This is a genomic window from uncultured Senegalimassilia sp. (assembly GCF_902464545.1).
Classification (GTDB): domain Bacteria; phylum Actinomycetota; class Coriobacteriia; order Coriobacteriales; family Eggerthellaceae; genus Senegalimassilia.
Map to the genome: position 1 here is coordinate 57672 of NZ_CABQJR010000001.1, position 57671 is coordinate 115342.

Here is a 57671-nt window from a genome sequence, read left to right on the forward strand (position 1 = left end):
CTGTCCAGCCTGGAAGAGGCGCTGCTGCGCTTCCCGGGTTGCGCCGTGGTGACCAGCCATGACCGTATGTTCCTCGACCGCGTTGCCACGCACATCCTGGCGTGGGAGGGTACCGATGAGAACCCGGGCAACTGGCACTGGTTCGAGGGCAACTTCGAGAGCTACCAGAAGAACCGCATCGAGCGCCTGGGCGAGGAGGCGGCAAAGCCCCACCGCCTGCACCGCAAGCTGACCAGGGATTAAGCTCAAGCGCATAAACGCAAACGAACGGCTCCCGCAGCCTTAGGGCAGTGGGAGCCGTTTTGCGTTGGTGGCGAGGAATCGTTTGCCGCCAATGTGTGGAAGGTGCGATAGCGATGCATGTTCGCAGTCCTGGTTTTCCCGGTGGAGCTTCGGCTAGACAAACCGAGCCGCGTCCATTTCTGATCGCTATCTGCGCCCGGAGGGGCGTGAGGACTATCCCTCTTCTGCGGCAAAAGAAAAGCGGGGATTCCGAGTGCTCGGAATCCCCGCTTGCGTTCGGGTGATGTTTGCCGCGTTCGCTAGTTCTTCAGCGAGTTGATGGGGGCGGGCATGCGGCCGCCGCGGTGGGCGAACACGGTGCCGGCGTGGGTGTTCACGGGCATGACCGGCGCGTAGCCGAGCAGGCCGCCGAAGTCCAGCTTGTCGCCGACCTTCTTGCCGATGGCCGGGATGACGCGCACGGCGGTGGTCTTGTTGTTGATCATGCCGATGGCGCATTCGTCGGCGATGATGCCGAAGATGGCCTCGACCGGTGTGTCGCCGGGGATGGCGATCATGTCCAGGCCGACGCTGCAGACGCAGGTCATGGCCTCGAGCTTCTCCAGGCACAGCGCGCCGGACTCGGCGGCGCGGATCATGCCGGCGTCCTCGGACACGGGGATGAACGCGCCGGACAGGCCGCCGACGCTGGAGCTGGCCATGACGCCGCCCTTCTTCACGGCGTCATTGAGCATGGCGAGTGCGGCCGTGGTGCCCGGACCGCCGCACTGGCCAACGCCGATGGCTTCCAGGATCTCGGCCACGGAGTCGCCCTCGGCCGGGGTGGGGGCCAGCGACAGGTCCAGGATGCCCTTGGCCACGCCCATGCGGCGGCTGGCCTCGCGGGCCATCAGCTCGCCGGCGCGGGTGATCTTGAACGCGGTGGCCTTGATGGCCTCGGCGACCTCGGTCATGTCGGCGTCCTTGGGCATGTTCGCCAGCACCTGGCGTACGACGCCCGGGCCGGAAACGCCCACGTTGACCACGGCATCGGCTTCGCCAGAGCCATGGAAGGCGCCTGCCATGAAGGGGTTATCCTCGACGGCGTTGCAGAACACCACCAGCTTGCCGGCGGCGATGCAGTCGCGGTCGGCCGTCAGCTCGGCGCACTGCTTGACGATGCCGGCCATCTTGAGCGCGGCGTCCATGTTGATGCCGGCGCGCGTGGAGCCGACGTTCACGCTCGAGCACACGCGCTCGGTAGCGGCCAGCGCATTGGGGATGGAGTCCATCAGCTTGTTGTCGGCCGCCGATGCGCCCTTGTGCACGAGCGCGGAGAAGCCGCCTACGAAGTCGACGCCCACCTCGGCGCCGGCCTTGTCCATGGCCACGGCGATGCGCGACAGGTCGGTGTCGGGCACAGCGGCGCAGATCTCGGCGATGGGCGTGACGGAGATGCGCTTGTTCACGATCGGGATGCCGAACTCGCGCTCGAGCTGCTCGGCGGTGGGCACCAGCTGCTCGGCGGCCTTCGTCATCTTGTCGTAGACCTTGCGCGCCATGGTGTTGATGTCCGAATCCGTGCAGGAGCGCAGGTTCAGGCCCAACGTGATGGTGCGGATGTCCAGGTGCTGCTTGCTGACCATAGCAAGCGTTTCGGCGATTTCTTCCGGGGTGATTTGCATGATGCTGTCCTTTTAACGGGCGACGCTTTTGCAACAGGATAGCAAATTGCGGCCGTTACCGGGCGCCGCGCCCAACTGTTCCACGAATGATTGACGCTCGGCGGTGCTATTTGCGGACTTATTCGAGTGCTTGGCGGCGCAAAGCGCGATACGTCTGCGTCTGAATTCAGGTGTTCCGAGTAGCCAATAGTAGTCCGAGCCTGTGACCTGGGACTTTCTGGCGGGCATAAGCTACCTACTCGCCAAGGCCCCATTTAAACGCAGACGTATCGTGGTTAGCCTTGCGTGCGGCAGTATTGGGCGGTTGGGATGGCATTTGCCGGCGTGGATTCGCGTGAACAGGGGACGGAGGTGTGTTCAGGATGGTTATTCGGGAGATGCGAACGCTCTCCCCTGAACACACCTCCGTCCCCTGTTCACGCGAAGGAGCCTTTGGGCAACGAAAAAGCGGGCCCACGGGCCCGCTTTTCGCGATTGGTTCTTGGTTGCGGCTTAGAAGACCGGGACGACGGCGCCCTCGTAGGTCTTGTTGATGAAGTCGCGCACGGCGTCGGACTTCAGGGCCTTGGCCAGAGCCTGGATCTTCTCGGAGTCCTGGTTGCCGTCCTTGACGACCAGCACGTTGGCGTAGGTCTCGGCGGCCAGGGAGTCGGTGGCCTCGACGGCCAGGGCGTCCTTCTCGACGGACAGGCCGGCAGCCTGGGCGTAGTTGCCGTTGATGCAGGCGATGTCGACATCCTTCAGGGCGTTGGGGATGTTGGCGGCCTCAAGCTCCTTGATCTGCAGGTTCTTGGGGTTCTCGACGATGTCCTTGGCGGTTGCGGTGATGCCTGCGCCGTCGGCCAGCTTGATCAGGCCCTCCTGCTGCAGCAGGAGCAGGGCGCGAGCCTCGTTGGTGGTGTCGTTGGGCACAGCGACGGTTGCGCCGTCGGTCAGGGCATCAAGGGAAGCGGTCTTGCCAGCGTACAGGCCGAAGGGCTCGAAGTGAACCGGCTCGACGGAGACCAGGTGCGTGCCTTTCTCTTCATTGAAGGAATCCAGGTAAGGCTGATGCTGGAAGTAGTTGGCGTCGACCTCGCCCTCTTCGGTGACCGTGTTGGGCTGGACGTAGTCGGTGAACTCCTTCACCTCGAGCGTGTAGCCCTGCTCTTTGAGCTGATCGGCAACGGCGTTGGTGAGGATCTCGGCGTGCGGGGTGGGGCTGGCGGCGACGGTGATGGTCTTGTCGTCGGAGCCGGAGTTGGAACCGGAGCCTGCGCAACCGGCCAGGACGCCGGCGGCCAGGACGCCTGCAGCGGCGAACGCCGCGAGCTTCTTCAGTGCGGACTTCTTCATGTAGGGTCTCCCTCCCATCGTTTCGCGCTTGGACGGCCCCGTGAGTTTGCGATCGGGGCAGTGGCGCCTTGTTTTGCGTGACGCCTAGTATACCGAGCGTGGATTTTTGGGCAATAGCTTTGCTCATACGAAAAGGCGGGTGGACGATATCTGCAAAATCGATAACCTGGTCGGCTATGGCGTAGAACAGGGACGAACGGCGGCAAGGCGACGCCCAACGGCGTCGCGGTGTCGGCAGAGCGTCGGAAGCCACGTTGCTCCGCCGATGCTGCCGCTCGGGAAATCGCGTCGCATCGATGCTATTTTGCAAAGCACATTGCGCTGGACGTTGCTTCGAGGCCATGCCGTGCTGCCGACGTTGCTCTGTGAAACGTACCGTGGTGGAAGGGCCTTCGGGCGTCGCCTTGCATTTCGGGCGCCGTGCAAGACCCACGGCTACCTATATATGTAGAGGTTGCGGGACTCGTTTGCAGGCGTGTTGCGCTCGTTGATTCCCACCTGCGTGGTCGGTAAAATAACGCTATTGAACAACTTGTCCATTATTGCCCGGGTTGTTCAAAACGCAAAGCGCAGCAAGCTGCGTCGCGAGGCCGTTATCGTCCGGTCATCGCGTGTTCGCAGCCTGCATACGCAAGGAAGGGGGCATATGTCCACGCAACGAAGCTCCGCTTCGAACTCGGCGATAGCGTCTGCGGATACGCCGCTTGCCGCCGAGGATCGGCGCATCACGCGCTCGAAGCGCGCGCTGCGCGATGCGCTCGTTGAGTTGATCGAGGAACGCGGCCTGACCAACTTCAGCGCCAGCGACCTGTGCGCTCGCGCGGACCTCAACCGCGGCACGCTGTACAACAACTTCGGCGACATGGAGGGTCTGCTCGCCGCCCTTGAGGACGACATCATGGACGACCTGGAAAACCTCCAGTCGTGTATGCAGCAGCTCAGCCTAAAGGACGTGCTGCGCTATCGCGTGAACAAGAAGCCTATGCCGTTTCTGGTGAAGCTGTTCGACTACCTGCGCGAACAAGGTGACTTCCTGCACGCGATCATGGGCCCGAAAGGCGACCCGAGCTTCGGCCCGCGCGTGCGCGACGCCGTGTGCACCGAGATCATCCAAACCATCCTGCACGAGCGCTACCGCAGCGACCCCTCGCCGTTCGTGCAATATTACGTGGCGTTCTACGCCAGCGCGTATCTAGGGGTCATCACCCACTGGATCGAGACGGGCATGAAGGAAAGCTCGCAGGAGATGGCCCTTGTGGCCATGCGCCTGTTCTTCATCAAACCCGGCGACCCCATTCGACTGTAAGGAATAAGGCGGAACATGAGCGAGAACAACCAGAACGAGAACCTGCATATCGGCATCGACGTGGGCTCCACCACGGTCAAGCTGGCCATCTTGGACGACGCGGACCAGATCCGCTACGCGGTGTACCGTCGTCACCACGCGGACGTGCGCGCCACCATCGTCGAGGTGCTGTCCGAGGCTGCGCGCGACTTCGGCGACAAGCGCATGACCATCGCCATCACCGGATCGGGCGGCTTGCTTTTGGCCCAATGGCTGGGCATCGAGTTCGTGCAGGAGGTCATCGCCAGCAAAACCGCCGTCGAAACCTTCATCCCGAAAACCGACGTGGCCATCGAGCTGGGCGGCGAGGACGCGAAGATCATCTACTTCGACAACGGCATCGAGCAGCGCATGAACGGCACGTGCGCCGGCGGCACCGGCGCGTTCATCGACCAGATGGCGGCGCTTTTGAACACCGACGCCGGCGGCCTGAACGAGCTGGCGCAGCACGCCACCACCATCTATCCCATCGCCAGCCGCTGCGGCGTGTTCGCGAAAACCGACGTGCAGCCGCTGCTCAACGAGGGCGCGCGCCGCGAGGACATCGCCGCGTCCATCTTCCAGTCCGTGGTCACGCAGACCATCTCCGGCCTGGCGTGCGGGCGCCCTATCCGCGGCTACGTGGCTTTCCTGGGCGGCCCGCTGCAGTACCTTCCTGAACTGCGCAAACGCTTCTATGAAACGCTGAACCTGGACGAGGAGCACCGCATCGTCCCGCAAAACGCCCACCTGTTCGTGGCCGGCGGCTGCGCCATCGCCGGCGCGGCCAGCGAGACGGTGAAGGCCGAGCTGCTCTCAGACGTGCTCGAGCGCCTGAAGAACCTCGGCGACATCCAGGGCAGCGAGGTCGTGCGCCTGCCCCCGCTGTTCGTCGACCAGGCGGAACTGGACGAGTTCAACGCCCGCCACGCCGGCGAGCGCGTGCCCCGCGGCGACCTTGCCAGCTACCGCGGCACCGCCTTCTTGGGCATCGACGCCGGCTCCACCACGTTCAAGGCCGCGCTCATCGGCCAGGACGGCGAGCTGCTGTGGACCCATTACGTGTCGAACAAGGGCGACGTGCTCGGTTGCGCGAAGGCCGCCATCGCCAAGCTCTACCGCGAGCTGCCGCGCGACGCCGCCGGCAACCCGCTGGTGACCATCGGCCATTCCACGGTCACGGGCTACGGCGAGCACCTGCTGCTCGAGGCGCTGCGCGTGGACTCGGGCGAGATCGAGACGGTTGCGCACCTGCGCGGCGCGCAGGAGATGCTGCCGGGCGTTGAGTTCATCCTGGACATCGGCGGTCAGGACATGAAGTGCCTGCGCGTGAAAGACGGCGTCATCGACCACATCATGCTCAACGAGGCGTGCTCCTCGGGCTGCGGCAGCTTCATCGAAAGCTTCGCCAGCGGCCTGAACCTGGACGTGTCCGAGTTCGCGAAGACCGCCATCGGCGCGGAAAACCCCGTCGACCTGGGCAGCCGCTGCACCGTGTTCATGAACAGCCGCGTGAAGCAGGCGCAGAAGGAAGGCGCCACCGTCGGCGACATCGCCGCGGGCCTGGCCATCTCGGTCATCAAGAACGCCCTGTTCAAGGTCATCAAGATCCGCGACCCGCATGACGTGGGCAGCAAGGTCATCGTGCAGGGCGGCACGTTCCTCAACGATGCCGTGCTGCGCGCCTTCGAGCAGCTCTCGGGCGTGAACGCCGTGCGTCCCGACATCGCCGGCAACATGGGCGCGTTCGGCGCGGCGCTTCTGGCCCGCGACCGTTTCAGCCGCCAGGATTCGCAAGTCAGCGGCCTGCTGTCCCTTGATGCGCTCGAGGCCCTTGCGCCCACGCACAGGACCGTGCGCTGCAAGGCGTGCTCGAACCACTGCCTGCTCACCGTCAACGACTTCGGCGTCGACGAGGCCACGGGCAAACACCGCCGCTTCATCACGGGCAATCGCTGCGAGAAGGGCGCCGGCGCGCTTGGCCAGGCGACGAAGGCCGACAAGGTCCCCAACCTGTTCGAGTACAAGTCGAAGCGCCTGTTCGACCACTACACGCCGCTGGCGGAGCAGGACGCGCCGCGCGGCACCGTGGGCATTCCGCGCGCGCTGAACATGTACGAGAACTACCCGTTCTGGTTCACCTTCTTCACGAAGCTGGGCTGGCGCGTGGTGCTCTCGGACCCGTCCACGAAGAAAACCTACGAGGCCGGCATCGAGTCCATGCCGTCGGAGAGCGTGTGCTACCCGGCGAAGCTCTCGCACGGCCACATCATGAACCTGCTGGACAAGCACCCCGACTTCATCTGGTTCCCCTGCAGCAAGTGGGAGCGCCAGGAGGACGAGGGCGCCGGCAACCACTTCAACTGCCCCATCGTGGCCAGCTACGCCGAGGCGCTGCGTCTCAACATCGACGAGCTGCGCGACTCCGACACGCAGTTCCTGAACCCGTGGCTGCCCTACGATAAGAAGGAGCACCTTAAGAAGCGCCTGTTCGTGGAGCTGATCCAGGCGCATCCCGAACTGTGCGGCAAGGGCGTGGCAGCGCCCACGCAGGCCGAGGTCGACGCCGCGGTGGACGCCGCATGGGCCGAGGACGAGGCGTTCAAGGCCGACATCCGCGAGAAGGGCGCCGAGACGCTGCTGTGGATGGAGAAGACCCATACGCACGGCATCGTGCTGGCGGGCCGCCCGTACCACAACGACCCCGAGATCAACCACGCCATCCCCGAGCTTCTGACCAGCTTCGGCCTGGCGGTGCTCACCGAGGACTCCATCGCGCATTTGGGCACGCTCGAGCGCCCCATCCGCCTGGTGGACCAGTGGATGTACCACACGCGCCTGTACGCCGCGGCGAAGGTGGCGTCGGAGCGCAAGGACCTCGACCTCATCCAGCTGAACAGCTTCGGCTGCGGCCTTGACGCGCTGACCACCGATCAGGTGCAGGAGATCTTGGAGCAGGCTGGCAAGGTGTACACCGTGCTGAAGATCGACGAGGTGTCCAACCTCGGCGCCGCGCGCATCCGTGTGCGCAGCCTGCTTGCGGCCCTGAAGGACCAGGCCGACGAGGAGGCCGAGGCCCGTGCGGCCGAGCAGGCGCGCAACGCCGCGGGCTGCGGCGCATGCAGCCTGGATGTGGAGCAGCTGCTGGCCGAGGCCGAGGAGCGCGCGGCGGGCAAGCAGGCCGGCGGCGCCGATGCCGAGGCCGTGCAGGCCGCGGCGGCAGCCATCAAGCCGCCCGCAAGCTTCACGGAAAAGGCTGCGCCCGAGGTGCAGGCCGAGTTCAAGCAGCGCGACAGCGGTGCTTCGACGGAGTTCCCGCGCGCCCAGTTCACCGAGGAGATGCGCGATGCGGGCTACACCATCCTGGCTCCGCAGATGGCGCCGTACCACTTCGAGCTGCTCGTGCCCATCTTCGAGCGCTTCGGCTACAACGTGGAGCTGCTGCCTTCCGTGGACCACGGGGCGGTGGATGCGGGCCTGAAGTACGTGAACAACGACATCTGCTACCCGTCCATTCTGGTCACGGGCCAAATCATGGAAGCGGTCATGTCCGGCAAGTACGACACCGACAAGCTAGCGGTGCTCATCACGCAGACCGGCGGCGGCTGCCGTGCCACGAACTACATCTCGCTCATCCGCAAGGCGCTCAAGTCGGTGGGCCTGTCGCATATCCCCGTCATCGCCATCAGCTTCAAGGACTTAGGCGAGGTCAACCCCGGCTTCTCCATCACGCCGGCCATGCTCTACCAGGCGGTGTCGGCGCTGCAGTACGGCGACCTGCTCATGATGTGCCTGTACCGCACGCGCCCCTACGAGGTGGAGCCCGGCAGTGCGAACGCCCTGTTCGACCACTGGATGGCCGAGTGCAAGCGCCAGCTGAAACGCGGTGTGAAGCGCGGCGAGTTCAAGCGCACGGTCAAGCAGATCGTCGAGGACTTCGACACGCTGCCGCTGCAAGGCGAGGGCACCAAGCCGCGCGTCGGCGTGGTCGGCGAGATCTTGGTGAAGTTCCACCCCACGGCGAACAACCAGATCGTCGACGTCATCGAGCGCGAGGGCTGCGAGGCCGTGGTGCCGGGGCTTATCGAGTTCTTCCTGTTCGGCGCGGCGGGCGGCATCTTCCAGAAGGACCCGCTCGGCCGTTCGGCCAAGGGCGCGTTTGGCAGCAAGATCGCCCTGCAGGCGGTGAAGGCCCTGCGCGCGCCGGTGACCAAGGCGCTCGAGGAGTCCACGCGCTTCAACCCACCGGCGAGCATCTATGAGCTGGCCGAGTACGCAAGCGAGATCTTGAGCCTGTGCAACTCCATGGGCGAGGGCTGGCTGCTCACGGCCGAGATGGTGGAGCTCATCCGCACGGGCGCGCCGAACGTGGTGTGCACGCAGCCGTTCGCCTGCCTGCCGAACCACGTGGTGGGCAAGGCGGTCATCAAGGAGCTGCGCCGCCGCTACCCGGAGAGCAACATCGTGGCCGTCGACTACGACCCCGGCGCGTCCGAGGTCAACCAGCTCAACCGCATCAAGCTCATGATCGCGGTGGCGAAGAGCAACCTGGCCGACAAGGAGGCCGAGGCCCGCGCGGCTCGCACGGCGGCGGCCACGCCGGCGGTCGAGGAAGCCGGCGCGCTCGACGTGCAGGAAACGAGGGCGTAAAGCCGTCATCAAGGGGGGCGATGGGAGACCGTCGCCCCTGCATTTCGTTTGCGAGAACGTAAGTGATTGTGGGTGAGCGCGGGAGCTGAACAGGGGACGGAGGTGTGTTCAGGAAGCAGCTTTGGGAAACGCGAACCTCTTCCTGAACACACCTCCGTCCCCTGTTCGCCCTGTTCGCCCCCCGTTCATCTGGGTACGACACCTCCGCAATGAGGAAAAGGGCGTGGCTGGCAAATCGATCGAACGCCGCCCGCCCTCATATCCGCGTTGCGTATCACGATAGGAAGGAACGATATGGCTGGCAAGCTGATCATCTGCCCGACGCCCATCGGCAACCTGGGCGATATGCCGCAGCGTGCGCTTGATGCGCTGACCAGCGCCGATGTGGTGTGTGCGGAAGATACGCGCGTCACCGGCAAGCTGCTGGCGGCGTTCGGCATCGGCAAGCGCTTGGAGCGCTTGGACGAGGCGCTCATCGGCTCGCGCGCCGACGGCATTGTGGCGCGCGTGGAGGCTGGCGAGGTCATCGCGTATTGCAGCGATGCCGGCATGCCGGGCGTATCCGACCCGGGCTTGCGACTGGTTCGCGCATGCCGGGAAGCGGGCGCGCCGGTGGAGGTGCTGCCCGGGCCCACCGCTACCGCCACGGCGTATGTGGCAAGCGGTTGCACGAATCCGCGCTTCTACTTCGGCGGCTTCTTCCCGCGCAAGGCTGGCGAGCAGAAGGCCGCGCTCGATGCGGTGCGCACGCTGGATGCGGCGCTTATCTATTACGAAAGCCCGAACCGCATCGCTGGGGCGCTTGCTGTGCTGTCCGAGGCTTTCCCGCTGCGCGAGGCGGCCGTGTGCCGCGAGCTCACGAAGCTGCATGAGGAAGTGGTGCGCGACGCGCTGCCTGCGTTGCGCGACGAGTTCGCCGCCCGCGAGGCGGCCGGCGGCATCAAGGGCGAGATCGTCATCGTGATCGACGGGCCCAGCGAGGCGGAGGGGCAGGCTGCTCAGGAAAGCGCCGAGGATTCCGCTCGCGTCCGTGCTGCCCAGCTCAAGGCCGAGGGCGCGCGCAACAAGGACATCGCGAAAACGCTGGTGGCCGAGTTCGGCCTGCCGCGCAACGCCGCGTACGAGATCGCGCTGGAGGCGTAGGGCGTGGCCAGCGATAACCGCTCCGGCCCGGTGCGCACGCGCCGCGTTGACCCGGGCGAGCTCAAGCGCCAGGCGGCGGGCGGCTCGCGCGGGGCGGGTGCCGCGCCGCAGCGGCGTTCGGCCGCTTCCGGTCGCGGGAGCGACGAGGCGGGGAAGGTTGCGCAGCGCCGCCGTCCGTCCGGTGTCGGGCGCACGGCGGCCGGGGCAGGGAAGGCGGGTTCGCAAGCAACGCGCCGCAAGCCCGCGCGCCCAGCTGCGCCCGAGGTGCTTCATGTCGACGGCATCGAGGTTCGCTTGCAGCGCAAAAAGGTGAAGAACCTCAACCTGCGCATCGCCCGCGATGGCGGCCATGTGGACGCATCCGCGCCCTCCTGGATGGCGCCGGCGGATGTGGCGGATTTCGTGCATCGCAAGCATGATTGGATAGAGGCCCAGATGGAGCGCGTGTCCGCCACGCCCATGGCGCAGGCATCGCAGGCGTCGAAGGCCGAGGTAGCGCAGTGGCGCGCGGTGGTGCAGGCATGCGTGCCGGCGCTGGTGGCGGCATGGGAACCTATCATGGGGGTGAAGGCGGGCCAGCTGGCGTATCGCAACATGACCAGCCGCTGGGGCAGTTGCCAACCTTCCACGGGCCGCATCTGCATCAACGTGCGCTTGGCGCTCTACCCGCCGGAATGCCTGGAATACGTGGTGGTGCACGAGCTGTGCCATCTGCTCGAGCGCGGTCACGGCCCAAGGTTCCACCAGCTCATGGACCGCTTCATGCCCGACTGGAAACAGCGCCGCGACAAACTGCGGTAGCGCGCGCTGCTCCCGAACAGGGGACGGAGGTGTGTTCAGGAGGGGGCTTCCGCTTTCCGGAGCTGTTTCCTGAACACACCTCCGTCCCCTGTTCACCCAGTCCGTCCGCGCATGTTAGCGCCAGTAGCGCTTCACCCGTTATTCTCATGCCTCCGATATGCTGCTGAGGGGAAGTCCTGTCAAGCGTTGAATTTGCCTTACGCCTATTCCGTTGTCTTTCAGCAAGCGAATAGCCGTACGGCGTTCCTCGCGTGGGGTTTGCTTCAAGGCGATAAGCGCATCTTCGCCAATGAGGTTTGCCGCCATCGCGTAGGCTTCCTCGTTTGTAAGGCGTTTGACCTGCATAGAAGCTGACGGTATATCTATTGGCAGCTTGCCTTCATGCTCGAGTCGGTGGAATTTTTCAAATGCGTCAATCCCTCCAAGCATATTCAGAATCAAATCCCGATTCGTTATCCCTGGTTTGCCCAGATAATCCTGGTAGCTGCTCCATTTCCAATCGGCTGCAGGGGATAATCCAGCAACGGCAGGGTTGTTGTGGATATAGCGAACAACGGTTAGAAGGTAGTCGTCGTCTTCGATGGGCTCGCTTCGGAATCGTCCACCGAAAAGATGTCCGCAGCGACGATGACGCTCATTGAACCACAAGGCGTAAGATCCCAGCAATCGACGCATGCCGTTGGAGATGCTGGGCAGCGGCGCTTGGGCCAGAACGTGAAAATGGTTGTCCATGAGCACGTACGCAAAAATGGAAATGTCAAACTTGCAAAACAGGGAATTCATGAGCGTGGTGAACCGAATTCGATCAACGTCGTCTTCGAAAATGATCTGCTTAGCAGTTCCGCGGGCCATCACGTGATATGTATTGCAATCAGATTCCATTCGAGCACATCGAGGCATAGGCGAGTCCTTTCGGCAAAAGATGAGAACAGGTCGAGCATCAAGGCACTTTCGTGAATAGAATGAACAGGGGGACGGAGGTGTGTTCAGGAAGCAGCTTTGGGAAATGCGGGTCCTCTCTCTGAACACACCTCCGTCCCCCTGTTCATCTGCAAGCTGCCTTGCCTTCTTTGGTCGCCAGACTATAGCAGTGTGCTGTTCCGTGACTCGTTTGGGGGAGGGAAGTGTCGCGAATTTGTTGTTTTCACCTGGGCAAAAGCCTCTCTTATGCAGCTTTGCCTTATCGGTTGTGGCTGTTTTCTGTTAGTGAACATCCGCTGTTCGCAAATCAAGTTAGGGATAACCGCAGATTGGGTTCCAAAGACAGCCTGCGGGCGTAAGGCATCGAGAAAATCGAAGGCATTTGATGTCGGAACATACGAGCACGCTGAAGGACGCACCTTCGAATAGCGGCGTATTGGACGTGACGGGCTGCTGCATTACGATTGCTTGTGAGCGGAACGGTGAACAGGGGACGGAGGTGTGTTCAGACGGAGGCCTGCATTTCTCTAAGCTATTTTCTGAACACACCTCCGTCCCCTGTTCACGCAAGCGACAGCGTTCGCCGAACACACCTCCGTCCCCTGTTCACGTGGCGAGCCGCCTTCCTCCCTTCCGTGCGCGTTTCGTGCGCGGGCGGTTGCGGGTGCGCTGCAACTGCTACCATCGCGGTATGAATACGAACGAAATCAACTCTACGGATGCGGCGAACGCGTCTTGTTTGAAAACTGCTGCGCCGGCTGCTGTAGCCGACCCCGAACCCGACTCCGAACCCGAGCGCGACGGCTTGCCGCTGCGGCAACGCCGTGTGGTGCTGGGCATCATGGTGTCGGGTACCACGGCGGCGTGCATCTCTCAAAGCATGATGATCGCCGCGTTGCCGGCGGTCATGCACGAGTACGGCATCAGCGCAAGTTCCGGCCAGCTGCTCACCACGGCGTATATTTTCGTGTTGGGCCTGATCAGCGCCATGACGGGCTATCTGATGAATCGGTTCGATTCCAAGAAGCTGTTCTTTGCGTCCATGGCGTCGTTCGCCGTCGGGTGCGCTGCGGCCATCTTCGCGCCGAACTATCCGTGCCTGCTGGCGGCGCGCCTGTTGCAGGCCGGCGGTGCCGGCATCTGCCTGCCGCTCGTGCAGCTGGTGGCGCTGAACATCTATCCGAAAAGCCAGTACGGCCAAGCAACGGCCATCGTAGGCATGATCATCGGGTTCGCGCCTGCCATCGGCCCGACCATTAGCGGCTTCCTCATCGACGCGTGGGGCTGGCGTTCCATGTTCTGGATGCTCGGAGCCATCGCGCTTGCGGTGATGGTTCTGACGGTTCTGCTGCTCGACGACGTGGTGCGGCGCCCCGACCATTCGGGGCATTTCGATTTGGTGTCGGCGCTTCTGTATTCCGGCGGCTTCGTACTGGTGATGGTCGCGGCCACCATGTTGGAATCGGGCGGGTCCGTGGGCGCGGGCTTCGTCGCCCCGTTGCTGGCGGGTGCAGCAGGGCTTGTCGTGTTCGCGCGTCGTCAGCTGCGCGTTCCCGAACCGTTCCTGAGGCTGCAATGCTTCCGCGACAAGACGTTCGCCATCTCCACGCTCATCGTCATATGCGCGCACATGATGTTCATGGCGCCATCGATCATGGTGCCGCTGTTCGTACAGGATATCCAGGGGCTTTCCGCCACGGTGTCGGGCCTGACGCTTCTGCCCGGCGCCATCATGATGGGCGTGATGAACCCCATCACCGGGCGCTTGCTCGATCGCCGCGGCCCGCGTCCGCTCATCGCGGTGGGCTGCGTCACGGTACTTGCGGGCACGGTGGCGTTTGCGCTCATCCCCGCAAGCGTTCCCGAGTGGGTGGTCACGGTGCTTTACGGTGTCCGCGCGACGGGCATCGCGTGCCTGATGATGCCGCTGACAGCGTGGGCGTGCACCACGCTCGATCCCGACGAGCTGGCGCAGGCGTCGGCCATCATCACGTCCGCGCGACAGCTTATCGGAAGCCTTTCGGCATCGGTGTTCATCGCTGTGATGGCGTTGACCTCGCAAAACGCGCTGGGCGTCGACCTCGGCGGCTTCGACTTCAGCTTCTGGCTGCAATGCGGCGTTCCCGTGCTGGCGTTCGTGCTGGGCATGTTCGTCCTGCCGGCGAAAGGGAAGCGCTAGGTCGCGTATCGGGCCCCCGTTGCCTGGCGGCAGATGGCGAAGGGTGTGGCACGAAAGCCCCTGGCGTGTGGAACGAGAGCCCCGATGCATGATGGCGATGCCCAGCGCATCCGGTGGTGAAGGGTTCGGGGCTCGATGGCGGCAGGGAGATGCGCCGTGGCGAAGAGCTCAGCGCCCAATAAAGAAACCCTAGCGCTCAATGGTGAAACAGCAGCATGCGCGACAGCGGGGTCGACGCACCCCGCTAGCAAGAAACCCGGCGCATGGCCGGGTTTCCTTCTAGATCATATTCATCTGCGCAAGCGTTGCGTTGTACCAATGCTCCCAGTTCGGCGGGCAGTACCTCTTGGCCACCTCCACCGAGATGGTGTAGCCGTAGCCGCGGGCAAGGCCGGCAACGTGGTCGCGGATGGCCTCTTCCCAGCTTCCCCAGCTGCAGCCGCCCCAGCCCCAGGCGTTGCAGCTGCCGGAGCAGTACAGGCCCTTGGAGCTTTCGGTGTTGGAGATGGCGGGCGACCAACGCGGGTCCACGCCGTAGTCCCAAGCGGCCTCGGCGAACACCTTGCCCGTGCCTGCCATAGGCGAACCGGCCAGATATGCGTCGATGCGGCCGGCCCACTGCGCCACGAACACGTCGCGCTCGCTTGCCCAATCGGCGCCGTCGTCGCTGGGCGCCTCCACGGTGCCCGCGGAAGATCCGCCCGCTGCCTCGGCGGCAGCCGGAGCGCTGGCGGAATCGGCCTGCTCCTGCTTGTCCGCCTCTTTTGTGGTTTCGGTCTTGGCTGCCTCGGCTTCAGCAGCCTTTGCGGCCTCTTCGGCCTGGCGGGCAGCTTCCTCCTGCGCTTTGCGCTGGGCCTCCTGGCGCGCCTGCTGGGCGGCGGAAAGCGCCTGCTCGGCGTTGGCTGCCTCGGCGTCGGCGTCCTTCTTCGCCTGCGAAAGGCCGCGCTTCGTTTGGTCGAGCTCGTCTTTCAACTCGCTAAGGCGCTTGATCTCGGCCTGGTTGCTGCTGTAGATGTGGGACACGTACTCAAGCGACGTGAAGAAATCCACGATGTTCTCGGAGCTGAGGACCATTTCCAGCAAGCCGGGCGTGGAAGCCTGGGTCTTGTACAGCTTCACCGCGGCAGCGGAGCTGCGCTCCTGCTGAGTGGGAAGGGTGTCCTCGATCTCGGCGATGCGCGCCTCGTTGTCGGCGATCTGCTGATTCAGATCGTCGATGCGGCTTATGGCCTGGTCGTACTCGGCGGCAGTGCGCTCGACCTCCTGCTGTGCGGCGTCTGCCTGCACGTTCGTGTCGATGTCCTCTGCCCATGCGGTTCGCTGAGCCATGCCCGCGATCGGCACGCTTGCGAAGGCCAGCGTCGCGCTCAAGGCGACGGTCAGCGGCAAGCGGTGGCGAGGGCGGCTGCTCGGGTTCGTTTGAAGTTTGTTAGAAAACATCCGCCATCCTTCGATTTATAACAATTACCGTTAATTATACCGGGCGGATATGTGCAAACCGTGCCGCTCATTAAACGTGCACAAGCGCTCGAGCCCGCCGGATCGCCCGATGATTGCGTGGTGGCGGGTTTGGGGGCAGGCTTCGCGCCGTCTCCGCGTGGTACAATCGGGGGCACTGCGAAAACCCAGGTTGGCGGGGCATCATTCGCCCGACTGCGGCCGCGAGCAAAAGGAAGCACCATGTCAAAGGGAACCTACTCGTTCACCACGCCCATCTATTATGTGAACGCCGAGCCCCACTTGGGCACGGCCTACACCACCGTCGCCGCCGACACCGTCGCGCGCTACCAGCGCATGAACGGCTACGACGTGGCGTTCGTCACGGGTATGGACGAGCATGGCCAGAAAGTGGCCGATACCGCCGAGTCGAAGGGCATGACCCCGCAGGCCTGGTGCGATTCCATGGAGCCGGCGTTCCGCAACGTGTGGGACCTGCTCGACATCACCTACACCGATTTCGTGCGCACCACCCAGCCGCGCCACGCCCGCACCGTGCAGAAGTTCTGGCAGGACCTGTTCGACAAGGGCTGGTGCTACAAGGGCAGCTACGAGGGTTGGTACTGCGTGCACGAGGAAACCTATTACGCCGAGTCCGACCTTGAGAAGAACGAGGACGGCGAGCTGGTGTGCCCCGACTGCCATCGCCCGGTGCAGAAGGCCGGCGGCGAGGAGAACTGGTTCTTCAAGCTTTCCGAGTTCCAGGAGCCGCTGCTGAAGTTCTACGAGGAGAACCCCGACTTCATCCGTCCCGAAACGCGCAAGAACGAGGTGGTCACCTTCGTGAAGAGCGGCCTGAAGGACCTGTCCATCAGCCGTTCCACCTTCGACTGGGGCGTGCCGCTGCCCTTCGACGATGGCCACGTGGCCTACGTGTGGGCCGACGCCCTGCTGGCCTATCTCACGGGCATCGGCTACGGCGACGAGCAGCGCGCCGGCGAGTTCGAGCAGCGCTGGCCCATGCAGTACCACTTCGTGGGCAAGGACATCACGCGCTTTCACTGCGTCATCTGGCCGGCCATGCTCATGGCCGCCGGCCTGCCCATCACGCACACCGTGTTCGGCCATGGCTTCCTGCTCACCAAGGGCGAGAAGATGTCGAAGTCCAAGGGCAACGGCATGAAGCCCGCCGACCTAGTGAAGATCTTCGGCGTGGACGCGTACCGCTACTACTTCATGTCCGACGTGCAGTTCGGCCATGACGGCAACATCTCCATGGAGCGCATGGTACAGGTGTACAACGCCGACCTGGCCAACACCTGGGGCAACCTGTGCAGCCGCGTGTTCAACATGACGAACAAGTACTTCGACGGCAAGGTGCCCGCTGTGCCGACCGACGCCGCCGAGCGCGTTGCCAACCCCATGCTGCCCATCGTCGAGCAGCTGTACGCGAAGTACGACGCCTGCATGTCCCAGGTCGACTTCACCGGCGCTGCCGTCGCGGTGCAGGAGCTTGCCGGTCGCGTGAACCTTTACGTCGAGGAAAGCGCTCCGTGGAACCTGGCGAAGAAGGAAGAGACCCAGGGCGATCTGGCCGCCGTCATCTACAACGCGCTCGAGGCAATCCGCATCATCGCGCTGTACATGGCCCCGTTCATGCCGAACACCTCCAACGAGGTGTTCGATCGCCTGAGCCTGGGCAAGGTCACCGACGTGGTGGACGTCGAGGGCGCCACGAAGTGGGGCCAGCTGTCCGCCGGCAACACGGTCACCGTGGGCGACCCGCTGTTCCCGCGCCTGAACATGGACGAGATCCAGATCGAGGAATAAAAGCGTTCCGCCTGCCAAACGGCAGGCGGAACGCTTGATGCTGCGGCGGATCGCGGCGAAGGAGCCTCCTTCGCCGCGCCGCACATCGCGACACTTCAAGTCCTGACATTTCGGGGACGTAGCGTTAAGTGTCAGGGCGAAGGGGAGACCCTTCGCCCTGCTGCATATATATGTATAGGGAAGGGATGCATGGCCGAGGAAGAGCAACAACCGGTTTTCGCCGACGCGCTGTTTCGGCAGAAACGCAAGCATGGAAAGTTTCGCCTGGTGGAGCCGCCGCGGCTTGCCGGTCCGGTGGCGGACACGCATGCGCATGTGCACCTGCTTGCCGATCCGGCACTGGAGTTCGCGCGCTGCGCGGCGTGGGGTGTGGATTTCGTCTGCGACATCATCGACGTGCAGGAAGATGCCCCGGATGTGTTCGAGCGCTTCGATGGCTGGTTTGCCGAAGCGCAGTCTCGCTTGCCCGAAGTGGTGGAGCGCACGCGCGAGGTGTTGGCCGCCGGCGGCGATGAGCTGACGCATCTGCCCGATGGCGCCGATGCGGCGCGTTTCGCCTTGCCCGACGATGCGGCGTCGCGTCCGCTGCCGCGCCTGCGTCTGGCAGCCGGCGTGCATCCGCATAACGCGCGCTTCTACGATGACGCTATGGAATCTCGCCTGGTCAATCGCCTGGCCGACCCGCGTATATGCGCCGTGGGCGAGATCGGCCTGGACTACCATTACGACCTTTCGCCGCGCGAGGATCAACGGCAGGCGTTCCGCCGTCAGATCCGCTTGGCGCACGCCACGGGCCTTCCCGCGGCGTTGCACGTGCGCGAGGCGCATGACGAGGCGTTCGCCATCCTGCGCGAGGAGGGCTTCCCCGAGGCGGGCACGTTGCTGCACTGCTTCGACCTGGACTGGGAAACGCTCGAGCCGTGGGTGGATCGCGGCTGCTTCGTGGCTTTGGGCGGTGCGCTCACATTCAAGCGCTGCCAGGACACGCGCGACGCGGTCGCGCGCACCCCCCGCCACCTGTTGCTCACCGAAACCGATTCGCCGTACATGACGCCCGAGCCTATGCGCGGCATGCCGTGCGGCCCCGCGCACACCGTGTTCACCGCGGCGTGCATGGCCGAGGTGCTCGGGTGCGAAACCGAAAAGGCCAGAAGCCAGATGCTGGCTCAAATCGCGCAAAACGCGCGCGCATTGTTGGACCGCCCACCCACACCCTGGCAGATCGAACATGCGCAAACCGCCGCAACTGAAAGGAATTGCGAATGAAACGCCTGATCATCGTCGGCTCGCCTCGTGTCGAGGGGCGAAGCGGCGCGCTTGCGGACCTTTTGTTCGAAAGCTGCATCGAGGAGTGCCCGGAAGACGAGGTGTATTTGGCGCCCGTGTCCACGCTCGATGTGGCCGGCTGCAACGCCTGCGATTTCTGCAAGCGCAAGGCGCAGGGCGCGATGACCGAGCAGGAGGCTGCCGAGGATGAGGCCTTCGAGGAGCAGCGCGCCGAGGACGAGGCGCCGCGCCGTTGCGCCATCCGCGACGACATGGACGACGTCTACCCGCTGCTTGAGGATGCCGACGAGCTGATCGTCGTGGCGCCGGTGTATTTCGCCGGCCCATCTTCGCAGCTCAAGTGCATGCTCGATCGTTTCCAGCCGTACTTCTGGACGCGCACCCGCGCCCGCAAGCGCCCGTGCACGCTGCACGTGGTGGGAGAGGGCGGCGACCCGCACGGTTTCGATCCGCTTGTGGGGTGCGTCCGCTCTGCCGCCGCTGTGGCGGGCTTCCGCTTGGAGCGTGTGCTGGATTGGGTCGGCAAGATCGATGAATCCGGCGAGATCGTCGATGAAGCCGACGAGTATCCCGTCGAGGGGCCCGTGGTGCGCGCCTTCGCTGGGGGCAAGATGGCCGACCAGGGCGCTGGCGAGCAGGAGCTGCTGGCGGAAGATGAGCCGACGGAACAGGCCGACGAGTTCGAACCCGAGGCGTTCGCTGAGAACGATTTCGCCGCTCAGCTGGCCTCCCAGGCGCAGCGTCGCCAGAATCGCGCGCGCCTGAACCTGGGCGAGAACGGTGCCGAGCGCCAGGTCATCCAGCTTGACGAGGATGGCCGCCGCATCGATGCGGCGCAGCACGGTCGCAAGCGTTCGGCTCAAAAGAAGCACGCCAACGCCAAGCGCGGCACGAACGGCACGGTGCAGGCTAAGCACGAGAACCCGCATGCTCCTAAGGGCAAAGGCGGGCAGGGCAGGTCCGGCAAGGGCAGCTCGAAGCAGGGCGGCGGTCGCGGCAAGCAGGGGAAGCGCCGTGGGTAGCGTATCGTCTTTGGCCAACCTTTCGGTCACTCGGCAGGTGCTGGCAGATCACGGGCTTTCGGCAAAGTACTCGCTCGGGCAGAACTTCCTGGTCAACGAGGCGATTGTCGCGAAGATCGTGGCGCTGGCCGAGCTCGAGGGCGCGGACAACGTGCTCGAGATCGGTCCCGGCATCGGCACGCTCACCATGGCCCTGCTGCAAAACGCGAAGCATGTCACGTCCATCGAGCGCGATACCGACCTGCCTGCGGTGCTGGCCGAAACGCTGGAGCCGTGGTGGGATTCGTTCACGCTCATTCAGAAGGACGCGCTTGACCTGCAGCTTTCCGATTTGGACGGGCAAGAGGCCCCCAACAAGCTGGTGGCGAACCTGCCGTATGCCGTCGCTGCCACGGTGGTGCTTGACTATTTCCAGCGCATCGAATCGCTTGAGTCGGCAACGGTGATGGTGCAGAAGGAGGTGGCCGACCGCATGGCCGCCGAGCCGGGCACGAAGAACTACGGCGCCTATACCGTGAAGCTGCGGCTGTATGCGCAGCCGGCGGGGCGCTTCCCGGTCAGCCCGAACAACTTCTTCCCGCCGCCGCGCGTGGACAGCGCGGTCATCCGCCTGAACCGCACGCCCGTGCTCGATAAGCAGGGCAAGCCTCTTGACGGGGAAGTGGTGCGCGCCGCTTGCACCATGGCCGACGCTGCGTTCGCCAGCCGCCGCAAAACGCTGTCGAACTCATGCAAAACCTACTTCGCCGGTCGTGGGGCCGGCGGTGCCGCGGTGGCTCCGCACCTGCCCGAGTTGTTCGAGCAAGCGGGCATCGATCCCAAGCGCCGCGGCGAGACGCTCTCGCTGGCGGAGTTCGTGAACATGGGCAAGGCGCTGCTGGCGCTGCAGCAGGGCCTATAGTCAAAATATGGCCATTGTGTGGGAAATGCTATGCAATTAGGTGCAAAACATGGAGAAGTAAGCGTGCATTGACCCGCATGATACAATTTTGAGCTGTTATCTGTGTGTTATGTAGGAAAGAGCAACTATGGACTTAGCGAAACAAGCGCAAATCGTCGACTCCATTCATGATACGTTACACGATTTCGTCGGTCAACGCCTGAAAGTGCGCGCCAACATGGGCCGCTCCAAGATCGTCGAGAGCGAGGGCACGCTCATGCAGGTGCACCCGCAGCTGTTCATCATGGAAGTCGATCGCAAGCGCGGCCGCACCGCCCGTCAGTCGTACCAGTATGTCGACGTGCTCACCGGCATGGTCGAGCTGTCGCAGAATGGCGAGCCGCTGTTCGAGCCTTTCGTTCCCGAAGGCGACGAGCCGGGCGTTGAGTCTCCTCTCGTGGAGGAGCGCGTCCTGTCGTAAGCGGTTTTAACCGTGAACTTTTTGCGGATGCCCGCGAAGAAGTGTTTGACAAACAGCGTTTGAACGAGGAAAATGCTTTCTCGCGCAAAGCGCAATACCCATGGGGATGTAGCTCAGCTGGGAGAGCATTACGTTCGCAACGTAGGGGTCGTGGGTTCGAATCCCATCATCTCCACCATGGAAATGCAAGGGCTGCTGGTAATCCGGCAGCCCTTTTTCTTTTCCCAGACACTTCGGGGACGTAGGGCTAAGTATCCGACCCGGCCGGAATCGGCGGCATGTCGATTCGGGAGACGTAGCATTAAGTGTCCGGATCGATGGGAATCGGCGGGAGAGCGGTTTCGATGGCGTTGGCGCAACTCGAAAGCGGTCGCTGTTGCTGTCCGTTGGTTTGCGGAGCGGGCTTATATAGATAAATAAGGAGCATCATGGCTGGTTTGAAAGCGGTTTTGTTCGACAACGATGGCACGCTGGTGGATTCTCGCGAGCTGCTTTTGGCGAGCTTTCACTATGCGGGCCCTGCGGTGCTGGGCCGTCAGCTCAGCGACGAGGAGTACTTGCAGAAAGTGGGGCAGCCGCTGGCCGTGCAGGTCAAGGACTACACGGACGACCCGGTGCTGCAGGAGCGGTTCTGCGAAGCGTATCGAGCGCACAACAAAACGGTGCACGATAAGATGATCAAGGCGTTCCCCGGAACGGTTGAGGCGCTGGCGGAGCTCGCAAGCGCGGGCCTGAAGCTGGGCGTGGTCACTTCGAAGCGTCATGCGGTTGCCTGGCGCGGGCTTGAGGTGGTGGGTGCCGCATCGTATCTGGATTGCTGTGTGGGCTGGGACGATATCGAGCGCCCGAAGCCCGATCCCCAGCCGGTGGTCCGCGGTTGCGAGCTGCTGGGGTTAGATCCTAGCGAGTGCCTGTACGTCGGCGACGCCCCGTTCGACCTGCAATCCGGCAACGCGGCAGGCGCAAGCACCGCGGCGGTGACCTGGGGCATGTTCAACGAGCCCGCTCTGACGGCCGAGCACCCATCGTTCGTCTCGCACACCTGGGACGAGCTGATCGCAAGCACGCTGGCGTTGCTCTAGCTTTCGGCATCTACGGGGCGTCGGACGCTTTGGGGTCGCGGCTCCGAAGCGTCCGATTTGATGATGTCATCCGGAAGGATGGCGGTACGTTTCCGAAACGTCTGCTGGCGTTGCTCTGGGCGCTTGCGGTTATCGTGCGGAAGCTTGCTTGCGGGTTTTGGCTGCGGCTTTGGGGCGGTATACTTGCCGCGTGATTGATGGACAGTTCGAAAACCTCCTGTCGGTAAACAAAACTAGGTACCTTGCCCGCTGATCGCGGCGGGCGTTTTGCGTGACAACGCGATTCTATCAGCGGGGGGCGAACAGCTCCTGCTGCATCGTTGCAGGTTGCCGCGCATTTCGAAAAGGGCCTTTCCGACGGCGGTTTTCGCTTGATGGAAGGGCTTTTACTATGTATGGGCTGAAAACGGAGAGCAGCTTCGACGCTGCGCATTTCCTGACCGATTACCACGGCAAGTGCGAGAACCTGCACGGTCATCGCTGGCGCGTGGTGGCGTATCTCGAGCAGGCCGAGCTGCAAACCGAGGGCACGCACAAGGATATGGTTATCGACTTCGCGGACTTCAAGCATGCGCTGCGCGACCTTACCGAGGAGCTCGACCACTCGTTCGTGGTAGAGGAGGGCTCGCTCATGCCCAAAACCCTGGATTGCCTGCGGGAGGAAGGGTTCACGCTGTCGATGATGCCCTTCCGCACCACCGCGGAGAACCTGGCGCGCTACTTCTTCGGCAGGCTTGCCGAGCAGGGTTTCCCCGTGTCGCAGGTGGACGTGTACGAAACGCCGAACAACTGCGCGATTTACCGCGCGTAGCGAAGTCATGACCTGCGAAAACGAAAACGCAACGGCAACCTATGGCAGCCTGCACGACGCGTTCTCGGCCTTTAAGCGCGCCGATGGCGCGCAAGCGCCCGCATCCGGCGCCGGCAAGACGTCGGCGCCCGCGCCGGCCTCTTCGCTTGCTGCCGCCGTCAGGGCATCGCAATGCCGAAGCGCCGACCAGTCCAGCTCCCAGGCGACCATGCCGGTTGCGGAGCGGTTCGTCAGCATCAACGGCGAAGGGGCGTGCGCGGGCAAGCTGGCGGCGTTCATCCGATTTACCGGCTGCAATCTGCGTTGCGGTTATTGCGACACCATGTGGGCGAACGTCCCGGGTGCCGCGGCGAAGGACGAAACTCCCGAGCAGTTGGCGGCGTGGGTGCGGCAGACCGGCGTGGAATGCGTGACGCTCACCGGCGGCGAGCCGGTGCTGCAGTCGCTGTTGCCGCAGCTGGTGGAGCTGCTGCTGGGCGAACCCGGTCCGAGCGGGCGCGGCCTACGCGTGGAGATCGAGACGAACGGCGCCGCCGACTTGAACGAGCTTGCCGGGTTGCGCACGCGTATCGGCAACGCCGCGCCCGGCACGCTCTCCTTCACCGTAGACTGGAAGCTGCCGTCAAGCGGTATGGAGCAGCAGATGCTGCCCGCGAACTTCCGCCTGCTCGACGCGCGCGACACGGTGAAGTTCGTGTGCGGGCAGGGCGATCTGCCGCGCGTTTTGGAAGTTGCCCGGCAGCTCGATCTGCCGGGGCGCGTGCCGGTATACCTGAGCCCGTGCTTTGGGGACATCGAGCCGGCGCGCATCGTTGAATTCATGCAAGAGAACCAAATGACCTGGGCAACCGCTCAAGTGCAGCTGCACAAGGTCATTTGGCCCGATGTTGAGAGGGGCGTGTAAGGATGGGCATTTTCGAAGGACAGGCGTTCTCTTCTTTCGCGGCTGCGGCCGCCAACGCGCGCGAGAACCTGCGCGTGCACGGGACGCTGGGCGAGGATCCGGCCCCGCGCGACGAGAACGGCAAGGTGTGCGGCGAGAACCCGCAAAAGGCGCTCGTACTCAGCAGCGGCGGCGTGGATTCCAGCACGCTTCTGGCCTTGGCGGTCAAGCGCTTTGGCGCGGAGAACGTGTTCGCGCTGAGCATCTCCTACGGTCAGCGTCACGAGAAGGAAATCGAGAGCGCGAAGGCGGTTGCCGCGCATTACGGCGTCGAGCAGCGCTTCCTCGACCTTTCCGCCATCTTCGCCGATAGCGACTGCAGCCTGCTCGAGCACTCCTCGCAAGACGTTCCCGAGGAAAGCTACGCCGAGCAGATCGACGAGGCGGACGGCTCCCCGGTCAGCACGTACGTGCCGTTCCGTAACGGGCTGTTCCTGTCGAGCGCTGCGTCCATGGCGTTGTCGCTGGGCGCGAGCGTGCTGTTCTACGGTGCGCATCATGACGATTGGGCTGGCGATGCCTATCCCGATTGCTCCATCGAGTTCGTGAATGCCATGAACCTTGCCATTACGCAGGGCACGGGGGGTCAGCTGCATATGGAGGCGCCGTTCGTGTCCTGGTCGAAGGCCGATATCGTGAAATGCGGTCTTGAGCTGGACGTTCCCTACGAGCTTACCTGGAGCTGCTACGAGGGCGGCGAGCGTCCGTGCGGCAAATGCGGCACGTGCATCGATCGCGACCGCGCTTTTGCCGCCAACGGCATGCGCGACCCGCTGCTCGACAAGCTGGACGCCCAAGGGTAGGACGCTGCCGCTAGGAAGGTCGCCTTCCACTGCGCGGCGGCCGTCCGCTGTGTAGCGGCCGTTTACCTAGCAGTCCCGAATCCATGCAACCCGCGCGGTTTTTTCGGCCGCGCTTCCCAAGGAGGATCTATGACCAACGAGAAACCTATGCGCGCCGGCACCGACGACCTGTCGCTTCTTGGAAACCAGGGTGTGCAATATCCGCAAACCTATGATCCCAGCGTGCTGGAAACGTTCGACAACAAGCATCCCGGCAACGACTATTTCGTGAAGTTCAACTGCCCGGAGTTCACGGCGCTGTGCCCTATCACCGGCCAGCCCGACTTCGCCACTATCTATATCTCCTATGTGCCCGACGTGCGCATGGTGGAGAGCAAAAGCCTGAAGCTGTACCTGTTCAGCTTCCGTAACTATGGCGATTTCCACGAGGATTGCGTGAACGTGATCATGAAGGACCTCATCGCGCTGATGGACCCGAAGTACATCGAGGTGTGGGGCAAGTTCCTGCCGCGCGGCGGCATCTCCATCGACCCGTATTGCAACTACGGCAAGCCCGGCACGCGCTGGGAACAGGTTGCCTGGGATCGCCTGGCGAACCACGACCTGCATCCCGAGGCCGTGAACAACCGCTAGTAGCGCTTGACGCCCGCAGACATCGCCGTCTGCGGGCGTTTTTGTGCGGGGCTGCAACATTTACGCGTTTTGGTCGGAACCTAACGTGTGCGTTGACCTGGGGAAACATTGCGCCAGACCAGGTCATCCGCCGATTTTCAAACGTATGCGAGCGCGTGCGCTTTGGCGGTCGGATACAATGCTGGCATGCAAAAAACCACTTACATATCTATGACCGATGCCTTGCGGGCACGTCCTGCGCTGGCGCGCGGCGTATCGCTGGCGAACAAGATCATCACCAACGCGGTGTATGTGGCATATCCGTGCCTGCTCGCGTGGCTGGCATATGCCGCGGCAGCCGGTGCAGCCGGTGCGGCGAGCGAGCTGCTCCGCGCCGTGCTAGTACCGGGCATCTCGTTTGCGCTGGTCACCGTGATACGCAAGGCCAGCAACGCACCGCGTCCGTACGAGGTGTTCGGCGCCGCTCCCGTCATCCCGAAGGATACGCACGGCAATTCGTTCCCCAGCCGGCACGCGTTCAGCATCTTCGTCATAGCCATGACGTTTTGCGCCTGCTGCCCGCTTGCGTGGGTGGGGCCGGTCATGCTGGCTGCCGGGGTGTTGCTGGCGGTTATCCGCGTGGTGTCGGGCGTGCATTTCCCCCGCGATGTCGTGGTGGGGGCTTTGCTGGGTGTGCTTGCAGGTTTTGTGGGTCTCTGGATTCTTTAGTGGCAGGCTGATACAGTTATTGATATCGAATATCGATATAGGTTAGCCGATACCGTCCGTTTCGTTTCAGAGGGGGTAGATATGCTGAAGGTTTCGAAGCGTACGTTGCTTTTAGTCGCCGGCATTGTTTGGCTTATCGCCGGCGGGAACATCGCCTGGCTGGGTATCCAGTCGTTCGCTCAGATGGATCAGGGAATCTGGTGGCTGCTCGCTATCGGCGCTGCCGTGGTGTTCACGCTGTTCCACATCAAGGTTTTCTCGAAGATGGTGGGCAAGCATGCCGCTCGCATCGCCGGTTACGAGGCTGACCGCGTGGGTGTGTGGCACTTCTTCGACGTGCCGGGTTATGCCATGATGGCCATCATGATGAGCGGCGGCATCTCCCTTCGTGCGTTCGGCCTGGTTCCCGCATGGTTCATCGCGTTCTTCTACACGGGTCTGGGCGTTGCTCTGGCGCTTTCCGGCGCAAGCTTCCTTATCCGTTTCGCGCGTCGCGGCAATCGTCCCGCCCCGTGCCCGCTGGTTCCCGGTGCGGCTTCGCGCGGATAACCGTTGCATAACCGCATTCATCACGAAGGCCCGCTCAGCTGAGCGGGCCTTCGCTTTGCTACCGGGAAATCCTGGCAAGGGGTTGTTTCGGTCAGGGGCATCTCGCGAAACTGCCCCGTCGCGGCTATGGCGCGCGCCGCTGGGGAAACGGAAGCGCCATAGCCTTCGGGGTGCCACCTGGCGGCGCAATCCCGCTTCCGGCCGGGGAAATAGGAGCCGGTAGCGCGCGTCGCCATGGGCGATTGCCGCTGGCGGGCTACTTGATGGCTTCGAAGCCAGCTGCCAGGTCGGCGATGATGTCGTCGATGTTCTCGGTGCCGATGGACAGGCGCACGGTGGTGGGCTTGATGCCTGCGGCAAGCAGCTCGTTCTCGGTCAGCTGGGAGTGCGTGGTGGATGCCGGATGGATGACCAGCGACTTCACGTCGGCCACGTTGGCCAGCAGGCTGAACAGGCTCAAGGACTCGGTGAACTTGCGCGCGTCGTCGGCGGTGCCCTTCACGTCGAAGGTGAAGATGGAGCCGGCGCCGTTCGGGTAGTACTCATCGTAGAGCTCCTTGGCGCGGCCGGTTGCCAGCGCCGGATGGTTCACGGAAGCCACCTGCGGATGGTTGTTCAGGAACTCCACCACCTTCAGCGCATTCTCCACGTGGCGGTCGACGCGCAGGGACAGCGTCTCCAGGCCAAGCAGCAGCAACCATGCGTTGAACGGGGAGAGCGTGGCGCCCTGGTCGCGCAGCAGCGTGGCGCGGGCCTTCGTGATGTAGGCTGCGGGGCCTGCGGCCTCGGTGAACACCACGCCATGGTAGCTGGGGTTGGGCTTGGCCACGCCGGGGAACTTGTCGGCATTGGCGGCCCAATCGAACGTGCCGGCGTCGGTGATCACGCCGCCCATGGCCGTGCCGTGGCCGCCGATAAACTTGGTGGCGGAGTGGACGACCACGTCGGCGCCGTGCTCGATGGGGCGTAGCAGGTAGGGCGTGGAGAACGTGGCGTCCACGATCAGCGGCACGTTGTGGCGGTGTGCGATATCGGCCCAAGCCTTAAGGTCGAGCACGTCGGAGTTGGGGTTGCCCAGCGTCTCGGCGTACAGCAGCTTGGTGTTGTCCTGGATGGCGGCCTCGACGGCGTCCAGGTCGGCCGGGTTGACGAACGTGGTGGAAAGCCCCTGATCGGCCAGCGTGTGCTCGAACAGGTTCAGCGTGCCGCCGTACAGGTTGGTGGAGGACACGATGTGATCGCCGGCGGTGGCGATGTTCTGCACGGCGATGGTGATGGCGGCGGAACCGGTTGCCACGCCCAGGGAACCCACGCCGCCTTCAAGCGCGGCCACGCGCTCCTCGAAGGTGCTGACGGTGGGGTTGGTCAGGCGGCTGTAGATGTTGCCGGGCTCGGTCAGGCCGAAACGGCCGGCGGCGGTGGCGGCATCCTTGAACACGTAGGACGAGGTCAGATAAATCGGCACGGCGCGGGAATCGGTTGCCGGATCGGGCTGCTCCTGACCGGCATGCACTTGCAGGGTTTCAAAGGCGTACTTCTGCTTCTCAGACATCTGGTTATCTCCTAAATCGATTGCAATGGCTTTCTCATTCCCATATAACTTGGTGACGGTTTGTAGTTATACCGAAGCATAGGAAGCGGGTCAATAGGAATATAGGAGATTCGGTCTGCGGGGTATTTCGAAATTCAGATACCTGGTTTTTCGTACCGCCGATAAGCCTAGCAAATAAATGGGAAATAATGCTCGAATATGCCCCATGGGGGTATACAAGTGCTATGATTGCCTTGTCTGTTAACCAAAGCTAAGAAAGGTGGGACCATGGTCGCGACCGTGATCATCTGCATCGTCATCGCCGTTGCCGTCGTTTTCGCAGCTAGAAGGGCCGTTCGCACGTTCTCGGGTGATGGCTCATGCTGCGGCGGGAAGAGCGCGAAGAAGGTCAAGCGCACGCATGTCGAGGATACGGATGAGGCGAACTATCCGTATGCGACGGATGTGCCGATCGGCGGTATGACGTGCGAGAGATGCTCCGCCGCGGTTGAGAATGCGCTGAACGGTATCGACGGCGTGTGGGCGCGGGTCGATTTGGCGGCGAAGAACGCGCACGTGCTGTCCAAGCAGCCGCTCGACATGGACCGCGTGAAGGATGTCGTCCGCGAAGCCGGCTACTACGCGATCCAGCGCTAGCTGCGCGCCCGTCGCAAGGCGAGCGACCGCATGCGGCGGCCCGTTTCGCTGGGCAGGTTGCGCGATTGGCGAGGTGGATCCCGGCTGCGGCATTATACGGAGCGGCTTGTCCGCTAGCGCGAAAAAGGGCCTCCCTTGGGAGGCCCTTTTTCATGGTTGATCGTCGGTTTCGCGAACCATAGGGGTTCGTAAGTTGCGCTATGCCAGCAGCGCGCCTAGGCGCATGCACTCGGCGGCGGCGTCATCGTCGGGGTAATCCTTGGCGATGACGCTGTCCACCACGTTCAGGCCGGCCTCGTCGGCGCGCTGCTCCCACAGCTCCATCCATTCGCCATCGTTCCAGTCGTAGGAGCCGAACAGGGCCACCTTCTGGCCGGACAGCGCGGGTTCGACCTCGTCGTACATGGGCAAGAACTCGGTGTCCTCAAGCTCCTCGTCGCCCATGGCCGGGCAGCCGAAGGCGAACGCGTCGAAGTCACCGATGCGGTCAGCGCTGAAATCGTTGCATTGCACCAGGTCGGCGGTACCGCCCGCCGCGCGCACGCCCTGCGCCACCAGATCTGCCATGGCCTCGGTGTTGCCCGTGCCGCTCCAATACACCACTGCTACTTTGCTCATCTGCATATCCTTTCGTTTGCAAGGGAAGCGTCGGTCTTGTGCCGAACGGTCGAGGCGCTTCGGGCGAGCGCATCGACCGTTCGGCGCGAATGCGGCAAGGGTGCGTTCCGCCGCCGGCGTTCCATGCTTGCGGCGTTTGCGCGCTTGCGAGCCTTTCGCGCCTACGGACGCAGGTTACACCGCTGCCGCGAACGCCTCCTGAGCGGGGAAGTTCTCGTCGATGGAGGCAAGGCAGTCGATGGGCACGCCCTCGTCGAACAGGTCCTCGTAGGCCGCGGTGCAGGTTTTGTAACAGCAGAAGCACGCCTGCGCATCGCGGGCGCGGCTGTACACCTTCCAGCAGCCGCTGCACAGGCTGTTCTCGCCCTTGTTCTCGATGAAGCCCACCACGTCGTCGTAGGGGTAGCCCAAGAAGAACCCGATCTCGTGCGGGAACGCACAGCTGCCGGAAAGCGTGGCGGCCAGGTCGGTTCCGCAGATGCGGCGGTGCAGCTTGGCGATGCAGGCGGAAAGGTCGGAGGGGTCGTAGCCCTCGTCTTGCAGATAGCGGAATACCTCGGGCTGCGTAAGGTATGCCCTCAGCATGGTTGGACGGTACACGTACAACAATAGGCCGGTCTTTCGCCGTGCCAATATCTCGATACGCACTCCGCACGGTTCGAGTTTTTTGCGGCAGATGCCCAGATCATGGGCAAACTTGGTTGAGTCGAGGGCACTGAGCGCGGCGCTTCCGTCAAGGTTTTCGCCGGCGTCGGCGCCTTCGCGGTATACGAACATGTTCGCCGGCTTCAGGCCGGCAAGCGCAGGGGAGCAGTGGTGCACCAGCTTGCGCTCAAGATCGGCGGTGCGGCTCGGCCTCGCACCTGATGCGCCTATGATCATAGCGGCTCCTTCCCATTCATGTAATCCGTGGCTAACATAGTAAGCATAAGTAAACCGCAGTCAACATGTTTGGGGAATCTTCGCAAAAGATTTTTCGCCGAAGGCGCGTGCGGCTGGAAAGCGGTGGCGCCAGCGGGCACGGCAGGGAAGCGGCGCTGGTCCGCAAGGCGCCGACGTGCGGACCGGTGCCTTGCGGACCAGCTCGCCGGCAGCGGGCCTGCGAGCCGTCAACGTCGAGGCGCCGGCTCCTTGCCGTCGCCGCGCGGGCCGAAGCGCTATACCAGCGTCAGCGCGATAAGGGTGGCGGCGATCACGCCAAGGATGATGGTGAGGGCGTTCGCGAAGCCGGCTAGGCCGCCGTCGCCGCCCGACATCTGGGTATACATAGGCGCAAGCGCGCTTGCCGGGCTCCACACCAGCAGCGTGAGCAGGGCGCGCATAACGTCGTCGACCGGAAGCGCCAGCCAAACGATGCAGGTCAGCACCACGCTGAACGCTGCGCGCAAACCTACCAGGCGGGCCACCTTCGCCATGCGTTCGCGCGAGACCGAGAAGCTCATCATGAGCCCCAGCATGAACATCGCCAGAAACGAGTTGGCATTGGCGATGGGCTCGGTGAAGGCCACCAGCTCGGAGGGCAGGCGCACTCCCGCCACCGACAGCACGATGATCAGCAGGTACGTGTCGAAGGGCAGGCTGGAGAACAGGCGCTTGGCGACGAATCGCACCGGATGCTCGATGCGCTTGCCCCCGGCGATCAGGCCGGTGAGCGCATAGGAGCCGCCGGCCATCATGAACGCGTTGCCGGCGTCGTAGAGGCAGGTGGCCACGGCCATAGTGGGCGAGAAGATGGCCTGTACGAACGGCAACGCGAAGCATCCCAGGTTAAATCCACAGGCGTTGAGCAGGTAAAACGCGCGTTCGCTGCGCTTGGCGCGCGGGGTGATGGCGAAGGTGACCAGGTATGCGCCGAAGGCAAAGGCGAAGCCGAGGGGCACGAGCAGCAGCATCTCCGGCGAGAAGTCGGCAGCGCCGAACGCGTGCAGCACCGCGCAAGGCAGCGTGAACGTGAACACGATCTTCGACACGAACTCGCCGGGCATGTTGCCGAGCTTGCCGGTGTGGCCCATCCAGTAGCCTGCGATGATGATGCAGACGAAGGCGAATACTTTGATGAGTGCGGTTTCCATGCTGTCCTTTCTTCCTAGGCCCCTTTGAGAAGCCCGTCGGCGTTTTCCCTGTGTAAAACGGGAAAACGCGCAAACCCCCAACCAATCGAATCCCGAAAGAAACCGGTCAGGGGCCTGCGCGTTGTGCGACTTGCGTATGCGGTTGTAGGGCAAGGGGCTTATGCGACGCTTCGTTCCCTCGTCGGGTTTGCCTTACAGATGCGCGTTGATGAGCTTCGGGCGGAAGCCTTCGCCTTCGAGCGCCTTGACGATCTGCTGCTTGTGGTCGGTGCCGAACGCCTCGATGGTGACGCGCAGCTCCACGGCGGCTTGGCGGTTCGTGGTGACGAACTGGTTGTGGTCCAGGCGGATGACGTTGCCCTTGTTGTCGGCGATGACCTGCGCCACGCGCACCAGCTCGCCGGGGCGGTCGGGCAGAAGCACCGACACGGTGAAGATGCGGTCGCGCTGGATCAGGCCGTGCTGCACCACCGAGGACATGGTGATGACGTCCATGTTGCCGCCGGAGAGGATGGAGACGACCTTCTTGCCTTGGAAGTCCAGGTGGCGAAGGGCGGCCACGGTGAGCAGGCCGGAGTTCTCCACGACCATCTTGTGGTTCTCGACCATATCCAGGAACGACGCGATCAGCTCGTCGTCATCGACGGTGATGATGCCGTCGAGGTTCTCTTGGATGTAGGGGAAGATCTTGTCGCCGGGCTCGAGCACCGCGGTGCCGTCGGCGATGGTGTTGGCGCGCGGCAGCTTCACCACGTGGCCCGCCTCAAGGGAGGCCTTCATGCATGCGGCGCCGGAGGGCTCCACGCCGATGACCTTGATGTGGGGGTTGAGCAGCTTGGCCAGCGTGGAGACGCCCGTGGCAAGCCCGCCGCCGCCGATGGGCACCAGGATGTAATCGACCAGCGGCAGCTCCTGCACGATCTCCATGGCGATGGTACCCTGGCCCGTGGCGACGCCCAGGTCGTTGAAGGGGTGGATGAACGTGTAGCTGTTCTCCTCGGCAAGCTTGAGCGCGTGTTCGTAGGCCTCGTCGTAGACGTTGCCGGCCAGCACCACGTCGGCGCCCAGGGCCTTGGTGCGCTCGACCTTGATGAGCGGGGTGGTGGTGGGCATGACGATGGTGGCCTTGACGCCGTAATGCTGCGCGGCGTAGGCGACGCCCTGCGCGTGGTTGCCGGCGGAAGCGGTGATCAGACCGTGCGCACGTTCCTCGTCGGTCAGCGTGCTGATCTTATAGTAGGCGCCGCGCACCTTGTAGGCACCGGTGCGCTGCATGTTCTCGGGCTTGAAGAACACGCGGTTGCGGGAAATCTCGCTGAAGTAGGGGCTTTCAATAAGCTTCGTCTCCTGTGTAACTTCCTTGACTTTGGCTGCGGCTTCTTCGAATGCGTCCAGCGTCAGCATAGTTTCACCCCTTTTGTTTTCGGTTCGCGGCGGTTTAGTGTCGGTGAACATCATAGCCGTGCGAGCGCTACAATGGGGAGGTTCCATATCAGCGCGACAAAATTCGACGCTTTGCCTAGGTTTAAGGCTTGGGAAGGGTGCGAAAATGCTGTCCGGTTTCCGGACGGTTGGCGCTACGTCCCCGTGCGGCCCATGTGGCAGTTCGGGGCGAAGCGTGCAAAGCGCTGCCGTTCCGCGCGCATAAGCGCGCATGTTGGGGCGCAAAGCCCCGGAAAGGACGACCATCATGAAGGTCATCGCCACCCCGAACGCCCCCGCGGCCATCGGCCCCTACGTGCAGGGCCGCGTGTGCGGCAACCTGCTGTTCGCCAGCGGCCAGATCGCGCTGTCCCCGGAGACCGGCGAGCTTGTCGGCACCACCATCGAGGAGCAGACGGCGCAGGTCATGAAGAACGTGGCCGCCATCTTGGCCGAGGCGGGCACCGACTTCGACCACGTGCTGAAGGCCACGTGCTTCCTGGATGACATCGACGACTTCGCCGCATTCAACGCCGAGTACGCCAAGTCCTTCGGCGACGCCCGTCCGGCCCGTTCGGCCGTGGGCGTGGCCAAACTCCCCAAGGGCGCCCTGGTGGAAGTAGAGGTAATCGCAGAAGTGTAACGGTTTCGCCGTTCTGCCGAACGGCGAATTTACTCGACACTGCGGGCCGCTGCGGCACCCCGCCTTCGCACGAGCCTGAAGGCTTGCGTACCAAAGTACGCGGCGCCTTCACGCTCCCGCGAATTCGGGGCACCGCAGCGGCCCTCGTTGACTTTGCCGCCACCTGCGAGTGAAGTGAAGCTGGCGCTTCCGGGGAGGGTTGACGCTACGTCGTTGCTCATGTGCTTACTTGCTGCGAACGGCGCTGTGCGCAGGGCGAGCGGCTGGCGCGTTAGAGATTGTCTGCAGCCTTGGTGCGCGCGTCGGACGCTGCCCTACCATGTACGCGATGAAAAGCCCGACCAGGCAGCTCGGCTTTGAGCGTTCGCTCCCGCCGTGCGATGCTTTCGGGCCGCAACCTACCTGTGAGGAGCAATCGCATGTGCGGAATCGTCGGTTTCACGGGCACGCGCCCGGCGCAGGGCATCCTGATCGAGGGCCTGTCGCGCCTTGAGTATCGCGGCTACGACAGCGCCGGAGTGGCCATCTACCAGGACGGCAAGCTTGAGGTGGTGCACCGCAAGGGCAAGGTTTCCAGCTTGGCGCACACGCTGGGGCACTTCAACTTCGAAGGCGCATGCGGCATCGGTCACACGCGCTGGGCAACCCACGGCCGCCCGAGCGAGGCAAATGCCCATCCGCACACCAGCTGCGACGGCCGCATCGCCGTGGTGCACAACGGCATCATCGAGAACTTCGCCGACCTGCGCGAGGAGCTGCAAGCCGCGGGGCATTCCTTCACCAGCGACACCGACACCGAGGTGGTGCCGCATCTGATCGAGCAGGCGTTGCGCGACGGCGCGCCCGACCTGCTGTCCGCAGTTCGTGCCGCGTGCGAGCGTTTGGTGGGCGCCTATGCGCTGGCCGTCGTGTCTGCCGACGAGCCGGGCACCATCGTGGCCACGCGCAAGGACTCCCCGCTGGTGGTGGGCCAGGGCGCCGAGGGCGCCTACGTCGCCAGCGACATCATCGCCATGATCGACGCCACGCGCGACGTGGTGGTCATGAACGACGGCGAGCTGGCCAAGCTCACGCCCGAGGGCGTGACGTACTACACCGCCGCCGGCCAGGTCATCGAAGATCCCCGGGTCACGCACGTTGACTGGAACCTCGACGTGGCCGAGAAGGGCGGATACCCCGACTTCATGCTCAAGGAGATCCACGAGCAGCCGCGCGTCATCCGCGACACGCTGGCGGGCCGTCTGGTGGGCGGCGCCCTTTCCATCGATGAGCTGGACCTTTCCGTGGAGGAGCTCAACCTCATCGACCGTGTTTACATCATCGCGTGCGGCACCAGCTACCATGCCGGCCTTATCGCGAAGAACCTCATCGAGGGCTGGGCGCGCATCCCCTGCGAGTGCGAGGTCGCAAGCGAGTTCCGCTATCGCAACCCCATCATCACGCCCACCACGCTCGTGGTGGCGGTTTCCCAGTCCGGTGAAACGGCCGACACGCTGGCGGCCATCCGCGACGCCCGCGTGAAGGGCGCGCGCGTGTTCGGCATCACCAACGTGGTGGGCAGCCCCGTGGCGCGCGAGTCCGACGGCGTCATCTACACGAAGGCTAACAAGGAGATTGCCGTGGCCTCCACGAAGTCGTTCCTGGGCCAGGTGGTCTCGCTCACGTTGCTTGCCATGCTGTTGGCGCAGGTCAAGGGCAAGTTGAAGATGAGTCAGATCCGCCTGCTGTTCCGCGAGCTCGCCGACACCGCCGAGCAGGTCGAACGTATCCTGGCCGAGTGCGGCCCGGCGGTCGAGGAGGCGGCGCAGGCGTGCAAGGAAGCCCGCAGCGCGCTGTTCGTGGGTCGCGGCATGGGCGCGGCGGTCAGCCGCGAGGGCGCCCTCAAGCTCAAGGAGATCAGCTACCTGCACGCTGAGTCCTATCCGGCCGGCGAGATGAAGCACGGCCCCATTGCGCTGATCGATGAGGGCTTCCCCGTCATCGCCGTGGCGACGAAAAGCCCCGTCTACGACAAGCTGGTGTCCAATCTGCAGGAGAGCAAGGCGCGCGGCGCCATGGTGGTGGCCATCGCCACCGAGGGCGATGAGGAGATCCGCAAGCATGCCGATCACGTCATCTACATCCCGAAGGTGCGCGACGCGTTCTCGGCCATCACGGCCAGCGTGCCGTTGCAGCTGCTCGCGCGCGCCATCGCCGTGGCCCGCGGCTGCGATGTCGATCAGCCGCGCAATCTGGCGAAAAGCGTGACGGTGGAGTAGGTTCGCGTACAATAAGGGCAACGTTGGTGCGGGCGCCGTTCGGGCGCCCGCTTGCTTTACAGGGAGGTCGCTTGTGGTCGAGGACGCGAAAGTAGCGGGCGAAAACCGAAACGACGACGCATCGTCGCAGGTGGAAGCTGCGTTCGGCGCCGTCGAGGGGGCGGTGGGCCTTGGCGTGGACATCGTGGAGATCGAGCGTATGCGCAAGATCCTCAAGCGGTCGCCCGCATTCGCGCGCAAGGTGTTCAGCGCCGAGGAATGCCGCTATTGCGACGCCACCGCGCAGCCGGCCGTCCATTACGCCACGCGCTTCGCGGCGAAGGAAGCGGTGCTCAAGGCGTTGGGCACGGGCTTCTCCCAGGGCATCGGCGTGCGCGATGTGGAAGTGCGTCGAACGTCGAAGGGCCGACCATACGCCGTGCTCACCGGCCGTGCCAAGCAGGTGGCGCAGGCGCTCGGCGTGCGCGAGTTGCCTCTTTCGCTGTCGTACACGCACACCGATGCGGTGGCGTGCGCCATGGCCATCACCGAGGGGTCGGTGCGCGCGCAGCAGGAGCGGCGCGACCCCATGGAGGAGCTTGCGCGCCAGTTCAAGGAGGCGCGCACCATGCTCGACGACCTGGATGCGGCAGCGCCCGCGCCTGCGCAGCCCCAGGTGCCCGACGCGCATTCGGCCATGGGCATGGTCCGCGATGCGCAAGGGGAGAACGGCAGGTAACGTTGGGCGCGGGTTTCGGGGGCTGCGCGCTGGTTTGGCCTCCGCCGGCTCTTGCGTGTCCGTGGCGGCGTCCTGCTTGCGAGCCCGCAGCCCGTTTGCGCACGCGTTCGTTTGCCGGGCGATGGCAGGCTGCGGTTCGCGCGTCCAGGCTTGCGGGCCGTTTGGCGCCCAAGGCACCCGGCTGATACGATTCGCCGCCATTGTTTACCCGCCGCTTACATTCCTGCGCTACACTTTTTCGGAAAACGAAGCGGGGAGGCAGTATGCAGCGCACGAAGAAATACACGTTGGAGCAGGTGGCGGCCTTGTTGCCCTGGCCCGACGAGGCGGCTAACAAGTACTCCCGCGGCAAGCTCGTGCTGGTTGCGGGATGTGCTGACTACCCGGGCGCGGCATGCCTGGCGGCGACGGCGGCCCAGCGCATGGGCGCCGGTTACGCCGAGGTTGCCTGCGATGCAAGCTGCGTCGCCCAGGTTCGCGCGGCAAGCCCGTCTTTGGTGGTGCGCCCGTGGGACGAGCTGGCCGATTACGCCCGCCTCGACCCCGATGAGCGCGGCCTGAAGGAGCCGCCTGTCGTGCGCACCGCCCCGGCGGCCCGCTTGGCGGCCGCGCGCCCGATGCATGCGGCTCCCCGGCCGCGCGTGCTCGGCCCGCTGGCTCCGCATCACCCCTTGGCGTTTCTGGTCGGCAGCGGCATGGATGCCGGCGACCCGCTTTCGACGCAGCTTGCCTGCACGGTTCTTGCCGATGCGCACGCGCCGGTGCTCGTGGACGGCGGCGGGCTGGGTGCGCTCGCAACGCCCGAGGGCCGCTTGCTGCTGCGCCGCCGTTTCGTGGAGGGGCTTGCCACGGTCATCACGCCCCACGCCGGCGAGGCGGCTCGCCTTGCCGAGCCGCTGAAGCTTCCCACCGAAGATCCTGCGCGCCTGGCGCAGCTGCTCTCGCTCGCCTACGGCGTGACCGCCATGGTCAAAGGGCCCGTTACCTATATATCCAATGGCGAATCGGTGTTCCGCATGACCGACGGCACCCCGGCGCTTGCCAAGGCGGGAACGGGCGACGTGCTCGCCGGCATGACCGCGTCGCTGCTGGCGCAGGGCCTCTCGCCGGTGGACGCCTGCGCACTGGCATCCACGCTGCATGCTCGCTCGGCGCAGGCGGCGGCTAAACGCTTGACCAGCATCTGCGTGACCGCCGAGGACGTGGTCGCCGCCATCCCCGAGGCCATCGAGTCGCTGTCCTAGCGGGCGACGCCGCGCCGGCGGCCCGGTTCCTGCCGCCGAGCCCTGGTCGTCGTCGCGGTTTGGCGCCCGTCGCGACGTCGCGCTCGCGGCCCGGTTCTCGTCACCCCTCCCCTCGGCGGTTTCGCGACGGCTTGCCGATTCAGGCGTACGCGTGTGGGGGGAGTTCGGTATAGTGGACGCGTGGGGTGCGCAACGCATCGTCGATGTCGAGTATTTGGACGAAGGGGAACGGCATGGAGCCGGTAAAGTTGCAAGATGGCGCAACGCCTGCGAACGACTCCCGGGATCTTTCCGTGGGCGAAGGGGCTGCGGCCCCGCGCCGTTCGCGGAAACGCCGCCTTGGCATGTTCGCCGCCTGCTTCGTCGCGTACCTGGCGGTCCTTGAAGGCTTTCTGGCGGTCCCGCAGTTCAATGACATCGTGCAGATTCGTCCGGCGTCGGCGTTGGGGCCGGTGCTCGGGCTGTTCTTCGGCTTGCCGGGCATTTTCGGATGCGCGACGGCAAACCTGGTCTCGGATATCCTGCACGAAGGCGCCACGCCGTTCATGCTGGCGGGCTACTTCATGATACAAATCATGTACAACGGCCTGCCGCGCTGGGTGTGGTACCTTGTGAACGCGAAAAGCCCGCGCCCGTACCCGCGATTCGACTCGGCGTCGAAGACGGCGCTGTACATGGGGCTTGTCCTGGTGGACAGCGCGTGCGTGAACCTGGCCGTCTATCTGTTCGTCGGCGCGCCGCCCGAGTCGGGCCCGTCGTTCGCCGCGCGCGGCTTGAATAACGTGTGGATGCTGCTCTACATCGGCCTGCCCTTGCTTTACGCGCTCGAGCGCAGCCCGCTTATGCCCAACCCGCCGCGTTGGATCCACGTCCCGTACCGCAACATCAAGAAGGCGAACCTCACGCAGCGCTTCGTCATCTGGTTCGTTATCGCGTCGGCGTTGCTGATGCTTCTCGTTTCGGTCTTGGTCATCGCCTTCGCCTCCGGCGACGAGGAGGGCTTCCAGACCGTTGTGCACACCATGTTCCACGAGGCCGCCATCCTCATAGTGCCCATCTTCCTGCCCATGTTCGCGTTCCTGCACATCCTGGAGCGCCGCTTTACGCGCCCCATCGAAGTGCTCGCCCTCGACCAGCAGACCTTCATCGAGCGCATGGAATCCGACGTCGAGCAGGGCAGGCACGACATGCGCATCGCGGTCGATGAGCGCGGCACGAAGCCCCGCTACGAGATCGCCGAGCTGTACGAGTCCACCAACAAGATGCGCCGTGACATGGTCGGCTTCATCGAGCGCCTGTACAACGTCACGGCCGAGCGCCAGCGCACGGCCACCGAGCTTGACGTGGCCAGGCAGATCCAGATGAGCGCCGTGCCGCACGACTTTGATTCGCTCACGGAACGCTTCGCGCTCGATATCGCCGGCTTCATGCGCCCGGCACGTGAGGTGGGCGGCGACTTCTACGACGTGTTCGAGGTGGGCGAGCGCGGCGTGGCCTTCGTCATCGGCGACGTGTCGGGCAAGGGCGTTCCCGCGGCGTTGTTCATGATGCGCGCGCAAAGCCTGCTGCGCCAGTACCTGCTGGAAACCGACGATCTCGGCACGGCGTTCACCCTGGCCAACCGTCAGCTGTGCGAGCGCAACGACGCCATGCTGTTCGTCACCGCGTTCGCGTGCGTGGTGGACACGGCAACCGGCGAGGTGCGCTTCGCCAACGCCGGCCACAACCCGCCGGTGCTCAAGCAAAACGGCAAGCTCGGCTATCTTGCGTGTCGCCCGGGGCTGGTGCTCGGCGCCATGGACGTGGTGAAGTATCGCGAAGGCAGCTTTATGTGCAGCCCGGGCGATGGCCTGCTTTTGTACACCGACGGCGTGTCGGAAGCGGCAAACGCGGCTGAAGAGCTGTACGGCGAGGAGCGCCTGCTGGAAACGCTGGCGCGAATCGATGCGTCGGGTGGGGAAGGCGCCCACGTGGTCTCGGACGTGCAAGCGTCGGACGTTGCGGCGGCTGCGAGCGCAGCGGCTGCATCTTCGGCCCAAACCGCTGTAAACTCCCTGGCGGCAAGCGTGGACGCCTTCGCAGGCGAAGCGCCGCAGGCTGACGACATCACCATGCTCGCCTTCCGCTGGAACCTTCCCGTGCAACGCCTTACGCTGCCGGCCGACGATGCCGAGCTTGATAGCCTGTTCGCCTTCCTGGAGCCTCTCTGCGAGGGCGAGGGCCGCACGCCGAAGATGATGGCGCAGATGATGCTCGTCTGCGAGGAGGTCTTCGTCAACATCTGCCACTACGGGTTCCCCGACGGCCAGCCGCGCCTGCCGGTGGACATCGAGGCCGCCGTCGACGAGCGCGCGGGCTGCTTGCACCTCGTGTTCAGCGACCAGGGCATTGCCTACGACCCGCTTTCGCACAACGCGAAGAAGGTCGACCCCACCGATGAGCAGCGCAAAGGCGGGCTGGGCATCCTGCTCATGCGCAAGTACATGGACGACTTGCGCTACACTCGCGCCGACGGGCGCAACATCTTGCGTATGACGAAGCGATTCGTTTAAATACGGGAAGCGTTCGAGAAAGGACCGCATATGGAGATCAAGGCAACGAAAAACGGCGACGCGCTCGAGGTGGCCCTGTCTGGGCGCTTGGACACGAACACGTCCCCGGATTTGGAGAGCTATCTGCGCGAGAACCTGGAGGGCGTCGCCAGCCTGGCCATCGACCTGGCCGACACCCAGTACGTTTCGAGCGCCGGTCTGCGCGTGTTCTTGTTCGCGCACAAGGAGCTGTCGAAGGTGGGAAGCGGGCTGGTGCTGCGCCATCCCAACGAGTACATCGCCGACGTGCTCGACGCCACGGGCTTCACGGAAATCCTGACCGTCGAACAGTAGGGGGCGGCTATGGCGAATGACGAGAAGATCTCGGAACTGACCGGCAACGACGCGCATCACGAGCAGCCCGCATCGGCGAGCGCGCCCGCGCAGATGCCCGATGTGGCAACCCTGCGCGCCATGATGCACGAACGCCAATACGCGGCGGGAAAGGCGCTCGAACAGCAGCTTGAGGCCGACGTGCTGCATGCACGCGAGGTGCAGGAAGAACTGCTCTTCGAGATGATAGAGGCGAACAAGGACACGCCGTTCGGCCGCGATCACGGCTTTGCCGACATCAAGACGGTCGAGGACTTCAAGCGCACCGTTCCCTTCACCAACTACGACGATTACGCCGGCTATATCTACGAGGTGATGGAGCACGGCACGCGCGGTGTGGTGACCACCGAGGAAATCGTGCACTTCAATGAAACCTCGGGCACCATGGGCAATCCCAAGGGCATCCCTTACACCAAGCGCATGGCGGAGATTCTCATGGGCTATTCGGGTGCGTACACGTATTACCGCAGCTACGTGGGCGCGGGCGAAGGCTTGGCCGGTGGTCGTATGCTCACGCTTATCGAAAGCCACTACAGCACGCTGAAAAGCGGCATCTCGTTCGGGTCGCTGTCGTGCAAGGCCATCGCCGACGCCCGTCCGTATCTTGCGGCGACCACTACCAGCCCCGACGAGGCCGTGTTCACCAAACCCGGCACCGACACGCGCTATCTACATGCGCGCTTTGCCATCGAAGAGCGCGACATCCGCGACATATCGTCGGTGTTCATCACCGGCGTGCTCGACCTTATGCGCTACATCGAGGACAACTGGGAGCTGCTCGTGCGCGACATCGAGCAGGGAACCATCGACGCGTCCATCCAGATGCCGGCCGACGTGCGTGCCGGTTTGGAAGCGCGCATCGAGCCCAACCCCGAGCGCGCTGCCGAGTTGCGCGCCATCTTCGAGCGCGGCTTTGACGAGCCCATCACGCCGGCCATGTGGCCGAACCTGCTGGTCGTTCGCAGCGTTGCCGGCGGCGGTTTCGCGCCCTACACGCAGCGTCTGCGCCGCTTCATCGGCAACGACGTGCACATCCTTTATACCGGCTACAGCGCTTCGGAAGGCGCGTTCTCCGTGCCGTTTGAGCTGGATAACCCTTCGAGCGTGCTGCTGCCGCGCAGCGTGTACTTCGAGTTCGTGCCCGTCGACGACCCCGACTACGACCACACGCTCGGCGTTGAGGACCTGCAAGAAGGCCACGACTACGAGGTCATCATCACGAGCCGTTCGGGCTTCTACCGCTACAAGATGCGCGATGCCATCCGCTGCGTAGGCCATAAGGGAACCATGCCCACGATGGAGTTCCTGTTCCGCCTCGACCAGACGGTGAACATGCACGGCGAGAAGACCACGGAGCTTGTGCTGCGCAAGGTGGCCGACAAGGTGGCCGCGCGCGCAGGGCTCGACCTCGTGGATTTCAGCGTGTACCCCAACGTCGACCATCATCCGGCGCGCTATGAGTACCTGTTCGAGTTTTACCATGCCGACCATGCGGCCATCGACTTGGCCGAATTGTCGCGCATCACCGACGAGGAGCTGCGCGCGGGCAACTACGACGTGGACTACATGACCGAGGACGGCACGTTCGCCCCGGCGACCGCGCGCGTGCTGCAGGACGAGACCAACCAGCTGTGGCGCGATATGCGCGTCATGCACGGCAAGGCCCCGAACCAGATCAAGCCGGTGCACATCGTGGACACCGAGCAGAAGCGGCGCTTCTTCTTCGCGCTCATCGACGGGGAAATCGAAGGGTAGGGAGTCATGGGGGCGCAAACCGAGAACAGCGAGCTGATCAAGCGGACGTTCGGCAAGTATCTGGCCATGTCCATTCTCATCACCCTGTCGGCAACGCTCGGCATGATGATCGACAACGTGATCGCCGGCAACTTGCTGGGGTCGGGCGCGGTGGCGGCCATCGGCATGTCGCTTTCCGTGTTCATGCTGTTCTCGGGGTGCGCCGGCATCCTTGAAACGGGCGCGGTGGCCCTGTGCGCCCGGGCGCTGGGCAACCGCGACGCCGATCGGGTGAACGTGCTGTTCAGCGTGTCGCTTGCCGCGGCGCTTGCGGTGGGCGCGGCGCTGTCGGCGGGCGGCGTGGCCGGCGCCGACGCGTTGGCGACCATGCTCGGTGCCGCATCGGGCGAGCTGCACGCCGACACCGCGTCGTATTTGAGCGGCATCTGCTCTGGCGCGTTCGCCATCGTGCTGCTGCAGCTGCTCATGGGGTTCACGCGCTTGGACAACGCGCCTCAGCTGGGTATCGTGGCCATCGTCGGCATGAGCGTGTGCGACGTGATATTCAATCTGGTGGCGGTTTGCGTGCTTGACCTGGGACTTCGCGGTATGGGCCTGGCCACGGCGCTGGCGTATTGCGTGGCCGTGGGCATCTGCTGCACGCATTTTCTCGGCAAGGGCAACACGCTGCATCTGGTGAACCCCGTGCCGCATGCGGGGCAGCTTGCCGGCGTGCTGAAGACGGGCCTGCCCGATTCGCTTACCCGCGCCACCGTCGTGGTACGCACGTTCACGTTCAACTGGCTGCTGCTGACGGTGGCGAGCGCCGGCGCGGTCGCGGCCCTGTCCATGCTGTCGTCGGTGAACTCGTTCGCCTCGTCGGTAACGATTGGCGTAGGGCAGACGGCCACCCTTTTGTGCGGCATCTTCTTCGGCGAAGAGGACCGCGGCGCGCTGAAGGCGACGCTGCGAACGGGCATGCGCATGGGGCTGGCGCTGTCGTGCGCTTTGTGCGCGGCGGTGTTCGCGTTCGCACCTCAGGTCGTGGGGCTGTTCGGCCTTGAGGGCGATGCCGAGGCGTTCGGCGTGGTTGCCGTGCGAGCGTTCATCCTGTGCGTGCCCATCGACCTGATCAACCAGCTGTTCGTGAACTACTACCAGGGCACGGGCAACGTGCGCGCCGCAAGCGCCATCGCCGTGGGGCAGTCGGGCCTGTTCGCCGTGCTGTTCGCGTTGGGGACGGTATGGTTCTGGGGCGCGACGGCGGTATGGATGTCGTTTCTGGTGGGCGAGGCCGTTACGCTGGCGTTGCAGCTGGTCGTGGCCAGCGTGCTGTGGAAGCGCAGGGCGGCGAAGGGGGCTGCGCCCGCGATCGCCGGTGATCGCGACGGCATCGCGGCGGGCGGCGCCGTCGTCGACAAGGCGACCTTGCTCGACAAGATGATGTACCTGCCCGAAACCTTCCAGGCAGACTGGCGGGCGTCCGCCTCGTTTGCCTGCGCACCGACGTCCGAGGCGGTCGTGGCGTGCTCGCAACAGGTGGCGGCGTGGTGCGAAAGCCACGGCGTGGACGGGCGGCGCAGCTACCTCGTGCCGCTGGCGGTGGAGGAAATGGCCGCCAACGCCGTTGAGCACGGGTTCACGAACACGAAGCATCCGGCCATCGACGTGAAGCTCATCTTGAAGCGCGACGGCACGCTGGTGCTGCGCGTGCGCGACAACGGCGCGGCGTTCAATCCGATGGACCTGGACCTTTCCGCTGCCGATCCCTGCTCGGCGGTGGGCATCCGGATGCTTCGCCAAGGCGTGCGAGAGGTGGAGTACCAGAACACGGTGGGGCTCAACAACGTGGTGGTGACGCTGCCGGCGCCTTCGGGAGCGTGATCTGACCTTTCGCAAGCCTTATCGTGCGTGGCGCGCTTCCGATGCGTGCGAGGTTCCGTATTCGACATGCGAGCCCATCTTTGCCGGCGTCCCATCGTGGGGTGCCGGCATTTTCTTTCGGCATTCACGTTTCGGAATGTTTCGAAAACGAAATAATTCACGGAAATGGATTATTGCCAATTGACTAGCATACGAAGGTGAGAATAATATAACGACCAACAACGAATTGTTCGCTGTTGCGTACAAAGAGGGGTAACTCATCAGGAAGGAAAGGGAAGCACATGAAGAAGCAACTTCGCGTCGTGGTCGCCGCCGTATGCGCGTTCGCGATGGTCGGCGCCTTCGCTCTGACCGGCTGCTCGTCCAACAGCGGCTCCACCGAGCAGAAGAACGATTCCGCCACCGAGCAGTCCGCTGACAACAACAAGGAGCAGGTCGAGCTGCAGGTGTTCGCGGCAAACTCCCTGTCCAAGGCCATGGAAGAGGTCCAGGCCGCCTATATCGCCGATGGTCATGACAACGTCTCCTTCGCCGACACGCAGTACAAGGCCTCCGGCGAGCTCAACGAGATGCTGGGCGCCGGCTCCTACGCCGACCTGCTGATCAGCGCCTCGAAGGGATCCATGGACACCGCTGTGGAAAAGGGCTACGTCGACTCCTCCACCCGCGTCGACATGTTCAAGAACGACCTGGTCATGGTCTCCAAGGAAGGCGCCGACATCAAGGACGTCACCCTTGACGACATCGCCGCCGGCAAGTACTCCATCTGCGTGGGCGACGACTCCGTGCCCGCCGGCAACTATGCCGCCCAATCCCTGTCCACGGTAGGCGTGTACACCCCCGCTGCTGCCGACGAGGGCAAGACCGGCAAGGACATCTCCGGCAAGGGCGGCAGCTACCAGGCGTTCGTCGATGCCGGCCACAAGGTGGTCACCGACACCTCCGTGGGCAACGTGTGCAAGCATGCCCAGTCCGGTGACGTCGACGTCGCCTTCGTGTACACCTCCGACGTGTATCGTTTCGGTGGCGTGCAGATCGTCGGCACCGTGCCGGCCAACACGCACAAGAACATCGTGTATCCTGGCGCCGTCACCTCCGAGAGCAAGAACGCCGCTGCCACCCAGGAGTTCCTGGATTGGTGCCTGAGCAGCGATAAGGCCCAGGAGATCTGGCAGAAGTGGGGCTTCGAGCTGGCGTAGGGGCCGCGCTTGGAATCGCACAGCAGATAAGCGAACGAAGCAAGGGGATGGGGACGATTCGGCCCCATCCCCTTACCGCGTCCAAGGACGGGATATATGACGAAACAGGGAAAACGTGCGAAAAGGCTTATCGCAAGCCTTGCTGTTACAGCGGCGTTGGCGCTGTGCGCGCCGGCCGTGGCGCTTGCCGATGACGCGTTGGGCGACGTGGATGCGCCCGCAGTGAGCGCGAAGCCAGCTGCCGCCTCTTCGGATTCCGATGCGCAATCCGCAGGCGATGTGGATACGTCGGCGGTGCAGGTGTCCAAAGACGGCGATGCAGCGGCGCTCGAGGGCAGCAGTTTTGCGATAAGCGATTTCTCACGCGCGCAGAAGGGCTCCAACCGCAGCATCGACGGCGAGTATCGCGGCTACGCGTACCTTATCGGCCAGGAGGTCGGGCAGGCGGCGCAGTTGGTCGCGGTGAACGACCAGGTGGTGGCCTACATCCCGCCCGCCATGGCCCAGCAGCTTTCGCTCGACCTTGAGGACGCGCAGACGCAAACGCAGCTCAAGCAGCTGTTCTGCGCGCTCGATGCGGGCCAGTCGTCGGGCTCGGTGCCCTTGAGCGGCATCTCCACGTGGCATTTCACTTCGCAGCAAACCTATGACCTGGGTGCCGTGCGCTTGATGTTCGACCAGGAGATCTCGGGCAAGGCGTACGTGCTGGCCATCGGGGTGGACGGCAGCGACGTCACCGACAGCGAGAACGCGAACTACGCCAAGCCCTCCTTCGCCGATTTCGGCATCATCGCGCCGGCCGATCAGGTGAGCATCGTCGCGAAGACCACGGGCCTGGCCGCGGCGGGCGAGTTTCTGCAGAACCTGGATTGGAGCCCGCTGTGGGTGAGCCTGCGCACCACGGGCATCGCCATCGTGTTCATCGTCATCCTGGGCCTGTTGGCGGCGTACTTCTGCCTGAACCTCAGCTCGCGGGCGAAGAGCATCTTCGACGCCATCTTCACCATCCCCATGGTGCTGCCGCCTACCGTGTGCGGCTTCATCCTGCTGTTCGTCTGCGGCTCGAACACGGCGTTCGGCCGATTCTGGATAGAGACGGGCTTCCCGCTCATCTTCAGCCCCACGGCGTGCGTCATCGCCGCGGTGGTGGTGGCCTTCCCGCTTATGTACCGCAACGCGCTCGGCGCGTTCGAGAGCCTTGACCGCAACATGCTCGACGCCGCCCGCACGCTGGGGTGGAGCAATGCGAAGATCTTCGTGCGGCTGATGCTGCCGCTGTCGTGGTCGAGCATCGCGGCAGGTATGGTGCTCGCGTTCGCACGCGCCCTGGGCGAGTTCGGCGCCACGTTGTTCATGGCGGGCAACTACGTGGGCATCACGCGCACCATCCCTATCGCCATCTACTTCGAGTGGATGAACGGCAACAGCGACGTTGCCTGGTTCTGGACGGGCGTCATCATCGTGTTCTCCCTGGTGGTCATCGTGTTCATCAACCTGTGGAGCGGGCACACCACCAAATATCGCAAGCGTTCGGAGTAAACCATGAGCCTTGAAGTAGACATCGAGAAGAAGTTCAAAGGGTTCAACCTGCAGGCGCGGTTCTCGGCAGGGGATGAGACGCTGGGGCTGTTGGGCGCGTCGGGGTGCGGCAAAAGCCTGACCATGCGCTCCATCGCCGGCATCGAGCGGCCTGATTCGGGCAAGATCGTGGTCAACGGCACGGTGTTCTTCGACCGCGCCCCCGGCAAGAAGGCGCGCGTGGACCTTTCACCGCAGCAGCGCAAAACCGCCTTGCTGTTCCAGAACTACATGCTGTTCCCCAATCTGACCGTGGCGCAAAACGTGGCGGCGGGCATCGCCAAGGACGTCTCGCCGGCCGACCGCGACGCCATGGTGCAGGCCGAGCTCAAGCGCTTCGGCCTGTCGGGCTTCGAGAAGCGCTATCCCGTGCAGCTCTCCGGCGGCCAGCAGCAGCGCGTGGCGCTTGCGCGCATGCTCGCGGCGCGCCCGGGCATCCTCATGCTCGACGAGCCGTTCTCCGCGCTCGATGCGCACCTGAAAAGCGTTCTGGAACAGAACCTGGTCAGCCTGTTCGACGCGTTCCGCGGCACCATCCTGTACGTGTCGCACGACATCGACGAGGCGCTGCGCTTCTGCGACCGCATCGCCGTGGTGGAATCCGGGCACATCATGGAAATGGGCACGGGCGACGATTTGGTGAACCGTCCGCAAAGCCAGGCCGGCATCAAGCTGTCGGGCTGCAAGAACGCCACGCCGGCGCAGCGTCGCGGGCCGCACACGGTGTGGCTGCCGAAGTGGGGCGTGCAGGTGGAGACAGCGGCCGAGGTGCCCGAGGGCGTCAAATGCCTGGGCGTGCGCGCGTTTTACTTGGAGCGCACCGATGGCCCGGGGCGCAACTGCTTCCGCATGCGCGTGGACCGCGTGAGCGACTCGCGCTTCGAGCGCACGGCGTTGCTGGGCTTTCTCGATCGCAGCCCCGAAGCGGCGCCTGCGGTGGAGCGCACCGAGGACGAGATGAAGTACCTGCACCAGCACCTGTTTTGGCGCGTCGACAAGCTGAAGACGGATGCCGTGCTGCTGCCGCACGAGGGCGAGGAGCTGTGGATCCGCATTCCCGACGACAAGCTGTACCTGGTGGAGCGCTGATCCCGGCGCGCTTGGCTGCGGTCGGGCGTGTTTCGGTTTGGGACAGCGTCGCGGGCGCTTCGGCTTGAAGACGTCGCTAAGCCCGGCGTTGGCAGCCGCCGCGGCGCAAGAAGTTTTCGGCGAACGGGTTTGCTGGTTCGGTGGGGCAATTGCTACCGAGCCGGATACATTCGCTTCGCCCGTGGTACACTGGGGATTCTGAAACGAGAGGGGACCTCATGAAGGACGGACACGGCCGCACCATCGATTACCTGCGTATATCGTTGACGGACCGTTGCAACTACCGTTGCATCTACTGCATGCCGGAAGAGGGCGTGCAGTCCATGTGCCATACCGATATCCTGCGCATCGAGGAGATCGCGCACGTGGTTCGCGTGTTCTCGAACCTGGGCATCAAAAGCGTGCGCTTGACCGGCGGCGAGCCGCTGGTGCGCAAGGGCGTGGTCGACCTGGTGCGCGATATCAACGACACGCCCGGCATCAAGAACATCTCGCTCACCACCAACGGCGTGCTGCTGCCGCGCATGGCCGACCAGCTGCGCCAGGCGGGGCTTTCGCGCGTGAACATCTCGCTCGACACGCTCGACGCCGATCAGTTCCACGCCATCACGCGCCGCGGGTATCTGCAGGAGGCCCTCGACGGCATCGATGCTGCGCTGGCGGCTGGGTTCAACCCCGTGAAGATCAACGCGGTCGCGGTGCGCCAGCTGCATCAGGATTATCTGGCCTTCGCGAAGCTCTCCATCGACCGTCCGCTGCACGTCCGCTTCATCGAGTACATGCCCGTGGGCGAAAGCTCGGGATCTAACGGCTGCGGCTGGGGTCCCGACGATGTGATCAGCTGCGAGGAGCTGTTCGAGATCATCAACCGGCAGGCGCGTGCCGAAGGCCTGCCCGAGCTGGTGCCCGCCGGTAAGCACCAGCCGCTCGGCTGGGGGCCCGCGCGCTACTTCGAGTTCCCCGGTGCGAAGGGCACCGTCGGTTTCATCAGCCCTATGAGCAGGCATTTCTGCGGTGAATGCAATCGCATGCGCCTTACGGCCGACGGGAAGCTGCGCCCGTGTCTGTTCAGCGACCGCGAATACGACATCCGCGGCATCCTGCGCAGCGGAAAGCCCGAGGAGCAGATCGATCGGGATCTGGCCGACGTGTTCCGCACGGCGCTCGGCGCGAAGCCTGACGATCACGACGACATCACCGGCACCGAACGCCGCATGTCCCAAATAGGTGGATAATCGGCTCCGTTTGCCTGCCGGCAAACGAATCGGCTCGACGTTGCGGCTGGCTGTGGTGGGGTCCCGGAGGTTTTAAAATCTCTTTCGAGAGGTTTCATTTTTAAGGAGAGCGAATATGACTGAGCAGCAGCATTTGACGCATATCGACGAGAAGGGCGATGTGCGCATGGTCGATGTGTCCGAGAAGGACATCACCAAGCGCGTGGCCGTGGCCGAAGGCTTCATCAGCATGCATCCTGACACGCTGGCGCTTATCGTGGAGGGCAAGGCGGCGAAGGGCGACGTGCTGGCATGCGCGCGCGTGGCGGGCGTCATGGCCGCCAAGCAGACCAGCACGCTCATCCCCATGTGCCATCCGCTCAACATCACGAAGGCGAAGGTGGAGTGCGAGCCGGTGCACGCAGGCGAGCGTGAGGATGGCCGTGTGGGCATCCATGTGACCACCACCACGGGCGTCACGGGCAAGACCGGCATCGAGATGGAGGCGCTCACCGCCGCAAGCGTGGCGTGCCTGACCATCTACGACATGTGCAAGGCGGTCGACCGCGGCATGGAGATCATGGACGTGCGCCTGCTGTTGAAGGACGGCGGCAAGACCGGCCTGTGGACCCGCGAGGAGCAGGGTGAATAGCTCTCTAAGACATATTCTTTTGGTTGCGAACCCGGCTGCTCAGAGCGGGGCGGGGGCTGCTGCGGCCGAGCGTGCGGCGGCGAACCTGCGCACGGCGCTTGGCGAGGATGCGGTTACCGTTGCTCGAACTGCGGGCCCGCGCCATGCGTGCGCCATCGCCGAGGGCGCACAGGGCGCGCAGACGGTGGTGGCCCTCGGCGGCGACGGCCTTATCCATGAGGTGGTGAACGGTCTGATGGCGCGCCCGGCAGATGATCGTCCGCAGCTCGGCGTCATCCCCGTGGGGTCCGGCAACGATTATGCGCGTACGCTGGGGGTGCCGGCGAAGGTCGATCGCGCATGCGACCTGCTGTTGTCGGCAAGCTCGCAGCCTGCTGATGTGGGGTGCGTGAACGGGGGCTTCTTCGCCGAAACGCTGTCGTTTGGCTTAGATGCCGCCATCGCGCTCGATACCATGGAGCGCCGCAAGCGCACGGGCAGGCACGGTGCGGCGCTGTACATGGCAAGCGGTTTCGACCAGCTGTTCCATCATCTTGACCAGCGCGAATATCGTCTGCAGCTTGATGATGGCCCTGTGATGGAGGGCAAGTCCATCACGTTTGCGGTGCAGATGGGCCCCTATTACGGGGGCGGGTTCCGTATCTGTCCCGACGCCCGCCTTGACGATGGGCTGCTCGATGTGTGCATCAGCCATCCGCCCATCACGCCCGCAGGTGCGGCGGCCATCTTCCTGATGGCAAAGGGTGGCAACCACACGCGCCTTTCCTGCATGGAGCTGCATCAGGCGCGCAAGGTCCACGTGGAGTTCGACGAGCCGCCCGCGGCACAGGTCGACGGCGAGCGCATCGAAGCTCGAACGTTCGATGCAGAGGTGCTACCCGCGGCTTTGCAGGTGCTGCGCTAGTTCTCGTCATGGCGGCGTTCGCCTTCAGATGCGAAGTCGCGAGGTCATGCGGTTTGCGGTTGCACGGTGGTCGGTAGTTGCGCTCCGTCTTGGAGCGGGCGGCGTAGGTCCCGCGAATCGTAGCTGCGCATCGATCTCAACCCTGAATGCACGACGGCCCGGAATCGTTCGATCCCGGGCCGTTTCGTCTCGCATTACCTTCTTGCCCGTAGCGCCTTGAGCACCAGGTAGCAGATGAGCGCGCCAAGGGCGGCGGCTATGGTGTCCACCAGCCAATCCATGGGGTCGCAGCTGCGGCCGGGGGTGAATATCTGGTGGAACTCATCGGTGACGCCGTACAGGCTCGACAGTGCTGCGGCGACGATGGGCGCCCACTTCGACAGCGCGTCGATGGGGTTGGCAACCAGTAGCGCGCCGGCGGGTCCTTGCGGCTTCAAGTGGAAGCGCAGCGCGTTGCACAGCGCTGCGCCGAGCATCAGGTATTCGCTGAAGTGCCCGACGGGGCTTACATCCACTTCGTGCCCGAACAGGGTGGCGGCTTGCGCGGACAGCCATTGCTTGACCGCGGAGAAGATACCGGTGTTGTTGTCGATGTCGATACCGCTGCGGCTGGACATGAAGAAGATGAGCGCCAGCATGGCGACAACGGCGATCCAGGAGATAATGCACGCGGTGTTGCGCTGAATTTTGTCAGTGACCTGCGGTTTTTTAGGAGTCGAAGCGTTGTTTGCCGTGGTTTGGGAAGCGTTTTCGTTAGTCATAATGCATCCCAGTCTAGCAAAAACGTCCCCGCGCGCCGGGGGCGTGCGGGGACGTTCACGAAAGGTGCGGGGGTCAAGGCGCCGCTTTCGCAGGTTTGCCCTGCATCGGGGGCGTGCGGGCTGGCGAAGGCGGCGCGGCCTGGGCGCCCGATTACAGCTGACGCAGGACGTTGACCATCTCGATGGCGCCGACGCCGCACTCGAAGCCCTTGTTGCCGGCCTTGGTGCCCGCGCGCTCGATGGCCTGCTCGATGGTATCGACGGTCAGCACGCCCATCATCACCGGCGTGCCCGTTGCCAGCTGTACCTGTGCGATGCCCTTCGACACCTCGTTGCACACCACGTCGTAATGCGAGGTGGCGCCACGGATGACCGCGCCTAGGCAGATGACGGCGTCGAACTTGCCGCTTTGCGCCATGCGCTGGGCCACCACGGGGATCTCGAACGCGCCGGGAACCCAGGCCACGGTGACGGCCTCTTCCGGCACGTCGTGGCGGCGCAGCGCGTCGAGCGCGCCGCTGAGCAGCTTCGACGTGATGAACTCGTTGAAGCGGGCGCACACGATGCCCACCTTCATGCCCTCGTTGATTACCTTGCCTTCGATGATGTTGACGGCCATGATGGCTCCTCTCTGTTGTTGTACGAACCTAGTCCAACGCTTAACGGTACGGATCGGTTAGTCTTCCACGTGCTCGAGCAGGTGCCCCATGCGGTGCGCCTTGGTCTGCAGGTAACGGCGGTCGTGCTCCTGGGGCTCCATCTCGATGGCGACGCGCTCGGAGATCTCCAGGTTGAAGCCGGAAAGGCCGTACACCTTATCGGGGTTGTTGGTGAGCAGGCGCAGCGACTTGCAGCCCAGGTTGCGCAGGATCTGCGCGCCGCTCCAGTATTCGCGCAGGTCAGGGGCGAATCCCAATGCCTCGTTGGCCTCCACGGTGTCCATGCCCTGCTCCTGCAGCTCGTAGGCGCGCAGCTTGTTCATCAGCCCGATGCCGCGGCCTTCCTGGCGCATGTACAGCAGCACGCCGCGGCCCTCGGCCTCGATGGCGGCAAGCGCGGCATGCAGTTGCTCGCCGCAGTCGCAGCGCTTCGAGCCGAACACGTCGCCGGTCAGGCACTCGGAATGCACGCGGCACAGCACGTCGCGCCCGTCGCCCAGGTCGCCCTTTACCAGGGCTACGTGCTCTTCGCCCGTGATGTCGTTCACGAAGCCGTACGCCTGGAACGTGCCGTACTCGCAGGGCAGCTGCACGCAGGCCTGCTCGTGCATGTGGTTGTCATGCGTGCGGCACCAGTCCTGCAGCTGCTTGATGGAGACGATGACCAGGTTGTGCTCGCGCGCCAGCTCGAGCAGCTCGCTCGTGCGCATCATGGTGCCGTCCTCGCGCATGATCTCGCAGCACAAGCCGCACTGCTTCATGCCGGCATGGCGCATGAGGTCGACGGTTGCCTCGGTGTGGCCGTTGCGCTCGAGCACGCCGCCGGGCTTTGCCACCAGCGGGAACATGTGGCCGGGGCGGCGGAAGTCGCCGGGCTTGGCGTCGTCGCCCACGCACTTGAGCGCGGTGATGGAGCGCTCCGCCGCCGAGATGCCCGTGGTGGTGCTCACGTGGTCGATGCTGACGGTGAAGGCGGTCTCGTGGTTGTCGGTGTTCTCGGAGACCATCTGCTCAAGGTTGAGCTTGTGCGCCAGGTCGCGGCTCATCGGCATGCAGATGAGGCCCTTGGCCACGCTGGCCATCAGGTTGACGTTGGCCTGGGTGGCGAACTCGGCGGCGCAGATCATGTCGCCTTCGTTTTCACGGTCGGGGTCGTCCACCACGATGATGACATGGCCGGCGCGCAGCTCGTCGAGCGCTTCGGGGATGGTGTTCATGCTCATTGGAGGGTCCTTTCGGTTAGGGTTGCGGGATAGGGAAGGGGTTTGTGCTGCTGTGCTAGAAGCCGTTCGCGGCAAGGTATTCCAAGGTTAGGGGCGGGGCAGCGGGTTTGCCCGCGTGCCCGGCGTCAGGCGTTTCGGCGTTCCGGTTCTTGTTGTACAGCAACCGTTGCACGTACTTGCCCACCACATCGTTCTCCAGGTTCACCGTGCTGCCGGGGCGGTGCGAGCCGAGCGCGGTCTCGGCAGCCGTGTGCGGGATGACCGATACCTCGAACGCATCGTCGTAAAGGTCTGCTACCGTCAGGCTGATGCCGTCGACGGTGATGGAGCCTTGCGCCACGATGAGCGCCATGATGCCGGCGGGGGCGCCGATGGTGAAGCGGACGGCGTTCTGGTCGCGGCGCACGCGGCGCACGGTGCCGGTCCCATCGATGTGCCCAGAGACGATGTGCCCGCCGAACCGGCCGTCGGCCGCCATGGCCCGCTCCAGGTTCACGGGGCTGCCGGCGCGCAGCGCACCCAGGTTGGAGTGCGAGAGCGTCTGCGGCATCACGTCGGCGGCGAAGCCGTCGGGTAGGAGCTCGGTGGCGGTGAGGCACACGCCGTTGACGGCGATGCTGTCGCCGATGCGCGTGCCCTCGAGCACGCGGGACGCCTTGATGGCCAGCCGGCCCGCGCGTCCGGGCGCGGGAACGCTCGTCACGCGCCCCATCTCCTCTACGATGCCGGTGAACATAGGTCGCCTCCTTGCATTGCGGGGGTCGTTGCGCCGAGCGCGTCACGCGAAGCGGGGGTGTGATCGGCCACGCGGGCGGCGCCCGTCGGCGCGAACGTGATCTTCAGATCGTCGCCGAGCGCGTGCGCCCTCGGGCGGCCCAGCACCGCGGTCTCGGCCATCCGTGCGGCGCCTGCGCCTGCAACGGGGCCCGGCGCGCCCGCGCCGCCGACCACCTTCGGGGCAAGGTAGACCACGGCCTCGTCCACCGCGCCCTCGTCGAAGAAGGCGCCGTGGATCCCCGACCCGCCTTCGACGAGCAGCGAGTCGATGCCCTTCTCGCCCAGCGTGCGCAAAAGCGGCCTGATCGCAACGTGGCCTGCGCCGTCTTGCGGGACGCGCAGCGCTTCCACGCCCAGCGCGCGCAGGCGTTGCGCCTTTGCGCCGGCGTCGGTTGCGGGGTCGTCCACGCTGGCGCAGGTGGCCACCGCAAGCGGGGCCTCGCCTTGCGCGCACGAGCGTACGAGCGCGCAATCCTCGGGGATGCGCAGGCGCGAATCGAGCACCACGCGCAGCGGCTGGTTGCCGGGCTTGCCCTCGCGACGGCAAGTGAGCAGCGGGTCGTCGGCGATCACCGTGTTGATGCCCACGGCGATGGCGGCCAGGCGATGGCGCAGCTCGTGGGTGTCGCGGCGCGATTCGGGGCCGCTCACCCAGCGGGCGTCGCCGGAAGCGCAGGCGATCTTGCCGTCGGCGCTCATGGCCCATTTCGCCACCACGTATGGGGTTTTGCGGCTGATGAAGCGGAAGAAGATGGGGTTGAGCTCGTCGCATTCGCCGCGCAGCGCGTCCTCGTCCACGCGGATGCCGGCTTTGCGCAGCCGGGCCGACCCCTTGCCCGCCACCAGCGGGTTCGGGTCGCGGCTGCCCACCACCACGCGGGCGACGCCGGCGGCGATGAGGGCCTCGGTGCACGGGGGCTGCTTGCCGGTGTGGCAGCACGGCTCCAGCGTCACGTAGGCCGTCGCCCCGCGCGCATGGCCGCGGGCAGGGTCGCCGGCCGGCGCGTCATCGGCGCGTTCCGCATCCGCTGCGTCATCGGCGGCGCGGCGTGCGCAGTCGGCAAGCGCGTTGCGCTCGGCGTGCGCCTGCCCGCACTTCTCGTGCCAGCCCTCGCCGATGATGCGGCCGTCGCGCACGAGCACGCAGCCCACCAGCGGGTTCGGGTTCGTCCAGCCCCAACCGCGCCAGGCCAGCTCGATGGCGCGGCGCATGAAGCGGGCATCGTCGGCGCCGAGCGCCGCCGGTGCGGCTCCCTGCGCTTCGGCGTCCACGTTCGCCTCGCATCGTTGTTCGGGTATGCCTGCCATAGGGTGCCCTTTCTCTTGCGGCCGCCCTGCGGGGTCCAGGCATGAAAAAACGCCCGCAGGGAATCTGCGGGCGTTGATAAGCGACGAATAGGGACGCGCGACAGGCGCCGAAGCGCTGCCATGCATCCTTGGTGCTGCGGAATGCCACAGCAGGCACCGGCCGGGGCCGTGTGCTCTCGTGCTCCTGTTCTTCCATCCGGACTGTAACCGTTGGTCCTGGATTCTCACCAGATCAGCCTGACGGGTTGCGGCGCTGCGGCCACGGGGCCGCCTGCTTGCAACCTGCCAGGGTCGCGGACTTCGCCCTGCTGCTTCGTGCAGCGTGGGACGTCACCGCCAGTGAGGGATTTCACCTCGCCCTGAACAGATATCTTGGTTTGGGAGTATAGGAGCGCCTTCCGCGCGCCGCAAGGGGACACTTTCCACGATTTGGTGCATTTCCCAGATGGGCGCGCTAGGAATTCGCCGCAAAACCGACGCTTCAGCGCGAAAAAAGGCGGCATCTTGCGCGATGCCGCCCATTAAAAACGTTGCGAAGCCCAGGCTATTCCAGGCAGGCGCTGCAGTTCGTCTCGTCGCCGAACAGCAGGTTGTGCTCCTCGCCGTCAAGCGCATCGCGCGCCTGGTCGCGCAGGTTGTTCATGCCCGAGAGGAACTGACGGTACAGGATGAGCGTCAGGTAGCGTCCCATGGTGGTCAACGTCAGCTCGTCGCGGGTGTCGGTGGCGAAGGCGCGATGCGCGCGGTAGAAGGCCATCTCCGCCGGCAGCAGGCGCTCGATGCTGCAGCCGAACTGCTTCTTGAAGTCGTTCTTGTCCAAGCGCAGCTGGTAGAGGTGCAGAAGGAAATAGTAACGGGCCAGGTCGCGCTTGCTCATGACGCACTTGCCCATGATGGACATGTGCCCGGCTTCAATGGCCTCGTTGTACTCCTTTAGGCTGAACGTGTTCACGTACAGCGCGCCGTTGAGGTGCGTGATCGAGCCGCTGCCGATGCCGGGGTACTCGTTGTAGGCAACCTGCAGCTCCTCGGCGTACAGGTTATGGTCGTGGGCGCCCTGCTGGTTCAAGCGGTTGAACGTCCAGATGGTGTCGCGGCTGAAGAAAGGATGCTCGCCGCCGCACAGCACCTCGTCGAGGATTTGGTAGTAGCGGAACTCGCGGTTGTAGTCCATCTTGCCCAGCGACTTCTCCATCTTGCGCGTGGTGGCGTTTGAGACGTACAGCGGGCTGAACGTGGTTTGACGCGCCCCGCAGGCCACGATCTTCTCAAGGTCGTCCAGCAGGATGTCCTCCGTTTGGCTGGGGAAGTTGAAGATCATATCCACGTTCACGCTGTCGAAGTAGGGCGCGGCCTGCCCGATGCGCTCGAAGATCTCCTCGCCGCTGCCGTACTTCTTGTAGCGGTCCATCTGCTTGAGCAGGTCGTTGTTGAAGCTCTGCACGCCCACGGACAGGCGCTGCACGCGGCCCTTCATCTCGGAAAGCCACGGCTCGGCAAGGTGGTTCGGGTTCGTTTCCACGCCCACTTCCTTGATGTGGAAGTTGTCGCGGGCAAGGTCGATGGTCTCGCACAGCTCGTCGAGCAGGATGGTGGGGGTGCCGCCGCCGAAGTACAGCGTCTCAAAATCCCAGCCGCGCTCCTTGAGCATCATCATCTCGCGGCGCAGGTTCTTGAAGTACGTGCGCGCGATGTCCTCATGGAACACGTAGCGGTTGAAGCTGCAATACGGGCACAGGACCTGGCAAAACGGCACGTGCAGGTACAGCATGTACTTGGTGTCGGGCTTTGGGTCGGGAAAGAAATGCTCGTCGGTAGGCTGAAGGTCGAGATGGCGTTTGGTCATCCCCTTGACAAGATTTGTGAGAAATCGTTC

The 57671-nt window shown here is 64.3% G+C and carries 48 protein-coding genes, 1 tRNA gene and 1 riboswitch (2 of these 50 cut by a window edge); of the genes, 34 read left to right on the forward strand and 15 right to left on the reverse strand.

Annotated features, from left to right (window positions below; all coding sequences use genetic code 11):
• Positions 1 to 243: the 3' end of an energy-dependent translational throttle protein EttA gene (ettA, locus tag RDW26_RS00145; RefSeq protein ID WP_307981947.1), read on the forward strand. It extends 1437 nt beyond the left edge of the window; the window shows 243 of its 1680 coding nt (coding positions 1438-1680); its start codon lies off the left edge, out of view; the stop codon is at positions 241 to 243.
• A 299-nt stretch (positions 244 to 542) separates the two neighbouring features.
• On the opposite strand, the gene RDW26_RS00150 is transcribed toward ettA, so the two are convergent.
• Positions 543 to 1907, reverse strand: coding sequence for a PFL family protein (locus RDW26_RS00150; protein WP_294420644.1), 1365 nt, complete (start codon positions 1905 to 1907; stop codon positions 543 to 545).
• A gap of 492 nt (positions 1908 to 2399) precedes the next feature.
• The gene (locus RDW26_RS00155; protein ID WP_307981949.1) at positions 2400 to 3242 is read right to left on the reverse strand and encodes a MetQ/NlpA family ABC transporter substrate-binding protein; all 843 of its coding nucleotides are present in this window, start codon (positions 3240 to 3242) and stop codon (positions 2400 to 2402) included.
• A 646-nt stretch (positions 3243 to 3888) separates the two neighbouring features.
• On the opposite strand from RDW26_RS00155, the gene RDW26_RS00160 reads away from it, so the two are divergent.
• From RDW26_RS00160 to RDW26_RS00175, 4 genes are all read left to right on the forward strand, one after another.
• Positions 3889 to 4548 (forward strand): TetR/AcrR family transcriptional regulator, encoded by a 660-nt coding sequence (locus RDW26_RS00160; protein ID WP_294399085.1) that lies wholly within the window; start codon positions 3889 to 3891, stop codon positions 4546 to 4548.
• A 15-nt stretch (positions 4549 to 4563) separates the two neighbouring features.
• Positions 4564 to 9216: an acyl-CoA dehydratase activase-related protein gene (locus tag RDW26_RS00165; protein ID WP_307981952.1), complete on the forward strand. Its 4653-nt coding sequence runs from the start codon at positions 4564 to 4566 to the stop codon at positions 9214 to 9216.
• Positions 9217 to 9510: 294 nt separating this feature from the next.
• Entirely contained in the window at positions 9511 to 10359 is an 849-nt protein-coding gene (gene rsmI, locus RDW26_RS00170; RefSeq protein WP_307981953.1) for a 16S rRNA (cytidine(1402)-2'-O)-methyltransferase, read from the forward strand.
• 3 nt (positions 10360 to 10362) lie between these two features.
• On the forward strand, positions 10363 to 11160 hold the full coding sequence (locus RDW26_RS00175; protein WP_307981954.1) for a SprT family zinc-dependent metalloprotease: 798 nt from the start codon (positions 10363 to 10365) through the stop codon (positions 11158 to 11160).
• A 144-nt stretch (positions 11161 to 11304) separates the two neighbouring features.
• On the opposite strand, the gene RDW26_RS00180 is transcribed toward RDW26_RS00175, so the two are convergent.
• Positions 11305 to 12042, reverse strand: a complete 738-nt coding sequence (locus RDW26_RS00180; RefSeq protein ID WP_307981956.1) for a transposase — start codon at positions 12040 to 12042, stop codon at positions 11305 to 11307.
• 730 nt (positions 12043 to 12772) lie between these two features.
• Here RDW26_RS00180 and RDW26_RS00185 point away from each other — a divergent pair.
• Positions 12773 to 14260 (forward strand): DHA2 family efflux MFS transporter permease subunit, encoded by a 1488-nt coding sequence (locus tag RDW26_RS00185; protein WP_307981958.1) that lies wholly within the window; start codon positions 12773 to 12775, stop codon positions 14258 to 14260.
• A gap of 279 nt (positions 14261 to 14539) precedes the next feature.
• Here RDW26_RS00185 and RDW26_RS00190 read toward each other — a convergent pair whose 3' ends face one another.
• The gene (locus RDW26_RS00190) at positions 14540 to 15700 is read right to left on the reverse strand and encodes a hypothetical protein (RefSeq protein WP_307981959.1); all 1161 of its coding nucleotides are present in this window, start codon (positions 15698 to 15700) and stop codon (positions 14540 to 14542) included.
• A 240-nt stretch (positions 15701 to 15940) separates the two neighbouring features.
• On the opposite strand from RDW26_RS00190, the gene metG reads away from it, so the two are divergent.
• From metG to RDW26_RS00255, 13 genes are all read left to right on the forward strand, one after another.
• Positions 15941 to 17527 carry a methionine--tRNA ligase gene (metG, locus tag RDW26_RS00195; RefSeq protein ID WP_307981961.1) on the forward strand — a complete coding sequence of 529 codons (1587 nt, stop codon included), beginning with the start codon at positions 15941 to 15943 and terminating at the stop codon, positions 17525 to 17527.
• Positions 17528 to 17716: 189 nt separating this feature from the next.
• Positions 17717 to 18793: a TatD family hydrolase gene (locus RDW26_RS00200; protein WP_307981963.1), complete on the forward strand. Its 1077-nt coding sequence runs from the start codon at positions 17717 to 17719 to the stop codon at positions 18791 to 18793.
• Entirely contained in the window at positions 18790 to 19836 is a 1047-nt protein-coding gene (locus RDW26_RS00205) for an NAD(P)H-dependent oxidoreductase (protein ID WP_307981964.1), read from the forward strand. Before RDW26_RS00200 ends, RDW26_RS00205 begins: the two co-directional genes overlap by 4 nt.
• Positions 19829 to 20737 carry a 16S rRNA (adenine(1518)-N(6)/adenine(1519)-N(6))-dimethyltransferase RsmA gene (gene rsmA / locus RDW26_RS00210; RefSeq protein ID WP_307981965.1) on the forward strand — a complete coding sequence of 303 codons (909 nt, stop codon included), beginning with the start codon at positions 19829 to 19831 and terminating at the stop codon, positions 20735 to 20737. Before RDW26_RS00205 ends, rsmA begins: the two co-directional genes overlap by 8 nt.
• A 127-nt stretch (positions 20738 to 20864) precedes the next feature.
• Complete coding sequence (locus RDW26_RS00215; RefSeq protein ID WP_288578122.1) at positions 20865 to 21197, forward strand: Veg family protein; 333 nt, start codon at positions 20865 to 20867, stop codon at positions 21195 to 21197.
• Between the two features lie 102 nt (positions 21198 to 21299).
• Positions 21300 to 21375 (forward strand) — tRNA-Ala (locus RDW26_RS00220).
• 250 nt (positions 21376 to 21625) lie between these two features.
• The gene (locus RDW26_RS00225) at positions 21626 to 22279 is read left to right on the forward strand and encodes an HAD-IA family hydrolase (protein WP_307981967.1); all 654 of its coding nucleotides are present in this window, start codon (positions 21626 to 21628) and stop codon (positions 22277 to 22279) included.
• A gap of 391 nt (positions 22280 to 22670) precedes the next feature.
• Entirely contained in the window at positions 22671 to 23090 is a 420-nt protein-coding gene (locus RDW26_RS00230; RefSeq protein ID WP_298628656.1) for a 6-carboxytetrahydropterin synthase, read from the forward strand.
• 7 nt (positions 23091 to 23097) lie between these two features.
• Positions 23098 to 23994, forward strand: a complete 897-nt coding sequence (locus RDW26_RS00235; protein ID WP_298628658.1) for a radical SAM protein — start codon at positions 23098 to 23100, stop codon at positions 23992 to 23994.
• Between the two features lie 2 nt (positions 23995 to 23996).
• Complete coding sequence (gene queC, locus RDW26_RS00240) at positions 23997 to 24836, forward strand: 7-cyano-7-deazaguanine synthase QueC (RefSeq protein ID WP_298628660.1); 840 nt, start codon at positions 23997 to 23999, stop codon at positions 24834 to 24836.
• A gap of 129 nt (positions 24837 to 24965) precedes the next feature.
• A complete protein-coding gene (queF, locus tag RDW26_RS00245; RefSeq protein WP_307981968.1) occupies positions 24966 to 25469 on the forward strand; it encodes a preQ(1) synthase in 504 nt (167 codons plus the stop codon).
• A gap of 186 nt (positions 25470 to 25655) precedes the next feature.
• A complete protein-coding gene (locus RDW26_RS00250; protein ID WP_307981971.1) occupies positions 25656 to 26177 on the forward strand; it encodes a phosphatase PAP2 family protein in 522 nt (173 codons plus the stop codon).
• A gap of 81 nt (positions 26178 to 26258) precedes the next feature.
• Positions 26259 to 26726: a hypothetical protein gene (locus tag RDW26_RS00255; protein WP_298627701.1), complete on the forward strand. Its 468-nt coding sequence runs from the start codon at positions 26259 to 26261 to the stop codon at positions 26724 to 26726.
• A 256-nt stretch (positions 26727 to 26982) separates the two neighbouring features.
• Here the strand turns inward: RDW26_RS00255 and RDW26_RS00260 are convergent, their stop codons facing one another.
• Entirely contained in the window at positions 26983 to 28278 is a 1296-nt protein-coding gene (locus RDW26_RS00260; RefSeq protein ID WP_307981973.1) for an O-acetylhomoserine aminocarboxypropyltransferase/cysteine synthase, read from the reverse strand.
• Between the two features lie 267 nt (positions 28279 to 28545).
• Between RDW26_RS00260 and RDW26_RS00265 the strand changes: the two genes are divergently transcribed.
• Positions 28546 to 28914, forward strand: a complete 369-nt coding sequence (locus RDW26_RS00265; protein WP_298627705.1) for a heavy-metal-associated domain-containing protein — start codon at positions 28546 to 28548, stop codon at positions 28912 to 28914.
• Positions 28915 to 29112: 198 nt separating this feature from the next.
• Here the strand turns inward: RDW26_RS00265 and RDW26_RS00270 are convergent, their stop codons facing one another.
• From RDW26_RS00270 to ilvA, 4 genes are all read right to left on the reverse strand, one after another.
• On the reverse strand, positions 29113 to 29532 hold the full coding sequence (locus tag RDW26_RS00270) for a flavodoxin (protein ID WP_042432742.1): 420 nt from the start codon (positions 29530 to 29532) through the stop codon (positions 29113 to 29115).
• Between the two features lie 174 nt (positions 29533 to 29706).
• Positions 29707 to 30414: a DUF3793 family protein gene (locus RDW26_RS00275; protein WP_298627708.1), complete on the reverse strand. Its 708-nt coding sequence runs from the start codon at positions 30412 to 30414 to the stop codon at positions 29707 to 29709.
• A gap of 275 nt (positions 30415 to 30689) precedes the next feature.
• Positions 30690 to 31604: an AEC family transporter gene (locus RDW26_RS00280; RefSeq protein ID WP_288578112.1), complete on the reverse strand. Its 915-nt coding sequence runs from the start codon at positions 31602 to 31604 to the stop codon at positions 30690 to 30692.
• A 192-nt stretch (positions 31605 to 31796) separates the two neighbouring features.
• Positions 31797 to 33008, reverse strand: coding sequence for a threonine ammonia-lyase (gene ilvA / locus RDW26_RS00285; protein ID WP_118349872.1), 1212 nt, complete (start codon positions 33006 to 33008; stop codon positions 31797 to 31799).
• A 286-nt stretch (positions 33009 to 33294) separates the two neighbouring features.
• On the opposite strand from ilvA, the gene RDW26_RS00290 reads away from it, so the two are divergent.
• From RDW26_RS00290 to RDW26_RS00355, 14 genes are all read left to right on the forward strand, one after another.
• Positions 33295 to 33669: a RidA family protein gene (locus RDW26_RS00290; protein WP_042432748.1), complete on the forward strand. Its 375-nt coding sequence runs from the start codon at positions 33295 to 33297 to the stop codon at positions 33667 to 33669.
• Positions 33670 to 34088: 419 nt separating this feature from the next.
• A complete protein-coding gene (gene glmS, locus RDW26_RS00295) occupies positions 34089 to 35927 on the forward strand; it encodes a glutamine--fructose-6-phosphate transaminase (isomerizing) (protein WP_307981976.1) in 1839 nt (612 codons plus the stop codon).
• Positions 35928 to 36000: 73 nt separating this feature from the next.
• Positions 36001 to 36645 (forward strand): holo-ACP synthase, encoded by a 645-nt coding sequence (gene acpS, locus RDW26_RS00300; RefSeq protein WP_307981978.1) that lies wholly within the window; start codon positions 36001 to 36003, stop codon positions 36643 to 36645.
• A 263-nt stretch (positions 36646 to 36908) separates the two neighbouring features.
• Positions 36909 to 37889 (forward strand): NAD(P)H-hydrate dehydratase, encoded by a 981-nt coding sequence (locus tag RDW26_RS00305; protein ID WP_307979630.1) that lies wholly within the window; start codon positions 36909 to 36911, stop codon positions 37887 to 37889.
• 233 nt (positions 37890 to 38122) lie between these two features.
• Positions 38123 to 40441, forward strand: coding sequence for a SpoIIE family protein phosphatase (locus tag RDW26_RS00310; protein WP_307981980.1), 2319 nt, complete (start codon positions 38123 to 38125; stop codon positions 40439 to 40441).
• A gap of 30 nt (positions 40442 to 40471) precedes the next feature.
• Positions 40472 to 40774 carry an STAS domain-containing protein gene (locus tag RDW26_RS00315; RefSeq protein WP_307979628.1) on the forward strand — a complete coding sequence of 101 codons (303 nt, stop codon included), beginning with the start codon at positions 40472 to 40474 and terminating at the stop codon, positions 40772 to 40774.
• 9 nt (positions 40775 to 40783) lie between these two features.
• Entirely contained in the window at positions 40784 to 42568 is a 1785-nt protein-coding gene (locus RDW26_RS00320; RefSeq protein ID WP_307979627.1) for a GH3 auxin-responsive promoter family protein, read from the forward strand.
• Positions 42569 to 42574: 6 nt separating this feature from the next.
• The gene (locus RDW26_RS00325) at positions 42575 to 44431 is read left to right on the forward strand and encodes an MATE family efflux transporter (protein ID WP_307981982.1); all 1857 of its coding nucleotides are present in this window, start codon (positions 42575 to 42577) and stop codon (positions 44429 to 44431) included.
• A 281-nt stretch (positions 44432 to 44712) separates the two neighbouring features.
• The gene (modA, locus tag RDW26_RS00330; RefSeq protein ID WP_307979625.1) at positions 44713 to 45630 is read left to right on the forward strand and encodes a molybdate ABC transporter substrate-binding protein; all 918 of its coding nucleotides are present in this window, start codon (positions 44713 to 44715) and stop codon (positions 45628 to 45630) included.
• A gap of 96 nt (positions 45631 to 45726) precedes the next feature.
• A complete protein-coding gene (modB, locus tag RDW26_RS00335) occupies positions 45727 to 47169 on the forward strand; it encodes a molybdate ABC transporter permease subunit (protein WP_307981984.1) in 1443 nt (480 codons plus the stop codon).
• A 3-nt stretch (positions 47170 to 47172) separates the two neighbouring features.
• Positions 47173 to 48297, forward strand: a complete 1125-nt coding sequence (locus RDW26_RS00340) for an ATP-binding cassette domain-containing protein (protein ID WP_307981985.1) — start codon at positions 47173 to 47175, stop codon at positions 48295 to 48297.
• A 218-nt stretch (positions 48298 to 48515) separates the two neighbouring features.
• Complete coding sequence (gene moaA, locus RDW26_RS00345; RefSeq protein WP_307981987.1) at positions 48516 to 49532, forward strand: GTP 3',8-cyclase MoaA; 1017 nt, start codon at positions 48516 to 48518, stop codon at positions 49530 to 49532.
• A gap of 115 nt (positions 49533 to 49647) precedes the next feature.
• Positions 49648 to 50163, forward strand: coding sequence for a cyclic pyranopterin monophosphate synthase MoaC (gene moaC / locus RDW26_RS00350; RefSeq protein ID WP_042432773.1), 516 nt, complete (start codon positions 49648 to 49650; stop codon positions 50161 to 50163).
• Positions 50164 to 50182: 19 nt separating this feature from the next.
• On the forward strand, positions 50183 to 51067 hold the full coding sequence (locus RDW26_RS00355; protein ID WP_307981989.1) for a diacylglycerol kinase family lipid kinase: 885 nt from the start codon (positions 50183 to 50185) through the stop codon (positions 51065 to 51067).
• Between the two features lie 194 nt (positions 51068 to 51261).
• Here the strand turns inward: RDW26_RS00355 and RDW26_RS00360 are convergent, their stop codons facing one another.
• The 6 genes from RDW26_RS00360 to RDW26_RS00385 form a co-directional block, all read right to left on the reverse strand.
• Positions 51262 to 51828: a VanZ family protein gene (locus tag RDW26_RS00360; RefSeq protein ID WP_307981991.1), complete on the reverse strand. Its 567-nt coding sequence runs from the start codon at positions 51826 to 51828 to the stop codon at positions 51262 to 51264.
• A 151-nt stretch (positions 51829 to 51979) separates the two neighbouring features.
• Positions 51980 to 52447, reverse strand: a complete 468-nt coding sequence (ribE, locus tag RDW26_RS00365; protein WP_298627744.1) for a 6,7-dimethyl-8-ribityllumazine synthase — start codon at positions 52445 to 52447, stop codon at positions 51980 to 51982.
• Between the two features lie 57 nt (positions 52448 to 52504).
• Positions 52505 to 53710, reverse strand: a complete 1206-nt coding sequence (locus RDW26_RS00370; RefSeq protein ID WP_307981994.1) for a bifunctional 3,4-dihydroxy-2-butanone-4-phosphate synthase/GTP cyclohydrolase II — start codon at positions 53708 to 53710, stop codon at positions 52505 to 52507.
• A 55-nt stretch (positions 53711 to 53765) separates the two neighbouring features.
• A complete protein-coding gene (locus RDW26_RS00375; protein WP_307981996.1) occupies positions 53766 to 54446 on the reverse strand; it encodes a riboflavin synthase in 681 nt (226 codons plus the stop codon).
• A complete protein-coding gene (gene ribD, locus RDW26_RS00380) occupies positions 54428 to 55795 on the reverse strand; it encodes a bifunctional diaminohydroxyphosphoribosylaminopyrimidine deaminase/5-amino-6-(5-phosphoribosylamino)uracil reductase RibD (protein WP_307981998.1) in 1368 nt (455 codons plus the stop codon). Before ribD ends, RDW26_RS00375 begins: the two co-directional genes overlap by 19 nt.
• Positions 55796 to 55975: 180 nt before the next feature.
• Positions 55976 to 56166, reverse strand: a riboswitch (FMN riboswitch).
• A gap of 173 nt (positions 56167 to 56339) precedes the next feature.
• Positions 56340 to 57671, reverse strand: the 3' portion of a protein-coding gene (locus tag RDW26_RS00385; protein WP_303865223.1) for a coproporphyrinogen III oxidase family protein. 9 nt of this gene lie beyond the right edge of the window; only the last 1332 of its 1341 coding nucleotides appear in the window; its start codon lies off the right edge, out of view — the gene reads right to left on this strand; the stop codon is at positions 56340 to 56342.

Excerpts from the sequence above, each read along its gene's own strand:
- RDW26_RS00150 (WP_294420644.1), bottom strand. The coding sequence starts at position 1,907 with ATGCAAATCACCCCGGAAGAAATCGCCGAAACGCTTGCTATGGTCAGC.
- RDW26_RS00155 (WP_307981949.1), bottom strand. The coding sequence starts at position 3,242 with ATGAAGAAGTCCGCACTGAAGAAGCTCGCGGCGTTCGCCGCTGCAGGC.
- RDW26_RS00160 (WP_294399085.1), top strand. The coding sequence starts at position 3,889 with ATGTCCACGCAACGAAGCTCCGCTTCGAACTCGGCGATAGCGTCTGCG.
- RDW26_RS00165 (WP_307981952.1), top strand. The coding sequence starts at position 4,564 with ATGAGCGAGAACAACCAGAACGAGAACCTGCATATCGGCATCGACGTG.
- rsmI (WP_307981953.1), top strand. The coding sequence starts at position 9,511 with ATGGCTGGCAAGCTGATCATCTGCCCGACGCCCATCGGCAACCTGGGC.
- RDW26_RS00180 (WP_307981956.1), bottom strand. The coding sequence starts at position 12,042 with ATGGAATCTGATTGCAATACATATCACGTGATGGCCCGCGGAACTGCT.
- RDW26_RS00185 (WP_307981958.1), top strand. The coding sequence starts at position 12,773 with ATGAATACGAACGAAATCAACTCTACGGATGCGGCGAACGCGTCTTGT.
- RDW26_RS00190 (WP_307981959.1), bottom strand. The coding sequence starts at position 15,700 with ATGTTTTCTAACAAACTTCAAACGAACCCGAGCAGCCGCCCTCGCCAC.
- metG (WP_307981961.1), top strand. The coding sequence starts at position 15,941 with ATGTCAAAGGGAACCTACTCGTTCACCACGCCCATCTATTATGTGAAC.
- RDW26_RS00200 (WP_307981963.1), top strand. The coding sequence starts at position 17,717 with ATGGCCGAGGAAGAGCAACAACCGGTTTTCGCCGACGCGCTGTTTCGG.
- RDW26_RS00205 (WP_307981964.1), top strand. The coding sequence starts at position 18,790 with ATGAAACGCCTGATCATCGTCGGCTCGCCTCGTGTCGAGGGGCGAAGC.
- RDW26_RS00215 (WP_288578122.1), top strand. The coding sequence starts at position 20,865 with ATGGACTTAGCGAAACAAGCGCAAATCGTCGACTCCATTCATGATACG.
- RDW26_RS00225 (WP_307981967.1), top strand. The coding sequence starts at position 21,626 with ATGGCTGGTTTGAAAGCGGTTTTGTTCGACAACGATGGCACGCTGGTG.
- RDW26_RS00230 (WP_298628656.1), top strand. The coding sequence starts at position 22,671 with ATGTATGGGCTGAAAACGGAGAGCAGCTTCGACGCTGCGCATTTCCTG.
- RDW26_RS00235 (WP_298628658.1), top strand. The coding sequence starts at position 23,098 with ATGACCTGCGAAAACGAAAACGCAACGGCAACCTATGGCAGCCTGCAC.
- queC (WP_298628660.1), top strand. The coding sequence starts at position 23,997 with ATGGGCATTTTCGAAGGACAGGCGTTCTCTTCTTTCGCGGCTGCGGCC.
- queF (WP_307981968.1), top strand. The coding sequence starts at position 24,966 with ATGACCAACGAGAAACCTATGCGCGCCGGCACCGACGACCTGTCGCTT.
- RDW26_RS00250 (WP_307981971.1), top strand. The coding sequence starts at position 25,656 with ATGCAAAAAACCACTTACATATCTATGACCGATGCCTTGCGGGCACGT.
- RDW26_RS00255 (WP_298627701.1), top strand. The coding sequence starts at position 26,259 with ATGCTGAAGGTTTCGAAGCGTACGTTGCTTTTAGTCGCCGGCATTGTT.
- RDW26_RS00260 (WP_307981973.1), bottom strand. The coding sequence starts at position 28,278 with ATGTCTGAGAAGCAGAAGTACGCCTTTGAAACCCTGCAAGTGCATGCC.
- RDW26_RS00265 (WP_298627705.1), top strand. The coding sequence starts at position 28,546 with ATGGTCGCGACCGTGATCATCTGCATCGTCATCGCCGTTGCCGTCGTT.
- RDW26_RS00270 (WP_042432742.1), bottom strand. The coding sequence starts at position 29,532 with ATGAGCAAAGTAGCAGTGGTGTATTGGAGCGGCACGGGCAACACCGAG.
- RDW26_RS00275 (WP_298627708.1), bottom strand. The coding sequence starts at position 30,414 with ATGATCATAGGCGCATCAGGTGCGAGGCCGAGCCGCACCGCCGATCTT.
- RDW26_RS00280 (WP_288578112.1), bottom strand. The coding sequence starts at position 31,604 with ATGGAAACCGCACTCATCAAAGTATTCGCCTTCGTCTGCATCATCATC.
- ilvA (WP_118349872.1), bottom strand. The coding sequence starts at position 33,008 with ATGCTGACGCTGGACGCATTCGAAGAAGCCGCAGCCAAAGTCAAGGAA.
- RDW26_RS00290 (WP_042432748.1), top strand. The coding sequence starts at position 33,295 with ATGAAGGTCATCGCCACCCCGAACGCCCCCGCGGCCATCGGCCCCTAC.
- glmS (WP_307981976.1), top strand. The coding sequence starts at position 34,089 with ATGTGCGGAATCGTCGGTTTCACGGGCACGCGCCCGGCGCAGGGCATC.
- RDW26_RS00305 (WP_307979630.1), top strand. The coding sequence starts at position 36,909 with ATGCAGCGCACGAAGAAATACACGTTGGAGCAGGTGGCGGCCTTGTTG.
- RDW26_RS00310 (WP_307981980.1), top strand. The coding sequence starts at position 38,123 with ATGGAGCCGGTAAAGTTGCAAGATGGCGCAACGCCTGCGAACGACTCC.
- RDW26_RS00315 (WP_307979628.1), top strand. The coding sequence starts at position 40,472 with ATGGAGATCAAGGCAACGAAAAACGGCGACGCGCTCGAGGTGGCCCTG.
- RDW26_RS00320 (WP_307979627.1), top strand. The coding sequence starts at position 40,784 with ATGGCGAATGACGAGAAGATCTCGGAACTGACCGGCAACGACGCGCAT.
- RDW26_RS00325 (WP_307981982.1), top strand. The coding sequence starts at position 42,575 with ATGGGGGCGCAAACCGAGAACAGCGAGCTGATCAAGCGGACGTTCGGC.
- modA (WP_307979625.1), top strand. The coding sequence starts at position 44,713 with ATGAAGAAGCAACTTCGCGTCGTGGTCGCCGCCGTATGCGCGTTCGCG.
- modB (WP_307981984.1), top strand. The coding sequence starts at position 45,727 with ATGACGAAACAGGGAAAACGTGCGAAAAGGCTTATCGCAAGCCTTGCT.
- RDW26_RS00340 (WP_307981985.1), top strand. The coding sequence starts at position 47,173 with ATGAGCCTTGAAGTAGACATCGAGAAGAAGTTCAAAGGGTTCAACCTG.
- moaA (WP_307981987.1), top strand. The coding sequence starts at position 48,516 with ATGAAGGACGGACACGGCCGCACCATCGATTACCTGCGTATATCGTTG.
- moaC (WP_042432773.1), top strand. The coding sequence starts at position 49,648 with ATGACTGAGCAGCAGCATTTGACGCATATCGACGAGAAGGGCGATGTG.
- RDW26_RS00360 (WP_307981991.1), bottom strand. The coding sequence starts at position 51,828 with ATGACTAACGAAAACGCTTCCCAAACCACGGCAAACAACGCTTCGACT.
- ribE (WP_298627744.1), bottom strand. The coding sequence starts at position 52,447 with ATGGCCGTCAACATCATCGAAGGCAAGGTAATCAACGAGGGCATGAAG.
- RDW26_RS00370 (WP_307981994.1), bottom strand. The coding sequence starts at position 53,710 with ATGAGCATGAACACCATCCCCGAAGCGCTCGACGAGCTGCGCGCCGGC.
- RDW26_RS00375 (WP_307981996.1), bottom strand. The coding sequence starts at position 54,446 with ATGTTCACCGGCATCGTAGAGGAGATGGGGCGCGTGACGAGCGTTCCC.
- ribD (WP_307981998.1), bottom strand. The coding sequence starts at position 55,795 with ATGGCAGGCATACCCGAACAACGATGCGAGGCGAACGTGGACGCCGAA.